Source organism: Clostridium yunnanense (assembly GCF_016595795.1).
GTDB lineage: Bacteria > Bacillota > Clostridia > Clostridiales > Clostridiaceae > Clostridium_AR > Clostridium_AR yunnanense.
In genome coordinates this window covers 1-57,671 of the sequence record NZ_JAENHN010000039.1, presented here as the reverse complement: position 1 = coordinate 57,671, position 57,671 = coordinate 1, and the positions used below count along the sequence as shown (strand labels likewise).

Here is a 57,671-nt window from a genome sequence, read left to right as displayed (position 1 = left end):
GCAGGATACATATACTCCATAAGCACTTCTTCCTATTTGATCTTGAAGCTGTTCATTGTAGGTAGCAGTACCTGTTTTACCCCCAGTAGGGATTGGGAAGTTTTTAAATACAAGACTTGCAGTACCTAAATCATCTGTATTTGCCATCGCCATACCTTGCTTTATCAAGCTTAAGTTTGTAGGGCTTATATCAATTTTATTTAATACTTCAGGTTTAAATTCTTGAACTACTTTGCCAGTTGAATCAGTTATTTTATCTACTAAATGAACCTTATATCTTGTTCCCCCGTTGACTATTGTAGCTATATAATTTGCTATTTGAACTATAGAAAAGTTATTAACGCCCTGTCCTATGGAAGCTAAAACTAGCTGTGCAGGTGTAGTTATTAGAGCATTTTCATTATAGATGAATTGTTCTATAGCAATTTTCACATTAGCATTAGAATATTTTTTACCTGATTCGTTATATTTTTTTACTCTATCACTAAATACTTTGGAATCCTTCTGAAGCTGATCTAATAAAGGGTCTAAGCCTTTTATAAATTGGTTTACTCCAGTAAGACTAGAGCTTTTATTATTTTTTAGATAATCAAAAATATAGTCTTTAAGCTTTTGCTTTGTTGCTTTTAACTCATCACTATCATCATCTTTATTAGCTATGTCTAAAGCTACAAAACTTCTGTCTCCATATTTTCCTGCTTCGAGAGCATTTACAAGGTCAAATCTTCCGTACATTAAGGTCTGATCCTTATTATATTGATAGTTATAGGTTTGACCAAAGCTTTCGCCAATTTCGATTCCTGTGCTTCCTTTTGTTTTACTGTTTGGATCGTTTCCCATACCAAGCTGCCAAGCGTATTTTGCGAGACTATCTAGTGCAGCGATATTAGTTCCATTTTTTTCATACAATCTTATTCCAGTCTCGTAATAAAATATATTGCAGGAAGCTGCAAGGGCTTTTTTTATGTCTACTGCAGTACCATGTCTTCCATCATCTTTAAACGGCTGATTTCCTAATAGTTTATTTGTATAATCTTGATTAGTATCGTTAACTGTGGTTCTGGAGTCTATAACCCCTTCTTGAAGTCCCGCTAATGAAGTCAGAGGTTTAAAGGTAGATCCAGGTGGAATCAGTCCCATAGTAGCGTAATTATAAAATGGCTTAGGTAAGAGATCATACTTATCCTGTCTAACGCCATTCTTATCCTTCGGAAATAAATCATCTAAGGTTTTATTTAAGTGATGTTTATTTATAAATTCCTGCCCCAGTTTATCGTAGTCAGGTGAAAAATATTGTTTAGATATCTCAGGAGTAAGGGCATTAGGGTCAGAAATTATATTTGCATCGTACCCAGGATAACTTGATAAGGCCAATATTCTTCCGGTCTTTGGTTGAAGAACTATAGCAGCTCCTCTTGTCGCATTGAAGTTACCCTTTTTATCCTGTTGATCAAAATATTGAGTAGCTACATAGTTTAATCTATCCTTAAGTGTCTGGTCTACAGAATATTGAATGTTTTTGTCTATAGTTAAGTGAACATTTTCGCCAGGGCTAGATTCAGATTTAAATAGTTCTTCTGTTTTTCTGCCTTGAGAATTTACCTTTACGATAGTCTCTCCAGTATTTCCTTTCAGAACAGATTCGAATGCGGATTCAATGCCAGCTTTACCAATTAGGTCAGTAGATAGATCATATCCTTTTTCTTCATAGCGATCCTTCTTGCTGCTATCTATAGAAGATACATAACCTATTACCCCAGAGGCTAAATTATAGTCAGTTGCATAAGGATATGTCCTCATTGGTTCTACAGATATATCTATTCCAGGTAAATCACTAAGCTTTTGATAGAATATATAAGAACTATCTTTTTGGATATTGTAGGCTATAGTAACTGGCTTAAAACCGGAGTAACTCTGCATTTTTATTGCATCTTTAACAATCATGAACCTTCTTAAATCTTTTATAGAATATTTCTTCAATAACACGTCTGCTATCTCTTTATTTGTATAGGACTGTTTATAGTTTTGTTTTTCTTTAGTAGTTGGGTTTAATATATCATACATAGTATAGAATTTTAAAAGGTAATTAAAAGTATCTTCGGCATTGATTTTAAGCAATTCCTGATTTATTTTTTCTTCATCTGCATCTGTAAGTTCTTGCTTATTCTTTAATTCTGGAATACTTCTTTTGGCTACGTCATTAAGACCTCTATCTCTCTTAAATCTTATTTCTTGAGCCTTCTTAGTATCATCTGAATCACCTATGAAATCAAAATATGGTTTGCCATTGTTATCAATCTTTAACTTAAAGTTATCTTGTTGCTCATCCTTTCGCTCATCTAATAACTTAAATACTTTTTTCATAGTATCATAAAAATATTTGGATGAGTCATCAGTTGTAGTGAAGGTAAGATTATATACAGTTTTATTATCGGCTAAAATATTTCCATTTGAGTCATAGATCTTCCCTCTAGGAGCTTTTTCAGGAAGAGATCTTCTAGCCTGCGTATTAGCCTTATCGGTATAATAGTCATATTTAAATATTTGAAGATATATCAATCTAGATATTATACATACAAAAATAATAAGCATAATAATTATGATGGAATTAAATCTATTAAATAGCTTGAATTTTTTCTCTTTTTTATCCTTCATACAATACCGCCTTTCAAGTTATTATTTAAAAGGAAAAATATACTATATTTAATAAGTATTATTTTTACATAAAATGTGATATTTTTCTAGAGTTATTTGGTAACAATAGTATATTTTTAGAATAATACCTAGAAATATTCATTAAATAATGAGTATATTTTTTTCTTTATTCAAAGTATAATTCAGTTAAAGCACCGTATAGTTGATAATCTATTACTAGTATTAGCTAACAGACATATCTCTTGACCTTATTAGATGGAACTTGGTTATATACTATACAATAATTTGAGAAAACCTAGAAACGGAGAATTGCAATAATTATGGAAGAAAAGTCTATATTAAGTTACGGAGATAAAAAACAATATTTAAAAGGAATACAACATTATGAAGGTGGGCTTGTAGAGGATTTCTCGATTAATATAAAATCTTCAGAAGGAAATAGAGCTAATTCATATTTTATTGAGACTTTTGTCAAATCAAAGTCTAATAAAGATAGGTATAATATACGTATTTCTCTAAATGATAATGTTGGTTTCACAAGCTTCAATTGCGACTGCAATTTCTTTCATAATGATTATAGAAGAAAAGGTATATGTGAACATATTGCGGCTGTAATGGTAAAGTATTTTAGAGAAAAGCAGAAAGAAGTAGCTTATGAGAAAAGTAATATTCAAGTTCAAAGAATTATTAGTGAAATGAATTTAGTATCAGGTAAAAGTAGAGAAAAAGAAATGCTTAATTTACAGGTTAAGCTTGAGTTTAATAAAAGCAACTTAATAGAAAGCTCAATGGAAATAAGGATAGGTAAGGAAAAGCACTTCTTAGTAAGAGATATAAAAGATTTTTTAGATGCTTATGACAATAGGAAAAAGATAAGTGTTGCTAAGAATTTCGATTTTTGTGGAGATATTCATCTATTCTCAGATAAACATAAAGATATTATAGATGTTATTAAGGAAATAGATGAGAATGATAGGCTCACTAGAAGTTTATATAATTACTCTACACCCAATATGAGACTGATAGAAGGAAGAAGAGTATATTTATCTTTAACCCAGATAAAAAGAGTACTTAGCATATTAAGTGAGGAATATATTGATTGCACGATTAATGGACGGGAGTACAGTGATATAAGGATTGTTAAAGAAAATAATCCTATGAATTTCGTGTTAAATTCTCATAAGAATACAATAAGATTATCTTATGGTGATAGTATACCACTAGCATTAACCTCTAAAGGAGATATTTTATTTCTTAACAATAGTATATATCTTCCTGATGAGCAAAGTATAAAAGTTCTTAGACCAATAATTGATATTTTAAAGAAAGAAGATTATATAACCTTTGGCAAGAGTGATAAAAATAATCTTATGTCTACAGTATTACCAATGCTAAATAAACATAGTGGTATTGTAAATATAGACGAGATTTCTAAGGAAGAACTAAGTTTACTGCCTTTAAGAGTTAAATTTTATATAGATAGGGATAATGAAAATATATTCTTAGATGTGCACTTTTGCTATGGTGAACACGAGTTTGATTCTTTTGAACAAACAGATGATTATAAAGAGATTATTAGAGATCGAATAAAAGAGCAGCAAGTTCTTCAGAAAGTATATAGTTATGGTTTTCTTTCAGAAGAAAGATTGATTTTAGAAGACGAAGAAAAAATAGTAGCATTCTTAAGAGGGGGAGTAGTAACCTTGGTGGATATGGGAGAGGTATACTATTCGGAGAGTTTTAAGAGTTTGAAGGTATATACGCCTAATAGCTATAAGGGTGCTATTAGAATAAGTGATAAAGGTCTATTAGAAATATATTTCTCAATAGAAGGTGTTGATAATAGAGAATTATGGCACATATTCAGCTCCATAAAACAGAAAAAGAAATACTATAAACTTAAAAATGGAAATTTTATAACTCTTCAAGAGAAGGAATTGAAAGCTTTAGAAGAAATAATTAATTATGCAGAAGTGAAAAAAGATGATCTTACAAGTGGTAGCTTTAAGGTTCCAAGCTACAAGGGATATTACATAGGAGACATTATTGAAAAAAATAATTTAGGCTTCATAAAAAATACTATAGATTTTGATAGGTTGTATTCAAAAACTAAAAATATGGATACATCTGATTTTAATATGCCTGATAAATTTAATTTTGTAATGAGAGATTATCAAAAGGATGGATTTAAGTGGCTTAATATGCTTCATTCCTTTAAGTTTGGAGGCATTCTTGCTGATGAAATGGGACTTGGAAAAACTCTTCAAACTATAGCTTTCTTGTCTTCGCTTCAGACCGAGGAGCCTTCTTTAATAATTGTACCGAGTTCATTAGTATATAACTGGAAGGACGAATTTGAAAAGTTCGCACCGGATATGAAGATTGCAGTAGTTCAAGGTGACAAGAGATTTAGAGAAAATATTCTTAATGAATATAAGCAATATAACGTTATTGTGACTTCTTATGCGCTTTTAAGACGAGATATAGAACTTTACGAGGATAAAGAGTTTTCTGTATGTATAATTGATGAAGCGCAGAATATAAAGAACTATAACTCTCAAAATGCAAAGAGTGTAAAAAAGATCACAGCAGTCACAAGATTTGCACTAACAGGAACTCCAATTGAAAATAATCTAGGAGATCTGTGGTCTATATTTGATTTTGTAATGCCATCATATCTGATGAATAAGATGAATTTCTCTACTAGATATGAGGCTCCTATAATGAAGGATAGAGATACTGGTGCATTAGAAGAGCTTAACAGAAAGATAAAACCATTTATATTAAGAAGATCAAAGAATATGGTTTTAGAGCAGTTGCCACCTAAAATTGAATACTCAATTTCTGTAGATATGATAGATAAACAAAAGAAAATATATGCAGCTTACTCAAAAGCAGCGCTAAGAGAGTTTGAAAAACAAGGTATAGATGTACCAAAAATTAAGGTTCTTGGAGCTTTAACAAGACTTAGACAAATCTGCAGTGATCCTTCAGTCCTGGTAGAAGGATATAAAGGACAAAGTGGTAAGCTAGAAGCATTAATGAATATAATTGAAAATGCCAGAGGAAATGGTAAGAAAGTTTTAGTATTTTCGTCGTTTACAACAGTATTAAAAAATATAGCACTCCATTTAAAGGGCAATTACATAAATTACCTATATCTAGATGGTGACACGGAGATAAGAGATAGAACCGAATTAGTTAAAGAATTTAATAATGGAGACTCTGTAGTATTTCTTATATCCCTTAAAGCAGGAGGGACAGGACTTAATATAACTGGTGCTGAAGTTGTGGTACATTACGACCCTTGGTGGAACCCTGCAATAGAGGAACAGGCCACTGATAGAGCTCATAGAATTGGTCAATTGAATACTGTTGAAGTAATTAAGCTTATAACTAGAGGGACAATAGAAGAAAGGGTATATGACTTGCAAAAACGAAAGAAAAAAGTTATAGAGAAAATACTTGGGGAAGATATTAATGAATATAGTGCACTTAAAGATATGTCGTTAGAGAATCTTAAAGATTTATTTAAGTAAATAATAGAAATAACTGTAATTGGTTATTAGTTGTAATGTTAAAGCTCTCGTGTTTATTAAGAGAGCTTTAAAGCATTTTGAGTATAACTACAAATATGTAAGTTTAAGGTAGATATTAACTTTTCTTAAGATGAACTTAAGTTTTCTAATCTATAATAATATTATAGACTTAGAAAAAAGGGTGGTATAATAATGAATATTTTTAACGGATTTATTAAAAGTTTTTATGATTTTAAGAGTTATGCTATTTTCAGAAAGCAATCTGCTGGAAAGTCATTTCTATATAGTGTAATTCTAGCATTAGTTTTTTCGATAGTAGCGTTTGCATATCCTGCTTACAAGGTAAATAGTACAATGAAAGACCTATCAATAGAATATAATGAAAAGATTCCAGACTTCCAGATAAAAAATGGACAGCTAGAGATTGCTAACAATAAAAATGCTGAAGTAGTTAGAGATAGTGGGACTTTTGTTTTAGATAATACTTCAGATATAAAGCTTTTGGCAGATAAATATAAATCAGGACTAATATTTGGTAGAGATACTATAGTAGTTAAATCAGAAGGAACAGTTGTTTTAGAACAAAAATATTCTGCCTTAAATATGGATTTTAGTAAAAACGATATTGGTGGAATTTTAGATTCTCATGGTGCCATATCAAGTGCTATGTTCGCAATATTAACTTTTGGATTTGTAATAGCCTTATATTTTAGAGCTTTGATTATTGCAATAATAGGAACAATATTTAAGGGTGAAACAACTTTCGGACAAAGATTTAAACTAAGCTTATATGCTACAACGCCTTCTGTAGTTATAAGTGCACTATTCTCTCTATTTGCAATAAGTTTTACAGGTTCAAGTATACTTTTATTTGTGTTAGGACTTGTGTATTTATTCTTGGGAATCAAAGGTATAAATAAAAGTGAACTACAAGAATTAGCTGATGGGTTATAAAATAAGAAAGTTATTGACATTGTTTTTAATGTAAACTAATATAATATATAGAAATAATTTAAAATGCATTGAAGAGAAGAGTAATGATATGGATTGTCTAAAAGAGAGCTGGGACAGGTGAAAGCCAGTGACAAAAAGTTTCATGAATATGGACTCGGAGCAGGCTTTCTGAATTTTTAAGAAGGTACGGTAGCAACCGTTATATTGCAAGGTGATAAAAACTTTTTAGTGGAGTCACTTATTAAGGTATCTATTGTGAGATAGATATGAAGTAGAGTGGTACAGCGTAAATTCGCCTCTGCATGGACATAAATTGTCTATGCAGAGGTTTTTTGTTTTATAGATATTTATTTGTTTTAACAAAAAGTTTAAGAGGGAATGGTCCTTTCTTAAAAATTTTCTTATCATAATAAAGATTTATGGAATAATAGAGGAAATACTATAGATGCACCACTTCAAACCGCAATCTATTTTTAAAACTCTCATGGCTTCTTGTGAGAGAATTTAAAAATAATAAATTTCATTACGAAGTGGTGCATCCATATAACTAATAATATACATTAGGAGGAAATAAATATGTGCAAAAAACCATATTACATTACTACACCAATTTATTATCCATCTGCAAATCTACACATAGGAAATACTTATACTACAGTGGCTGCAGATGCTCTTGCTAGATTTAAGAGACTTACTGGATATGATGTAATGTTTCTTACTGGTACAGATGAACATGGGCAAAAGATACAAAGAATAGCAGAAGAAAAAGGGGTTACACCTAAAGAATATGTTGATGAGATTGTAGCTGGGATAAAGAGTCTGTGGGAGATGATGGATATAAGCTATGATAAGTTCATCAGAACTACTGATGGATATCATATAAAGGCTGTTCAAGATATATTTAAGAAATTATATGATCAAGGTGATATATACAAAGACTCATATGAAGGTTGGTATTGTACCCCATGTGAATCTTTCTGGACAGAAACACAACTTGTAGATGGTAAGTGCCCAGATTGTGGAAGACCTGTAGAAAAGGCTAAAGAAGAAGCTTATTTCTTTAAGATGAGTAAATATGCGGATAGGCTTATAAAGCATATCGAGGACCATCCAGAGTTTATACAACCAGAATCAAGAAAAAATGAAATGTTAAATAACTTCTTAAGACCTGGCTTACAAGATCTTTGCGTGTCTAGAACAAGTTTTAACTGGGGAATACCAGTAACTTTTGATAATGAACACGTAATCTATGTATGGATAGATGCTTTATCAAACTATATAACAGCTCTAGGCTATGGTAATGAGGATACTTCTTTATATGAAAGATTTTGGCCAGCAGATGTACATTTAATTGGAAAAGACATTTTAAGATTCCATACAATATACTGGCCAATTATGCTTATGGCTCTTGAAGTACCACTACCTAAACAAGTATTTGGCCATGGCTGGCTTCTTGTTGATGGTGGAAAAATGTCAAAATCAAAAGGAAATGTAGTTGACCCTGTAGCTCTTGTAAACAGCTTTGGAGTAGATCCAGTAAGATATTATCTTCTAAAGGAAATACCATTTGGTTCTGATGGACTATTTAATAATGAAATATTTATTAAAAAGATAAATTCAGATCTTGCAAATGATCTAGGAAATCTTCTATCAAGAACTATTACTATGATAGAAAAATATTTTGACAGTGTAATACCAGCTCCAACAGCAAAAGAAGATATTGATAATGAATTAATAACTTTAGCTTTAGCTACTCCAGTTAAAGTTCAAGCTGCAATTGATGACCTTAAGATTCCAGAAGCGTTAGAGGTAATATGGGAGTTAATTGGAAGAGCTAATAAGTATATAGATGAAACTACTCCTTGGATACTTGCAAAGGATGAAAGTAAGAAGGAAAGATTAGGAACAGTTTTATATAATCTTGTGGAGAGTTTAAGATTTGCTTCTGTTATGATATCAGCATTCCTTCCAACAACAAGTAGTAAGATAAATGAACAAATAAATTCAGAGGTAACTACATGGAATAGTCTATCTGCTTTTGATGGAACTAGTGCAGGTACTAAAGTTAATAAGGGTGCTGTAATATTCCCAAGAATAGATGTGGATGCTAAGCTTGCTGAATTAGAAGTATTAAGACAAGAACAGTTAAAAGCTACTGGAAAGAAAGAAATGAAACCAATAAAAGAAGAAATAACTATTGAAGATTTTGAGAAAATAGATTTGAGAGTTGCAAAAGTAATAGGTTGTGAACCTGTAAAAGGTGCAAAAAAACTATTGAAACTAAAAGTTGATTTAGGTGGGGAAGAAAGACAAGTGGTATCAGGTATAGCTCAGTACTATAAACCAGAAGAACTTGTAGGCAAAAGTATAGTTCTTGTTGCAAACTTAAAACCAGTAAAGCTAAGAGGAGAACTTTCACAAGGTATGATTCTTGCAGCTGCTACTGATGATGATGGTAAGCTTTTGGTGGTTGATCCAGGTAATATTGAAACAGGAAGTGTTGTTAGATAAGATTCTTATCTGCAAATTACTAAAAACTCGCCTATAACTTAGGCGAGTTTTTAACTTAAGTTAATCAGATCAGTAATAAATTGATTCTATATATGATTAAATAATGAGTTTATTAATAGAGGGGGCTTATATTAATGAAAGTAGTTATCGGAAATTCTTGGCCTTATGCCAACGGATCATTACATTTAGGAAGACTAGCATCTGTAATTCCTGGAGATGTACTTGCGAGATATCATAGAGCAAAAGGGGACGAAGTTATTTTTGTTTCTGGCAGTGACTGTCATGGAACACCTATAGCAATAAAAGCAAAAGAAGAAAAGAAGGCTCCTAGAGAGATAGCAGATTACTATCACAGAGAGTTTGAACATTGTTTCAGTTCTCTAGGAATATCATATGACTTGTATGCCAAGACAGATAGTGTAAATCACCATAAGGTAGTAAAGGATTATATAAAGAAGTTATATGAAGATGGATATATATATGAAAAGTTGGTGGCTCAAACTTACTGTGAAAGTTGTAATCAATTTCTTCCAGATAGATATATTGAAGGAATATGCCCACATTGTGGAGGGATAGCTAGAGGGGATCAGTGTGAGCAATGTTCAGAAATTCTTGATTCAGAAGACCTTATTGATAAGAAGTGTAAGATTTGTGGATCTGAACCTATAGTTAAAGAGAGCAGACATCTGTTTTTTAAGCTTTCGAAGTTTGATAAAAAGTTAAAGGATCTTTTAAAGACTGAGCATGGATGGAGAGACAACGCTGTAAGACTTACAGAAAGGTATATAAATGAAGGACTTAGAGATAGAGCTGTTACTAGGGATTTAGAGTGGGGTATTGATGTACCATTAGAAGGTTTTGAAGATAAGAAGGTATATGTATGGATAGAAGCGGTTATGGGGTATTTATCAGCTTCACTTAAATGTTGCGGCGAAGATAAAGAAGAACTGGATAAGTATTGGAACAGTAAAAATAGTAGAATTTATTTAGTTCATGGCAAGGACAATATTCCTTTTCACACTGTTATATTTCCATCTATCCTTTTTGCATTAGGATTTAATGATGTAAATCTTAGAATCGTTTCTAGTGAATATCTAAATCTAGAAGGTAAAAAGTTTTCAACAAGCAGAAATTGGGCAGTATGGGTTCCTTATATAATTAAACAATATAATCCAGATTCTATAAGGTATTTTCTACTTGCTAATGGTCCAGAAAAGAGAGACTCTGATTTTTCTTGGAGAGAATTTATAAATTCTCATAATAGTGAACTCCTAGGTGGCTTTGGCAATTTTGTCAACAGGACCTTAACTTTTATCCACAAGAACTATAAGGGAGATATTAGTAATTGTGGATTAAATCTTAAAATTAAGAGAGATATAGAACATGCCTATAAGAATGCTGGAGATAGTATTGAGAACGGTGAGTTCAAAGATGCCATAAATGCTATTTTTTCTTTGGTTAAGAAAGGTAATAAGCTTTTTGATGAGGAAACTCCTTGGATAACTATAAAAGAAAATGAAGAAAAGTGTAGGGAAACACTATATAATTGCGTGCAAATTATAGTTAATCTATCAAATTTATTAAATCCTATAATTCCATTTTCTTGTGAAAAACTAAGAGGATTTTTAGGTGCAAAAGAAGTTAGTTGGCATTTACAAGAAATAAAAGAAATAAAGCTTAACAACTTAGAGCTATTGTTTGAACGAATAGATAAAAAGACGATTGATTATGAGGTAATGAGGTTAAAATCTGGAAGGCTGTAGTATAAAAAAATACCCTTGAAAGTAAGTTGTAAGGGGAACAAACTTTCAAGGGCCTTAGCCTATTTACAAATGGTTTTAAGGGGTAAATTATTTAGCGCTTAGCTACTTTACATATATAAATATACTCTAGTAATATGTCGATTTGATGTCAAAAAAATAAAAAAATTATGAACTGATTTATTAACTTTCAGCTTCAATAGCCTCTATATCTAATATGGTTATTGATTTTCTATCATAGTCAATAAGTCCTTCTTCTTTCATTTTAATTAATTCTCTAGACAAAGATGGTCTTTGGACACCAAGTTTATCTGACCATTCTTTTTTAGTCATATTTAATTGGATTAAAGAGTTTTCGGATTTATTATACTTAATCATTAGAAAGTGGCAAATCATTTGACGGAGAGATTTCATGCTTACTTGCTTAAGTTTTGAACTTAGGGCGACTGCTTTGTTTGAAAGAATTCTAAAAAACTTCAACATGAAAATATGATCTGTTTCGCAAAGCTCATATACTTTTTCTTTTGATATATGAAGTACTTCAGAAACATCTTTGCATATAACAGACATAGGGTATTGGTTCCTATCCCCAAATAATAGATTTTCACCAAATACGTTTCCATCTTCCATAGTTGAAACAATGAGAACATTGCCGTCTGAATCAAATTTCTGTATCTCAATCTTTCCGGATAGTATTACACTAAGATGATTGCAAGGTTCATCCTCGATAAATATAACATCATTCGCAGTATAAGACTTCAGAGATGTTTTATTGTTTGATAAAATAGATTTTAGATTATCTTCTGTAAAATGTGAGAATAACTTGCATTTTTGAAGCTTTATAATTATTGAACCTGTATCATTCATAATATCACCAACCATATAAAATAATTGTTAAACATATAGATGTGCTTTTTATAAGATAAAGTTTATAAAAAGTATCGTACTTAAAACTTAGTTTATCTAAAGATGAAACACTTCAATCCGAAATCTATTTTCAAAACTCCTCTGGGTTCTGAGAGGAGAGTTTGAAAATATAAATTTAATTATGTAGTGGTTCATCTAGATATTATAGATATTATATCTAAAGTAATATACATATACAACTTCAATTCATAAGTTCTAGTAAGGGAGGATTAATATGAAATATTTTTTTGGAGTTTTAATAGGAGCTATAATTGGATATATAACAAATTGGGTAGCTATAAAAATGCTATTCAGACCACACTATGAAAAAAGGTTGTTTGGTATTAAGTTGCCATTTACGCCAGGACTTATACCTAAGGAAAAAGCCAGAATTTCTAGAAGTGTCGGTGAAACTGTTGGAAATCATCTTCTTACTAATGATGTTATGGTAAGTGCTTTGAGCAATGATAATATAAAAAAGCATTTAAAGAATATGATAGAAGAAAAAATAGGTAGTGCTAAGGGTTTGGATAAAAGTCTAGATGAGGTTCTAGAAGATAAAATTGGAGAATATTATAAAAAACTAAAGATTAGGCTTCAGGTTAAAGCATCGAACTATGCACTTAGCAAAGTTAGAAATGAAGAATTTATAGATTCAGTATCTAAATTGATGATGAATAAAATTAATATAACCTTGTTAGAAAAACCTGATAAGCTAAAAGAATTATTTTCAGGAAATGGGTTCTACAATAACGTACTTAATGACATGCCTAAAACCATTGATAAATCTAAAATTGTGACATACATTAATAAAAATATTAATAAATCATTAGAACATTTGGTTAGTGAAAGTATGAAGGTAGAAGATATTATTCCATTAGAAGTGTTCTCTTCGATAAATATATATATTTATAATGAAAGAGACGTTATTTCTAAGCAGTTGCTAGCTATACTTAGGGAAGATAAGGTAGAGGAAAAGGTTAAAGAAGCAATAAAAAACAATGTTTTATCTGGAATGAGTCCATTAGTAGCGATGTTTTTAAATGTAGATTCAGTTTATGATAAGTTTCTTCTAGCCATAGATGGGTATCTTGAAGATGATGAGAATAAAGCTTTACTGGTTTCATATTTAGGAACGGTAATCTCTAGCTTTGGGAAAAAGCAAGTTAAAGATGTACTTGATGAAATTCCTAAGGATTCTAGAGAAATATTAATAAACATATTATCAGCATCAGCAATGGAAAAATTAATAACTCCTGAAGTATTAGAAGCAGGATTAAAGCTAGTTCTAGATAAGATAGATAGCTTTGAATCATATCATCACATATTGGTACTTTTAGCTGAAAATTATGAGGATAGAATAGAAAAATACATAAAAGGTACAATTAAAACTCTTGTTATGAGTGGAATGTTTGAAGAGAAGATAGAAGGTTCTGTAGAGGTACTTATAAAAGAAGTATCTGGTACTTCAATATCTAAGTTATTAAATAGTTATGATGGAAGCACTAATGATGAATTATACAAATTAGTTGAGAACATATATGATAGGTTCATTAATGAAGAAGGTTCTAGTATTATACATATAATTGATATTCCCAAAATTGTAGAAGACCAAATCAATTCCTTCGATGTAGATTATGCTGAAAAAATAATATTGGATATAGCAAGCAAGGAACTTTCTGCTATCACATGGCTGGGAGCGCTTTTGGGTGGAGTACTGGGAATATTGTCACCAATACTTGCAGGTATTGGTGGTTGATATAAGGTATGTATAAACAAATACAAAAATGTCAATAATTAGGTATTGGGCAATTTATATGTGCTTAAATTGATGGAATAATTTGAAAACTCAGTTTGACAGCTTATACATCTTATGTAATAATTTATATATTAAATTTGGAGAGGTGACTATTTATGGGTGATTTCGCATTTAACATATTTGATACCCATGCGCATTATGATGATAAGTCTTTTGATGATGATAGAGAAAAGGTTATAGCTGATATTAAAAACAATGGTGTAATCGGAGTACTTAACTGCGGATCTTCTTTATATGGTGCTGAAATGTCAGTTAAGCTATCAGAACAATATGATATTTTTTATGCTGCAGTAGGAATACATCCGGAAAATGCTAATGAATTTAATGAAGGTAGTTTTGAAAAGATAAAGGAATTAGCTAAGAATAAAAAGGTAAAGGCTATCGGAGAGATAGGATTAGACTATTATTGGGAAGAAAATCCTCCGAGAGAAGTTCAAAAAAGTGTATTTAGAGCACACATGAAGTTAGCAGAAGAACTTGGATTACCGGTTGTAATACATGATAGAGAGGCACATGGAGATACTCTAGAAATCATGAAGGAATTTACTAATGTAAAAGGTATAGTGCACTGTTTTTCCGGTAGTGTGGAATTTGCTAAAGAGTGCTTGAAACTTGGATATTACATTGGATTTACTGGAGTAGTGACTTTTAAGAATGCTAAAAAGATATTAGAAGTTGCGAACGAAGTACCTTTAGATAGAATGTTAGTCGAAACAGACTGTCCTTATATGGCACCAGTACCTTTTAGAGGAAAAAGAAATCAATCAGATTATATAAGATATATTGTTGAAAAGTTATCAGAGATAAAAGGGTTAGAACCAAAAGAAATAAATGATCAATTTATAAAAAACATTAAACAGTTGCTAAAACTATAATGATAGGGTAAAATATATTTTATGGTTTTACATATTATGGGAACAGAAAAATAGTAGTAATAACTAAAAGATGAATTTAATATATATATAAGGTAATAAACTTGGGCCATTTATCTGTAAATACTCCCCAAAGTGACTGTTTCCTCACTAATGCTCTCATTTTATTTAATTATTATTTACTTTTAAAATATGCAGATGGTGCATTTCTAGACAGTCAACAAAAAAAGCAAGAGGCTAAAATTTGACAAAATTCGATATTTTAAGTTATAATGCTACAGACGCTCTTGCCAAAGGAGGGAAAATAAATGGTAGAAAAGATGAAAATCAATCTAAGAAAGATTTTTTCTAATGGTCCTAAGGCAAAAATCGTGTTGGGGCTTGTTATTGCAACAAGCTTGGTTATAGTGATATGCAACATGAGAAAGACTGTAATAGTTAGTATAGACGGAAATGAACAGACATTAACGACATTTAAAGGGACTGTTAAAGGGGCATTACACGATAACGGTATAGTTCTAGGCCCTAAGGACAAAATTCAACCATCTTTAGATCAATCTGTGAAGAATAATATAAAGATTAATATAAAAAAGGCAGTTGATGTAGAGGTTGCAGTTGATGGAAAAGAGCTAAAGATACAAACCGCTGAAGGTAACGTAAATGAAATGTTAAGCGCTGAAGGGATACAACTTGCAGAATATGACAAGATATCTCCAGCAGTAAACACCCAAGTAACAGAAGGAATGAAAATAGAAGTTGTAAGAGTGGAGTCTAAGGTTGTAAAGGAAAGCCAACAGTTGGATTATAGTACTGTTGTCAATAATGATGACAATCTGGACAGAAGCGTTGTAAAGACGGTTCAGGAAGGTCTTCCTGGAGAAAAAGAAGTTACTTATAGAGTTATCGTTGAAAATGGCAAAGAGGTAAGTAAAAAAGTAGTAGCTGAGAAAGTGGTAAAGGATCCTCAGAATAAAGTAGTTGTTAAGGGTACGATGAATACTCTTGCGCTGTCTAGAGGAGATTCGATAGCTTATAAGAAAAAACTTTCAGTAGTAGCAACAGCTTATTCTGGAGGTGGAAGTACAGCTACAGGCAACACACCTAAGAGAAATTCAAATGGAACTAGTACTATTGCGGTAGACCCAAGGGTAATTCCTTTAGGCACAAAGGTTTACATACCTGGTTATGGGTTTGCTGTTGCACATGATACTGGTGGTGCAATTAAAAATAATAGGGTAGATCTTTATATGAATTCAAATAGTGATGCAAATTCGTGGGGTGTAAGAAACGTAGATGTTTATATTATTGCTTATCCCGGTCAAGGATAATGAAGAAATAGAGATAACGGCTAGTTATCTCTATTTTCTTTTGGTGGTAATTTGAATATGAAGAAGATTCTGATTCATGATCTATTTATACTTAACTATTGTTTCGGTGAAATAACTTTAATAAAAAACTCTATAAAGTTGACAGAAGCAGTGTAACTGGTTAAATTAAGATTATGATTTAAAAAGGAAAGGAAGTCTTTTGGTGATAAAAGAAGTTATTGTGGTTGAGGGAAGAGATGATGTTACTGCTGTAAAAAAGGCTGTAGAAGCTGAAGTTATTGCAGTAGGTGGATTTGGAATAAATGCTAAGGTTATAAATAGAATCAAAGAAGCACAGAAAAGACAAGGTGTAATAGTTTTAACTGATCCTGACTTTGCTGGTGAAAAGATAAGACGAATAATAGCTAAGAGGGTAGAAGGAATAAAACATGCTTATATAGCAAGGGAAGATGGAACAAAAGATGGTGACATTGGGGTTGAAAATGCTACACCAGAGGTTATAATAAGAGCTTTGACTGAAGCAAAGGCTAATCAAAAGGAAAAAAGAGAAGAATTTAGTATTCAAGATCTTTTATATTTTAAATTGGTTGGTGATGGAGATGCTAAAAATAGAAGAGCTCTTTTAGGTAAAGAACTTAGCATTGGATATGGAAATGGAAATCAACTACTTTCCAGATTAAACAATTATGGAATAACAAAAGAAGAATTTGTGGAAGCTATGAAAAAGGTTGATAAAAAGTTAAGTATAGGAGAGTAATTTTATGGATATAAAAGATATAAAAACGCAGGAATTAGTGAAGAAATATAATTTTAAGTTTACTAAAAGTTTAGGCCAAAACTTTCTTGTAGATGATTCTGTATTACAAGACATTGTTGATGGTGCTGAAATAACTGAAGATGACTTAGTCATAGAAATAGGTCCAGGAGTTGGGACGCTAACAGTAGAACTTCTTAAGAAAGCAAAAAAGGTAATAGCTATAGAGTTAGATGATGAGCTAGTACCAATATTACAAAATGAGCTTGGAGATAATCCTAAGTTTCAATTAATTCATAAGGATGCATTAAAAGTTGATTTTAATGAGTTGATAGGTGAAGAAAAAAACGTTAAGCTTGTAGCGAATCTTCCGTATTATGTTACTACTCCAATTATTGTGAGACTTTTAAATGAAGGGTACAATTTTAAATCTCTAACAATAATGATACAGAAAGAAGTGGCAGAAAGAATAAACTCAGAACCTAATTGTAAAGAATATGGTTCTATATCTGTTCTTGTTCAATACTATTGCGATACAAGGATAGTAAGATATGTTTCACCTGAGTCCTTTATTCCAAGACCAAAGGTGGAATCTATAGTTATAAGGTTAGATAGACTTGAAAAACCTAGAGTAGATGTTAAAAGTCAAAAGTTATTTTTTGATGTGGTAAGAGGTTCATTTAATATGAGAAGAAAGACCTTATGGAATACTGTTAAAAGTGTAGGACTTTCAAAAGAACAGATGGAAAAGGCATTCGAAAATAGTGGAATAGATCCTAAAAGAAGAGGGGAAACTCTAAGTGTAGCTGAATTTGCAGCTCTTAGTGATTCTATATATGAAGAAAAAGATAATGGTTAAGAAATTTGTGTACATAAAAATATAAATTAAGTTATTAGTATCCTAGCTCAATAACATACTTAATTATATAAAAAGCTTCTGTTAATAAACAGAAGCTTTTTGCTTTTGAAATAAAATGGGACAACTGTATATAAGCCTTTTCAATCATATTATAAGACTTTACACATATAATATAAGGAATAAATATAATGTGGAGGGACTATTAAGTTGTCACACGGAAAATTATATAGGAGTTTTATTATACTTCAAGAAGATGAAAGAGGTCATTCTGTATCATCTGATAAGCCTTTGTCAGGGTATGCAAAGATTGAGGCTAAAAATGATAAATGCAAGATAACCTTCTATGCACAAAACTTAAAAAAAGATAATGGCAAGTTGTGCATGATCCTTATCTGTTCAAAAAAAGATAATAAGCAATTAATAAACCTAGGTCCTGTGAACATATCTGAACAAGGTAAGGCTGAGACAAGTTGTGAGTATTTAGCAAATGATGTAGGCGGAGCTGGAATACTATTTGATAAAGTCTCAGGAGCAGCCCTTGCAAAAGAATTGGATGGAAAGTTCACCTTTGTACTTGGTGGATTCATGAATGGTGAATCGCCAAGTGATGATTGGAAAGCTTACAAACTAATCAATGCAAAGATTAAGACAGAAATGAAAGTAGAAGAAAAAGTAGAAGAAAAAGTAGAAGTGAAAGAAAGTAGCAAAGATGAGCATCATCATAAAGATGAACATAAAAAGTTTGAGTACGAACAAGATAAAAAAGTTAAAGTAGAAATCAAAGAAAAAGTAGAAAAAAAGAGAGAAGAAGAACTTCAGCAACCAATTGTAGAAGAAGTTAAAGACAATCCTAGAAAACTAGAAGAGGATCAACAAGAAGATAAGGTGATTGTTGAACAAGCTGATAAAAAGTTAGAGGTAGAAGAAGAAATTAAAGTAGATAGAGTTGAAGCTGAAACTCCTAATAGTGAAACGAAGGATGAGCCTGTAGAAAGTTACTTGGACAAAATAGATGATAGAGAAGAAGAGGAAGATCCTAAGGATCATAAATTTGATGAATACGAAAGATCGATTGTTGACGTAAAAGAAAGAGATGAAGACTTAGATTTAGAAAACAGCTTTGAGATAAGAGGTAGTATAGGAGAATTCTTCCAGGGTGTTGTTCAGGACTTTGAAGAGATTGGTGGATTCAGAGACATAAAGTACTGCAAGTGGTACAAGGTCCCAGTGAAGGATTTAGACGTTATGTGCAACATATCAAACTACAATAAATACACAGTAGTATATTATCCTATGATAAATTATTATCCATACATTAAAAAATATGGATACTTTATGGTTGGATTTAAATGTGATGATGAGGGTAGAGTTAAGTATTTGGTTTATGCAGTACCTGGAACTAAAGATAAGTTAGAACAACCATATGGAGGTAAGTCAGGATTTGTAACTTGGATGCCTTATTCTAAGAAGGGTAAGGATTATGGTTATTGGTTAATGTTCTATGATTTTAAAAATTCCATGATAGTTGTGCCAATGAAATAGAATCAAGGTGGTGTAGTTTGATAAACTGCTTATAACAAATAAGCGTAAATAGTTTATCTTTTCACCACCTTAATTTTTGTAATAAAAGGCTTGTACCTATAATATACTAAAGTATAAAATGCTATATTGCAGGGGGTAAAAAGTGAAAGCGTTTATGAACAAAAAGCAATTGGGAGTTATGCTGATTCTCATAAGTCTTATGGCAGTACTTTTTGTAGTCCAAGTAGGGTTTAATGATAGATTGAGGATAGTGTCTTTAATGAACAGTAATATAACTGATTTCAAGCAATACTCAATAAATGACGGAAGGTATCAGTATAAATTACCTAGCGAGTGGATTGCAGAACAGAAATCTTATCCAGGGAACTATATAATTTACTCCAATAACTTTAAAAATGATGAATTAGGGGTAGTGGGGTATGCTCAGCTGTTAAATTCAAAAGAAAACTTGGACAAGATATCTGGAGAAGACAAGACTAGATTAAATAATGAAAAGATATTAGATTATAAGATAGTAAGTACAAAGGTAAAAGATAAGGAATGCAGAAAGGTTAACTATAAGGAAAAACTAAATCAAGGAAAACTAGTATATCATAATACATACTACGTTAGTGAAGCAAACGGAATAGTTTTCAAGGTGGACTTTAGCATAGGACAAGATAAATATAAGGAAAGTTTGGATTCGGTATTTGATATTATTGTAGAGAGTTTTATTCAGAATAAATAATCTAACATATAAATTAATAGTTGAGTTAGGAACCCTATAGTATTATAATTTAAGTTAGAGTAAGGTAGGAGAAGTATAAAACTTCTCCTTTATGTATTGTTCTTTGTTTGAGAGTGAGTTTAGTTATAATTATTATATCTATAAGGGAGTTTGGTACAAAGTGAATAGTAGAAAAAGCATTATTTTATTGATGATATTTGTTTTAGTGTCAGCGTTATTTGTATCATGTGGTGTAACTGAAGCAATACAAAGTAAGCTTGGAAGTAAAAATAAAGATTTCGAATATATAAAACAAAATAAAGTTGATAAAATAGTTATTCAGAGCACTAGAGATACTGGATTTAGATTTGTTGTAACAGACAAGAGTACCATATCAGAGATATATGATTTATTATCCTCTGCAAAAGCAGTAAGTGAAAAGTCTACGCTTGAACCAGATTATGTATTTGAGCTACAAATGGGAAAAGAAGTAAAGAAGTTTAATTATGTAGTTGGTATATATGACAAGAAAACTGGCAACTTTTACGATGATAAATCCATATATGTAGTTCCAAAGCGATTAGATAATGATATAATACAAAACTTATCTTTTATTAGAAAACCTAGAGAATTTGAAAATGTTTATTATTCTTCTATATTAGAAGTTATAAAAAAGAACAAAGATGGGTTGACCAAGGATGATGGTAGCATAGGTATAGATATTTCGGATGATAGAGATTGTGCACAGTACATATTATCTACTGATTTAGAGCAGTTCAAAAGAGATATAAAATCAATAATTCCTAATGGACAGTTAGTAGATAAAAACTCGGATAAGTTTAATATAATCATCAGCGTTAAAAACCAAGGTTATAAGACTAAAACATTTAAAACTATAGTAACTATAACAAATAAAAAAGATAATTCTCAAACTAATTATTATGTGGATTGCAAGTATGATGATTTTAATGCATGGCAAATAAACGTATTAGATAAAAAACCAGATGCCTGGTAAAAATAGGAGGTACTACAATTGGGAGAATGTTCAACATGTTCAAGTAAAGATAAATGTTCAAGTGCTAAAAGCGGTACAAATGTATGTGTTAAGGTTATGCCTAAATACGGCAATATTAAAAATATAATTGGAGTTATAAGTGGAAAGGGTGGCGTAGGGAAATCTACTGTTACTGGCATAATGGCTACTCATTTGAGAAAGAAAGGCTATAAAGTTGGAGTGCTGGATGCTGATATAACAGGGCCTTCAATGCCAAGGTTCTTTGGGATTAATGAAAAGAGAGCACAAATGATACCAATAGACGATAATAACAACTTCAAGTTTATTCCTGTTGAAACAAAAATGGGAATCAAGGTAATATCAATGAATTTGCTTACTGCTGAAGAAGCTCAACCTGTCATATGGAGGGGGCCAGTAGTAACTGGAGTTTTAAATCAGATGTACACTGATACTGTATGGGATGATTTAGACTATTTACTGATAGATATGCCACCTGGAACTGGTGATATAGCTCTTACAGTAATGCAAAGTTTTCCTATATCAGAAATTGTGGTGGTATCAACTCCTCAAGATATGGTTTCAATGATTGTTAAGAAAGTTGTTATCATGGCTGAAAAGGTTGGGGTACCAATAAAGGGTGTTGTAGAAAACATGTCTTATATAGAGTGTGATGGATGCGGTACAAAGATGAGAGTATTTTCTAAAAAGTCTGCAGAAGAGCATGCAGAGTATTTAGGTCTGCCACTTATATGTGAGCTGCCAATAAATGTTGAATTAACTGAAGCTTTAGAAGAAGGAAAAGCAGAAGGTTATGTAGCGGATAATGCTTTATATGAAATGTTGTTTTCAGCATTATACTAAAAGATTTTTATACTAAGAATTGAACTTAAATTAAGAGCTACCATAATTAAGTTTTACCTGTAATTATGGTAATGCTGTATATATAAGTTTATTATTTGAAGCTTCAAGTTTCATTGTTAAATTATCATTTAATAGACATAAAATGAAACCTTTAGGAGATAATAAAGATGTTAATTATTTTTGAGGAGGAAATTTTATGAGAGCTGAAGTAGATAAGGATACTTGCATTGGATGTGGACTTTGCCCATCTATTTGTCCAGAGGTGTTTGATATGGAGGACGATGGAAAAGCTGCTGCAGTAAATCCTGATGTTCCTGAAGGAGTAGAGGACTCAGCTAAGGAAGCTGAAGAAGGTTGTCCTGTAAATGCAATATCAGTAGAATAGCTACTATATTGAAAAAGCAGTGCTTTTTAGCACTGCTTTTTTACTATTTTACCTATGATTTTTCAACTTTTCGTCAATGGAAATACCGCCGGATTTTTCATCAAATCTAACTACAGTTACAACTCTTTCTATTCCTAAGTCAAATGGTATCTTGTGAGCCTTTTTTACTACTTCAAACACTTTGTCAAACTCGCCTTCAATAGTTGTACTCATGGCCCCTACTTCATATCTTAAGCCAGATTGTTCTATATACTCAATGACCTTATCTACTACTTTATACATTTCATCTTCACTTACACATGGAATTAATGGCATTACTGCTATATCTGCTATAACCATATTAATACCCCCTAATATGAACTTAGAGACGCTTGCTTAACGAGTCTTTCAACCGGTAGGAAGTAAAGTATTATAACACATATGATAGCCTCTGCACCCATTATCAATCCATTTACAGTTAAAGAATATATCCATACAGATGTACCAGCGGGTGCATATTCACCAAAGAATACAACTCCGGATATAAAGTGGCATATGAACCTTCCGAAAATTGCAATAATGCATGCTAACAATTTTGTGTTTGAACCTAGCAATTTACTATTTTTAAAGAAACCGGACAAACCAAGAGCAGTAAATGCTAAAGGATAATCAAACAATAATTGTACTGGATGAACAATATAAGGATCAGTAAGAAGATTTATTAAACCATATAAAAACCCAGTTAGGAGTCCAACAGATGGACCATATATTAGACCAATAAGTACTATAGGAATCATACTTCCAGGAGTAACACTTCCGCCTTGAGGAAAGTGATATAATTTAAGTGCTTGTAGAATAGTAGCTAGAGCAAGTGCTAAAGCAATTCTTGCTATAAGTTTTGCGTCAAATTTAATTTTTCTTGATGCTGCAAAAACTCCTATTAATACTGCACAACCTAATAATGCTATGACGTTCATAGGATTTGTAAAGATATCTACTACATTTTTTGGTAGACTACCGAATTTAGCTAGTCCTTCAAAAAAATCTTTAATAATTTGATTAAAGTAATTAATCATAAGATCCCCCTTTTAGTGATTAAGGAGCGAAAAGAGAGCAAAAAAACCGCATTCCAGAACTGGAATACGGTTGATATACTATCAATAACGCTTTCCTACGCTGGTATTATCCAGATCAGGTATGAGGGTTAATGAATGATATCATCTCTCAGCCTTAAGGCACCCCTAGCACACTGTTTTAATTTAGCATTATTATACTCCAAATTTTAGAAAAAATCAATTTGTTTATTGCTGTTAGCTTTATCATGAGAGAAGGAATTTGTATCAACAGAATTTCTCATAGTTATAGGTATATCAACTGTATCGCCAACTTTAACATTTTGAGAGAGTCTGGATACATCTAAATCTATAGTACTGCCATCTTCTAAAGATATGAAAGCATCGGTTTTGTTCATGTCTAAAACTTTTCCTTTCAAAATATCACCTCTTTACTAAATTTATATACAATCAAAAACTACTTTTTATAAACATTAGTCTTTGCTTTTAATAAATATTTATACTGAAAAAAAGTAAGACTTATCTAAGCCTTACTTTGATATTTTGACGAAAATCAGTACATAAAGGTGATATTCTAATTATATAGAGTTCCTAGCTCAACTATTGATTTATACACGCTAAAATTCATAGGTACGTGATTTTACAACAAGTATAAATTAAGTTTCGATACAGGAATCCTTTAAATACTCCTAGTACAAATCAGAATAAATTATCTTAAAGACATCTAATGCCTCTTCTATTTTAATTTTTAGGAGAGATTTTCTATTGTTAAACTCTTTGAAACCTTTATCTGTAAGAGTGTAAACTTTCATGAATTTTTTCTTGGGATCATCCCATTGGCCTAATACAAGATCTTCTTTTTCAAACTTTTTTAGTAAAGGATATATTCCGCCGGTGCTAGGAACCCATAAACCATTAGTTCTTTCGCCTATTTTATGAGAGATATCATTTCCATTTGTAGGACCTAAACTTAATATATAAAGAACATAAATTGGAAGAAGGCCTTTAGTAAGTACTTGTCCTACGGCCTCTTTTTCTTTTTGAACTTTTTTTAGTTCATTAAGCTTTTGCTTATATTCCTCATACAGACGTTTTTCTTCAGCTTTTATATCTTCTATGTTACTAAATTTAAATTCGTCCACTATAATAACTATTCCCTTTGTATAGCAAGGCCGAGGAGTCCAGGTCCGGTGTGTACCCCTAATGCTGGCCCGATACTTGATATACTTATATGAGTTATATTTGGTAAATCCTTTACAACTTCAAAGAAAGCTTTTGCTTCATCCAATGCGCCACCTTGTAGTACCCAAACCTTACATTTAGAGATACTTAGATTTTCATCTAATATTTCCCTTAGTTTGCCGATAGCTTGTTTTCTACCTCTTGCCTTAGCGTGAGTGACATAAACACCATCATCATTTATATAGATTACTGGCTTTATGTTTAACATCTCTCCTATGGTTCCAGAAACCTTTCCGATTCTTCCACCTTTTTTCAAATAATCTAAGGTGTTAAGTGTAAAGTAGCCATCAGTTTTTTCTCTAAGCTTTGGTAAAAATTCAATTATCTCTTCAAAACTTCTACCTGATGCTATCATCTCAGCAGCGACTAAAGCTATGGAGCCTTGAGGCATGCTTAATGTTTTAGAATCAAATATATAGGTTTTTAGATTTGGATGGTTTTCAGCTATTATTCTTAAACTATTCGCAGTGCCAGAAAGTCCTGATGATATGCTTATAGATATAGCATGTGTATATCCTTGAGCTTCGATTTGATTCAAAACGTTTTCTATAAATTGTCCATCAGGAAGTGATGTTTTTGGCACTTCTTTTTCAAGAGATAGATATACATCTTCTGGACTTATCTCTAGCCTGTCTAGATAATCATGGTCTTTATATATAACTCTTAAAGGTAAGAAAAAAATGTTATATTTATTTAAAATCTCAGTATCTAAATCACAACCGCTATCAGTAATTAAAGCTATTTTTTGCAAGGTATATTCCTCCTCAAATCTATTATGATTAAATTATATCACAAGTGATAACTATATCAATACTGATATAGTTGAAGAAAAAAATTTGCTTGTTTGAATCTTATATATATATTATTTTGAATAAGTATTAAATTATTCAATCAGATGTTTAAAAAAATTAAAAAGTTAATTATAATTATAGGAGCAGGTTGTACGTAGAACTAATTATAGTTTTAAGAACTTAACATTGAGTCTATTTTTTATTTTTGGGGTGAAGATTTTGAAAAAAGATTTTCTGATATATATAGTATTATCTTTTCAACTATTTTTTATAATATTTCTTATAATAAGAAATATTAAGCTGAAAAATAATATAATGCAGGTAGAGACAATAAAAAAAGAAATATATAGCATGGGTAAAAAGATAAGTACTACTGATAGTAGAAGTTTAGTGTATGAAATTATGTTAGATTCAGCAATGTCTATAATTGATAAAGCTAATAGAGGTAGTGTATTAGTGTTAGAGGAAGATGATTATTTTCACTATAGAGCTATTAAAGGGTATCCGAAAGATCTACTGAACATGAGAATAAAAAGAGAAGATGTGTATCTTTATAAGTATAATAAACTAGAAGATATTTGTATTCTTAAAATGCCATTTAATGACGAGGCTGATCTATTTAATGACAGCATTTCAAGTGAGATTCGATTATTAGAGAAGGGGACTAGTATCAAAAGTGTTTTATTTTCACCTATTTATATAGATAACAAAGTTGTGGCTGTAGTAAATTTGGATAGTACTTCACCTGATGCATTGTTTAATAAAGCTGATATCAGCAAAATGAAGTACATGAACCATGAGCTAGAGCTTGCACTTAAAAACTTCCTCTCGCAAGAACAACTCAGGTATATAGCAACTCATGATGAATTAACAAATCTTTATAATAGAAGGAGCTTCAAGGATTATTTCAGTAAAGAAATTCTTGAGATGCAAAGAAAAAGACATATATCACAGGTGGCACTTATAGACTTAGATGACTTTAAGTTTATAAACGATACTTATGGACATAGTGAGGGGGATAAGGCACTTATTATAATGTCAGAGGCTTTGCGAACTAATTTGAATCACAATGACCTATATGCCAGAATGTCAGGAGATGAATTTGTAATACTTTTTAGAAATAGTACACAGAAGCAAGCTATAGAGAAAATCATGAGAGTAAAAGAGTATTTACTAACAAACTGTACTGAGAAAAATCATATAGATTTTAGTTATGGATTAGCTCAGATAGATGGTATAAATAATTTAAGTATAGATGCAATTTTGTCCATAGCAGACAGAAATATGTATGAAGACAAAAGAGAGAAGAAATGCAAGAGGGAGTGTACATAATAGCTTTTATAGATTTAGCTATGTTTTAAATAATAGGAAGTAGTGTCTATGTTTATAATAAAAAAGTTGACGAATTAAATATTCGTCAACTTTTTTACGGTAAAGGAAAGTGTCAAGCTTTTTTGATACATACTAAAAAATTAGATATTAAAAGAGCTGTCTCTGTGTTTTTTTAATTATATTTTGGGGTGACAGAGTTGTCAATTATATGCCATATTGTGTTACCTTTTGCTAGATAAACTTTATTACCATCTTCAGTGGTCAGTTCAGTTTGGGCATCAGAAGTATTTCTTGACCAGTGGATTTTTTCAACTTTACCATTAGAAAATAAGTATCCAGTACCTTTCCCTGTCATAGCGATATCTAAATGTGTATTATCAGATTGAATTTTTATAGAGGTTTGTTGTACAACTATATTAGTGAAAGAAAGAGGTAAATTATTATTTTTATCTATAGATTTTACTCCGTCCATGTACTTTTCATATTTACCATTAACAAACTTGTAATTAGTTACATAGAAATTATTTAGTTTTAGGTTTACTGCAGTTGCATTAGTTAAGTCTTTATTTTTCCAAAATGAATTATCAAAAGAAAGATTAGACATTATATCCGCTTTTATATCCTTAGAAGTTATATACTTACGTATATTATCAGCAGAAGTATATAGGTTATGAGGAGCTTTTTTAGAAGTATCTCTATAAAAATAGGAACCATTTGCTATTTCATTTATGCTTTTTATAGAAGAGTCAGTTTTTATAGTTGATAAAGCTTCATCGCTTCCGCCACAATGAGCAAAAGGTAGTTTATATTCTTTAGCAATAGATAAAAAGTAAGGACGAGCACTTCTTATAGGGCCAATCTCTTTAGGTGTTTTCTTGTGAAACAATGCTATAAATCTCGGAATTCCACCTTCAGCCATAGTCTCAAATACGATATCAGCTTCGCTCAGGCCGCTCTGAGGTCTTGCATCTTTTGAATTCTCTATTATGGCCATAAAAGGAATATTAGATTTCTCTGTTTCGGTCAATTCTTCACCGGTGTAACAGCAATTATTTGTAACAGTATCATTGCTTGAAATGTCAATTACAGGTGGAGATTCCCTTTTAAAAGGTTTAGTAGAGCTAGATTTCGTGTCGGTGTAACTGCAACCAGTAATAGAAATACATAATAATAAAGGTATAATAAAAGTGATTTTTTTCATGAACTCACCTCCTCAAGTTAATGTGTTCAGCATATAAGCTTGTACACTATATTTAAATATATATGCGGCAACCTATTAATATTATTAAAACTTAGACGAAAATCAAAAATAGTAATATTAATTTGCCAGTATTTTCTTAAATATTCCTAATGTCAACATTTGAAATACTGTAAAAAAGTTTAAAAATAGAAGATATAATGACGTATACTTTGCTATTATTAAGATAAAGTTTAATTTAGAATTGCCTTTAAATTTTTAGTGAAGTATAATAAGTCAGTACAAGATATAGTGTAATGGGGGTCGTCGATGTGCTAGATGTTGTGAAGCGCGATGGAAGAAGGGTTAGCTTCAATGCTCAAAAGATAGGAAAAGCTATTAAGGGAGCAGCAGAAGAAATTGGTCAGAGTTTAAAAGAAAGCCAAGTAATTGATACAATTCAAAAGGTAATCAATTATATCGAAATGTCTGGAAAATCAAATGTTACTGTAGAAGAAATTCAAAACTTAGTTGAAAAGGCTTTAAGTGATAATGGGTTTAAGAATATAGCGCAAGCATATTCAACTTATAGAAATGAGAGAACTAAAGTCAGAGAAATAAAATCAGACTTAATGAGAGCAATTGGAAAAATTGGAGTTGAAACAGATAGAGATAATGCAAATGTAGGAAATAATTTCTCATCAAAGCTACTTAGAATAGCGTCGGAATCTAATAAGTGGCATAACCTTGCTTCAATGCCGAAGCATTTGGCAAAAGCTCATGAAAATGGTGATGTTTATTATCATGATTTAGATAGCTATAATTTGACTACAAACTGTTTACATATACCAACTAAAGAAATATTAGAAAATGGTTTTAACACTGGGTATGGAACAATAAATAACCCAAGAAGAATAGAGACAGCAGCAGAGCTTTCTTGCATATTACTTCAGTCAACTCAAAATGATATGTTTGGAGGACAATCGCATCCTGATTTTGATAATGACATGTCAATATTTGTTGAGCCAACTAGGCAAGAAATAAAAGAAGAGCTTATGGAATATGGAGTAGAGGGAGAGAAGCTTGAAAGGCTTGTAGACTCTAAGCTTAGAGAAAGAGTTCATCAAGCTATGCAAGGTGTTGTATATAACTTAAATACAATGCATTCTCGTGCAGGTTCTCAGGTGCCATTCTCATCTATAAACCTAGGTATTCCTTATAATCAAGATGCTGCACTTGTTTGTGAGATATTCTTACTTGAATATGAAAAGGGGTTAGGAAAAGGAGAGCAGCCTATATTCCCTAACATAATTTTTAGAGTTAAAGAAGGAGTGAATAGGGAGAAAGAAGATCCTTATTTCTATCTTTTTGAATTAGCATGTAGAGTAGCTGCTAAAAGAATGAATCCTACATTTATGAATATAGATGCAGATTTTAATAAAGAGTATTATGATAAGGGATATATGCCTGCAACAATGGGATGTAGAACATATCTTATGAATAATATAAATGGTGATCATGGTTGTAAGGGAAGAGGTAATATTGCACCTACAACAATAAATCTACCAAGAATAGGACTACAAGCAAAAGGAAATGTTGATAAGTTCTTCGAAATACTACAAAGTAAAATGGAACTTGCTAAGGAATCCCTAATGCATAGATATTCAGTTCTTAAGAACTTAAGAGTTAAAGATCTTCCATTTGTAGCAGGTCAAGGACTTATGAAAGGATCAGAAGGATTAAGTCCAGATGATAATATTGAACCTATTTTAAAACAAGGAACTTGGGTTTTAGGGTTCATAGGGCTTGCTGAAACTTTAATTGCCTTAGTTGGAAAGCATCATGGCGAAGATGAAGCTACAAGAGAACTAGGTATTAAGATAGTATCATATATCAGAGAATATACTGATAGGCTAAAAGAAGAGACTCATCTTAATTGGAGTTGTTATGCTACTCCAGCAGAAGGATTAAGTGGAAAGTTCATAAAGCAAGACCAAAAGATATTTGGAATAGTTAAAGGGGTTACTGATAAGGATTATTATACTAACAGTTATCATGTGCCGGTGGGATATCCAATATCAATAATAGATAAGATAAAGATAGAAGCGCCATATCATAAGATTTGTAATGGTGGACATATATCATATCTTGAAGTTGACGGAACTCCTGATGGAGAAGCTATAATGAATATACTTAACTATGCATACAAGAATACTAATATCAGCTATTTAGGTATAAATTTCCACATAAGATATTGTAAGAACTGTGGAACTTATTTAAATAACGGTGAATCAAAATGCACACGTTGTGGAAGTCATGATATACAAGGTGTTTCAAGAGTTACAGGATATTTAAGTCTTGATGAAAGATTTGGTCCAGGAAAGTATGAAGAGAGAGAAGACAGAGTTACTCATACTGAAAATCATAAGCATAGTTATTTCATAGAAAAATAGTCGTTTAGCTGTAAAGACCATAAAAAACGAATACTTGTAAGTTTTAATTAATAAAGAAATCATGCATATAAGGATATCTACTCCATATATATGCATGATTTCTATTTTGGTAAGAAAATTTGGAACAAAAATAGTATCGGAAATATAACACCTAGGTGATTAGCTTATAAACATTTTGATTTGACAAAATATAATAATGCAATAGATTGTTTACAATTTAATTTTATTGATATATAATATCAATAAAGAATAATTATCTGTAGAGGTGTAAATATGAACGAAACTATAAATATAATAAAACAACATAGATCAATAAGACAGTACTTGGATAAGGATATATCAGAAGAATTAGTTGATGAAGTACTTAAAGCTGCTCAGGCTATGCCAAATTCTATTAATGGGCAACAGACATCAATTATAGTGGTTAGGGATAAGAAAAAGAAAAAGAAGCTTTCTGAAATAACTGGTGATCAAGTGTATGTAGATAAAGCGCCAGTATTTTTAGTATTTGTAATGGACTTTTATAAAACTAATTTAGGTGCTGAAAAGCATGGAAGAAAGCAAGTTATTCACGAAAGTGTTGAAGGTACTGCAGCTGGAGTGTTTGATGCAGGCATAGCTATGGGAGCAGCTATAATAGCTGCTGAATCATTAGGACTATCAGTAGTTCCTATTGGTGGGATAAGAAGAAATCCGGAAGAGGTTATAGAGCTTTTGGAACTACCTGAGTTTACTTATCCAGTATGTGGATTGGTCCTAGGTTATGCAGAAAATCAATCTAAGCAAAAGCCTAGATTATCATTTGAGACATTTAAGCATGTAGATAGATACCATAAAGAAGTACTAAAAGCTAAGATAGATGAGTATGATGAATATATGGAAAAATATCTTAAGGAGATAGGAAGAGAGCAGGAAGGTAATTGGAGTAACTTAACGTCTTCTTTATATCAAACTGTCTATTATCCTAAGGTTAAGGACACTATGGTTAAGCAAGGATTTAAGAATGATAAATAATATTAGATAAGTAATTAAATACAAAAAGATATAGGAAAAGCCTATATCTTTTTGTATTTATAAATTATTTATATGTTGATATATGATTTAATTAACAATGTATATTATAATTTAGTATGAAAGAATGCTACATGATTGTAATCTTAATATTATTAAAATTATAATCAATAACAAAGGCTCTTACAGAATACTATAGATAAACTACTTCATAGTAAAGCTTATCCAAATATCATTCTGTTTGGAACTGTTTTATCTATGAATTGCTTAATCAATATGGAGGTAAGGTTATGATTGATACAATACAAAAAACTGCAGAAATGCTAGAAAAAAAATTCAGTGGTGAAGGAAGTGGCCATGATTGGTGGCATATATATAGAGTTTGGCAGAATGCTAAAAATATAGCTGCGGTTGAGGAATGCGATAAAGACATTGTTGAATTAGCTGCATTGTTACACGATATTGCTGATTGGAAGTTTAATGATGGAGATGAAAAAGCAGGGAGTAGGGCTGCCAAGCAATGGCTTGAAGGATTGAATGTAGATGCAGATACTATAGCTAAGGTTTGTTACATTATAGATAATGTGACCTTCAAAGGAGCAAAAGTTGCTACACAGATGGATTCTATCGAAGGTATGATAGTTCAAGATGCAGATAGATTGGATGCTATAGGGGCTATTGGAATAGGTAGAGCTTTTGCTTATGGTGGGTTTAAAGGTAGAGAGATGTACAATCCGAGTGTAGCTTATGAAATGCACCATAGTTTTGAAGCTTATAAGAAAAGTGGAAGTAATACGATAAACCACTTTTACGAAAAACTTCTTCTGTTAAAGGATATGATGAATACAGAGAGGGGAAAAGTGTTAGCAGAGGAAAGACATAAGTTTATGCAACTGTTTTTAGATCAATTTTACAAAGAGTGGAATGGAGAGCTATAGGGCTCAGAAAAAGTTGAGGTGTTGATTTAGTAATGGAAGACAAAATGATAAGACTTTCAGGCATATTACATGAAAGTTTAGTAAATGGTCCTGGAATAAGAAGAGTTTTCTTTTCTCAGGGATGTAAACATAATTGTAAGGAAGTATCTATAATTTAATTGATAAATAGATGCTAATCGGTATTAACCTAGTAATATGAAGGGGTGCAATAAATAAATTGTGTGATATAGATTTATAATCATAAATAAAGAGTTAGGTGAGCAAAAAATAAGATAATTGCTTGCTTAACTCTTTATTTAATTAGTATCTAATAAATTGATTATCATAAATAAGAAAAGTAGAGTATAGTGAATTAGAAAGCTATATATCAATATATTGAATAATATGGTAAAATTTATATATGATAATATGAATCATACATAGAAGAGGAGAAATTATGAACATAGATTATAAAAACATTGAAATAAGTGGACTTAATTATGTTAGAGAACTTAAAGATGTGAACGGAGAAACATGTTTTTATATTCTTATTGATAATTTCAATAAGCCAGTAAGTGATGTGTATCATTTCTTAAAAGAACGGAAAAAGAGGTATGGAGACACCTTAAATTCTGTAAAGAGGAAAGTATATGATTTATGCATTTTATACGACTTTATGAGTACGATTAATATTACACCGGAACTTTTGACATATAATGAGTTAAATGAATTTTGTGGCGGATATATGAAAATAATTGATCCAAACTTTAGAGTTAATGATACGATAGAAAGAAGCATGGTAAATAGGTTACCTATTCTAGAAGAATATAAAAGAGATAATGTTTCAATATTAGATAATAGCAAAACTATCGGGTATGATGAAGGATCTATTATTAGAATTTCAAATAATGTAAAGCTCTATTTAATGTATTTATATGAAGTTAAAAATAGAGATATAGATTTGAATAAAATATTTACTATTAAAGAGATATTAGTGAATGCTGATAGTAAGTTACTTGGTCATAGGTATAATAATAAAAAATTTGTTTATTCGGTAAATGGAGTTTTGAAGTCAGTAGGAATCTACAATATTAATAGTAAAGTATGTTCCCCTATCGAAGTAAATTGTATATTTGAAAAAGAAGAAGAAAAGAGTTTTTTTTATGTTCTAAGTCAAAATAAAAATCCACTAATTAAGCTTTTATTCTATCTAATTAGAAAAACTGGTTTGAGAATAAGTGAAGCATTAGCGATTCAGATAGAAAAGTACAACATAAATGATGGAGATAAATTTTTAACTACTAAAGAATCAGATATAAGATGTAAGAGCAAGGAAGAAAATATATGGGAAGTATCTATAGTATGTAGACCGGAAAATCCTCCAGATTTGAAGATAAAGAATAATAAAAGTAGAGTAGTTCAATTTATAGATACAGATCAAACATTTTTTAGTTTGTATAGACAGTGTGTATTTTATAGAAATATAACAATGAAAGCAAAGAAAAAGAAACATAAATTTATGTTTATTAATAGGAGTGGAGGTAGATTAAAATACCAAAGAACTTATCAGATCTTTAATGAAGTGCTACAAAATTCAGGGCTTCATCACAGGAAGGGAGAGTTAACTATACATTCGTTTAGGCATACGTACGCAAGTGTATGGGTTAGTAAGATGAAAAAAATAGATGCAGATGTGGAATTAGATCAACTAGCGAGAATATTAGGACATGAAAACTCTAAGACCACAAGAGAAACATATATTCATTTTTTCAGAGAAGATAATATTAAGTTGTTGAAAAAGATGGAAGATACTAAATTTCAAGAAAGGTAATTAGGTATATGGAGTTTCCAGGAGTTAATGAATTTGGGGAATATAATGATAGTGTCATATACGAATGCTCAGAAAAATCACGTAAATTATATGAGGATGTACTTATAAAATATAAAACTCCTAAGGATTTTTTAAATAAAGATGAATATAAGAGAAGTGAACATAAAGTGGTAATATTTCTTTGTTTAAAGCTAGGAGTTAGACCTAAATGCAACTTGCAAAGCTTAATAATAACAAATTCGCCTAAGTTAGTGCAATACTATAAATTAATTCCTGAAGAATTTATTTCAACCTATAAAGATATGATAGGTATTAGTCCAGAGCAAGAAACAAGATTCTGTTCTCAGATAATTAAAGCTTTAATTTATTTAAATAAGGAAAGATTAGAATGTATAACCTATAGGGACACTATCAAATTAAAAGATAAAGATTTTAATACTATTACTCCTCAAAAGATATCCTTTTTAAGTAAGTTCCAAAAATTAGTTATGATGATAAATCCTGATTCTAGGAGGTGTGAGTTTCCTCCTATTGAAGAATTAGAAGATTATATTAAAAATGTATTTCATGGAGATAAACCATTAGAAAATGTAAGAGTTTTATATAGAAAAATAATAATGAACTTTAACACACCAGAAGAATTCTTAAAACAAAAGAATTTTATTTATAGAGAAAATGTATTTGTAATTTTTTTATGTTTAAAACAGCACATTAAGCCCCAATATAATATACAAGAAGTTAGAATTAATAACTATAGAGAGATAATAAATTATTTCAATTTAGTTCCTAGTGAGTTTTGGGAGGGTTATGAAAAGGAAGTTAAAGGACTTGACCGTAGAAAGAGTAAATTTCTTGTACAAATTATTAAAGCATTAATATTCTTGAGAAAAACTAATGTTAACGAAATAACATATGAGGATATACTTAGATTAAGAGATAAAAATTTTTTTACAGGAGTTGCGAATAACGAGCGCTTCCCTACTATATTAGAAAAAGTATTAGGCATTATGAATAGACAGGCACTTCCTTATAAACTTCCACAATATATTGAATTAGATTATGGAACAAAATGTGAAAAAACCAAGGAAGTAATAAAAGAATATTTACAAAAAAAGTATATCAATAAAAATTACAAAACAGAAATGCCTTTAATTTATATAAGACAATTCTTTAAGTGGGTTAGTAAGAATTATCATGGAATATTGGGACTAGATGAAATAAATGAAGCTCATTGGTTAGAATATAAAGAGTATGTGATAATGAATAATAAATATAAAGAGAGAACAAAAGAAGTAAAAATAAGTCTTGTAGCTATGTTTTTTGAATGGACACAGAGAGAAAATATAATAAATACAAGAATTGTTGACATTAATGAAAGATATATTCGAAAAGAAGATTGTAAACCAAGAATGTTTAAGGAAAGAGAGTACAGTAAACTAATACTGCAACAAATACTTTTATTTGAACCATCTAGTGATCAAGAGTTATTATTTAAGATGTATATGCTAATAGCATCAGCTACTGGTTTAAGGAAAGAAGAAGTTTTATGGCTAGAACCTAATTGCTTATACAATAGCACATATGAATCTGCAGAGATATCACTTCAGGTAGTAGATAAGATTGGCGTGAAAAATAAAATTACATCTGTTCTCCCATGGGGAATTGAGCCTTTGAAGTATTTGATAAAAAGATTTGAAAATCTTGAAATAAAAATAAAGTTCTATAACGAAAGATTAGGCAAACATGTATATTCATTATTTCAATATGACAATAAGCTATTATCTAGAACATATATATATGAGAAATTTTCTGATATATTGAGCAAGGCAAATATTTTAGATGACTGTGGCGAATTGGTAGAATTCGCAGATGTAAAGATTCATGGATTTAGGCATCAGAAATTTAATGACATATATGAAATTACTAATGGAAGTATTGCTGCTGTAAAGGTTGATTCTGGTCATCGATCTTCTGAAATGGCTAGAAGATATACGAAACAAAATCAAGATAAGAGACAGTTACAAGCTCTTAGGCTTATTGAAGAAGGTATGATAGTAGGTAAAGGTGCTGAAATAATAAAGGAAATGTTAAAAACTCCATATTCAATAGAAAGATATATTGAAATAGTGAAAAAAATGACTCAGGATATACAAAGAAATGATGTGACTAAGTTTTTAGGTTTTGGATTTTGCTTTTCTAAAAAGTGTGAGATAGTTGGTGGATGTGAAAGGTGCGATTTCTTTTATACATGTGAAACTTATTTAGAAGAATTGGCGGATAGATATTCGAAAAATTTCGCTATTTTAAAAAGTAAGCTGGGAAGAGATTGGGAGAATACTATATTAGAAGAGTGCAATTCGCAGTTAATAATAGAATTAAAGTATCAAGAAAAGTGGTTGAGCGAATTAGGGATGACCGATGAGGAAATCAGTAAATTAAGAACTAAATTATTAAGAGAGGAATCAGATGGAGAGTCAAAGTTTGTATACTAATACTAGTATTTCAAAATTAGAATATAGTAGTAAATATAATCTAAAGCAAATTATAAAAATATTAAATATAGATAATATAAATAGTCACTTAAGCAGAGACCTATTTAAAAATGTTCTTGAGTTATATTTAATAGGAAATAAAAATATAAGTGCTAATATTGAATGGAATCTTAAAGGATTTGATAAGACTATTGAACAATTTAATGATATTTATAGTTGGGAAAATGCAAAAAGTTCAAATAAAATAATATCAAGTAAGAAAAAGTACACCAATATGATCTATTATGTAATTATGGTCTTGGCTAAGAGAATTAAAGCAGATAAGGTAGTTTTGAATATAAATTTGAAAATTCCAGAGATATTACATAATAATGAAATACAAAGGATACTATCTGCATCAAGTTTATTGGGATATGAGCCTAAGGCTTTAGTATCAGGATTTAGAAAATTGATGTTGTATTATTGCGTAGATTTAGATTATATAACGGAAGATATACTTTATGAATTTGCAGAATGGGCTTCAAAATCAGCTTTAATAAGCAACATGTTTTATGTTCTTAAATATCTTGGTAATATAGAAAAAAATGCTGAATTTATTAATAAAGGTCAAAGAAATAAAGTAAAATACGTAGATTCAATACTGATAAAGAATAATCTTTCATTGAATATATATAACGATTTTATGGCTTATATATATAAGATAGAATATAAAGAAACTGCGCATTCAAAGATTTTAGAAGCTAAAAAATTTATAGAATGGTTTGACTCGAATTATACAGATGCTGGTGGATTAAACGAATTGAAGTTTTGCCACATTGAAGATTATGCTGATTATACAAAAAGTTTGATGACTAAAGGTAATAATAAACTTTCAACTGAAACTGTAAATACGAGACTATCAAAATTAAGAAATGGGCTATTTAAATATCTTTCATCAAAAGAACTGATAAATAATGAGTTAGAATGTGATATATTTGCCAGTAACGGACTATATAGCGAACTATATTTTGATTCGATATTTTCTAAGCCAACGCCTATTCCTATGGAAGATAGGGTGAAAATAGAAAAAGCCATTTTAGCGAATTATGAGGATATAGATGATATTTATATTGATATAATAAGAATCTGTTTTTATACAGGTGCAAGACCTACTGAAGTTATATGCCTTATGCATGAATGTGATAAAGGAACTACTGAGATTCCAAGCTTACATATACATAGAGCAAAAAAGTTCAAAGAGAGATATATACCTATGATTAGTAATGTACAGTCTATAGTTAAAAAGTGGAAGATAATAAATAAATCATCATTACCAGTATATATGCAATATGATGGAAAAACAGTTAAAAGGCTTTTTTATAAACGTGGAAGAGTCAGTACTATACAAACTATAGAAGATTATTTCAATGAAATAATGATCAGAAATGGTATAATATCTACAGATAATAAATCTAAATATTCACTATATACGTTGAGAAGAATAAGAATATCTACATGGCTAGAATCAGGTTTAACCGAAGACGAAGTTGCTTATTTGGTGGGACACCAATCTATTGATTCACATAATAATTATATCATTAGTAAAGAATTACGAATGAAGAATGCTGATAATATATATAATCACTTTTATAAAGATTTATTTGAAACTATTAATGCTGGAGATCAATACGTTTTAAAAAAAGAGGACGATATAAAAGAAGATGATCTTGATAAGTTAAAGCAAATATTAAGTGATATAGAAAACAAGACCTTAAATGGTGTTGTTAAGGAAGCTATAATCAAGGAGTTTCCAGAGATGATAATGCCTATGCCATGTGGTGATTGTATGGCTAAAGCCTTTGATGATAGTTTTGAGTGTGAATTTATGAGACTACCATGTTTAGATTGTGATGACTTAGATTTTAAAAATATAGGCTTAGATTTTTTTGATAATTATTTAGAAAGATTATTTAAAAGCAGACAAGATAAAATGAAAAGGGGATTAGATGGCTTGGTGTTAAAGACTAATAATCAACTTGAACGGATTAAAGAATTTTATATAAATAGAATAGGTGTTAATATAGAAGAAATAGATGCAAAGTTTGATTATATTAAAAATAAGGTATGCAAGAAACGTGGTAGACCTAAAAAGTAGTAGTTAGTGAGAATTAGTGAAAAGGAAGGAGTATAGTAATATTTGGTGTTTAACTGTACCAAATTACTGAATGATTATGAATAAAGAGATTCGTTTATCAGGACTTATGCATGAAAGCTTGGTTAATGGACCAGGAGTGAGAAGAGTTCTATTTGGACAAGGGTGCCGTCATAATTGTGAAGGGTGTTTTAATGTAGAAACCCATCCAATGGATGGTGGTGAGTTGAAGGATATGGATGAATTAATTGATGAAATAGTGAAGAATCCAATTTTATCAGGGGTGACCTTTTCTGGTGGAGATCCTTGGGAACAGGCTGAAAAGTTCGCATATATAGCAAAAAGAGTCAAGGAATCTGTTGATAATCCCAATTTTAATATATGGTGTTATACCGGATATACATATGAATTTATTTTGACAAATAAGGATAGTAGACGTGGATGGAATGAATTATTAAAGTATATAGATGTTTTAGTAGATGGAAGATTTGAAAAAAATAAGATGGCAGATACTTTGAAATTCAGAGGTTCAAGCAATCAGAGAATTATAGATGTTAAGGAAAGTCTAAAAAAAGGTGAGGCAATCACACTTAAGTATTAAATTAGAGGGCTGTAAAATGAGTAGTAATGATAAAAGAGGAAAAGCTGGTGCTGTAGCTTTAAAAAAATCTGCAGCAGAGAAAATACAAAAAAATAAAAAGATACTAATTAGGGAATTAGATTATTTTAGAAAAATGAAGATACCTTTAGTAAAAACCGAACTTTCAAAGCAATCAGGTATTTCTATAGCAACATTAAACAGGAGTCCTTATAAAGAGATAATAAAAGAATATCTAGAAGAAGAAAAAACTTTACTATCGCCAAATGGTAGACAAGAGCTATCACAGCTTATACAAGAAAATAAACAATTAAAAGAAGAAATAGAATTTTGGAAAGAAAAATATAAGAGACTAAAGAAAGAAATCGTGTTTGTTAAGGAACTAATTTAGAAATTTATAAAATTAATATTACTAAAAACAGACTATATATGATTAAAGTAGTAAAAGACTATGTCTATAGTCTTTATTCAATTCTAACAATAAACATTAATTTAATTAAAAACTCAATATAATTACAAAGTACCATGATTATGCACTTGGTAAGTGGGTAAAAGTTGGATGAAAAGCCAAACATATAGGTTGAATATACGTCTACTTAAAATATGAAAGTAATAGGGCGCTTTACTAGTATTCTTGTGATACAAAAATTATTCTTGATTATTATTTTGCAAGCATATAAAATTATGGTAAACAAGTAAAAATAATCATTTATATTATTTGAGAGTTTATTGTGGGGGGAAAGCAATGGAAGAAAGTTCACAGTATGAAGCAAAAGGGGCACTTACTATTGATAATAAAGATAGTTTAGCTAAGTTAGTGATAGATCCAAATGAGTTACATTCTCTTTTTAATCTATTAAATGGTAAACCTGATAGTACCACTAGAATATTTCCTAGAGATGTAGTGATAGGTAGAGACGATTTATTTGTTCTGAAAGATAAAATGAGAGAAAAGCTAAAACAATATGAAATTACCACTTTAATAGAAAGCATAAGTGTGAGATTTGAAAAGAATAAATTTGAAGAATTCTCAAATTGGTACCAATTTGAAGATTATAATTGGACAAGCTCTAATTGTATCGATAATATGGTTTTGAAGTGGGATTTTATGATTAACTTCAAAGAATATAGATGTCCACAAAGGCATACAGTAGTTGTGAGACTATCATCTGGAATGAGACCAGATCAAATTTTGCAAATGCTGTTAAATGGTAAAATTGAGGATTTAGATAGTATAGATAAAAACTTAGCTCCGGTTATATGCGATGTAACTTTTGTGAATCATCTCATAGGAGATGAAATAATTAATATTGTAGAAGAATGGAATAAGGGGTTAAAACAAGGAAGCAGTATTAATAATAAATATAAGTATTTTAGGAGACATAAACTTGCAGTAGCTAATGGCATACAGAATATAACAAAAGTAACTGGATTAGGTGCTATTATAGGTGCAGTTAACCTATATATATCTAATTTCAATGTGAAAAATGTTTTTCAAATAAGAATTGATCAAATTCAAGGCTTGATTATAGTTGGAGCTATTGGATTTGTATTATATGGGATATTGAAGCAAATAGGATATCAGCTTGGAAAGTCTATTATTGAATCCTTGGATGATTATGGTGAGGTGTTTACTTTTAACATAACGAAGGGAGACTGTAACAAACAAGAAGAGTTGCTAAATGAAAATAATAAATATGTAAAAAATATTAATACTGGACTTGCAATTAGCATAATAGTTAATATAATATGTAGTATAGTAGCGAGTATTTTATATAATAAAATATTTCTTGGATAAAATACAAATAAGTGGAAATAATTTTAAGTGAAACAACATAATATTTTTACATATAATATTACATGTAAAATTTAAGGAGTGAATGAGCTATGTTGAAACAAATATTAAAAAAGACTAAAGAATTATTAATTGGACAACATAGAGAATCAACTAACGTAGATAACTCATTATTAAAGTATATGAGTAGAGAAGATTATGCTTATTTTATGGGAAAGGCGAAAGATAGAAAACAAAAAAATAAGTATATATACTATTAAGAGCAGACTTACTTGGTTTTTAATGACATTTGAATATTTTTTAGCAAATTTACTGAGGAAAAAAGCTTAAGTATTATAGATACTTAAGCTTTTTTTCTTATTAAATAAATCTTCAATTCTAATATTAAGGGCGTAGGCTATTGCATAAACTTCATAATCAAATACAGGCCTAGTTTCAGACTCAATTCTTGAAAGCATAGGTTCATCAATTTTGATGCCTTGCAAATTCATTTTTGCAACTAAATCCTTCTGAGTACAGTTTTTACTTTTACGGATTATTCTAAGATTATGTCCAATAACATTTTTTCTTTCCATTTGTATCATCCTTATACAATTTATGAATTAATTTTAGTAAATTGCAAAAAATAAAAGTTGTGCAATGCACAAGTTTTGCAAATCTTATTAAAATTTTTAAATTAGGAGTGATTTATTTGGAAATGTGTATACCACTTGTAAAGGATGTTTCTTTATATAAAGAAATTGCCAAGAATATAGTTAATCCATTAGAAGTTCCTAGAGAAGCTATAAGTAACTCTATAGATGCTGAAGCTAAAAATATAAATATAGAGCTATATCGTAATAATGAAGGCTTGTTCTGTATAGATTTTATAGATGATGGGGTTGGGATGGGAAGAAGTGAGATAGAAAGCTTTTTTAATTTAGGGGACTCACAAAAAGATATAAGAAGTATTGGGGAAAAAGGTTTGGGAACTAAAATATTCTTTAAAAGTAAGAGGATAGTTGTAAAGGCACAAAAAGAAAACGCAGAAAGAACTATTGCGATAATGGATAATCCTTGGGATAACTTAAATAGTAATAAGGTTCCTAGTTACACGATAGAAAATGAGTCTCCTATTATTGGCAATAATGGTACTGCAATTAGAATTGAGGGATATCTAATTGATAATCCTGAGAGGTATTTCAATTTCCACACCTTAAAAGATTATATTTTATGGTTTACTGCTGGAGGTAGCTTTAAAAGTCTCTTTGCTATATACCCAGAATTGAATAGGTATGTTAGAAATATGCAGATTGCTCCTAGAATATTTATCAATGATAAAATACAACAAATAAAAGAAGAGATAGCAGGAACTCATCAATTTTATCCTCCTCAAGAAAATCCTAAAGAAGATATTGATGAGAAGGTTTATAAGAAATCAGTAAATTATTGTAGACATTTTGGACCATACCACAGAAGCACTAATATAAATGGAGAATATGTTTCATTTCAAATGTACGGTACTGTATCTGGTGTAAATTGTAGAAAATCAATATGTAAGTTAAGACATTCGGAAAGACTAAAAAGTAGATTTGGAGTATACTTAGCTAAGGATTTTATTCCCGTGACTAAAAAGTCAAATTTAATAACAAACCCTAATTACCATCACTTTCATCTCATAGTAAATTCTCAAAATTTTGAATTAACTGCTGATAGAAATAATATAAGTAATCAAGATGATCCAAAAGTTAAGTGGATATTGAGCAATGCAAAAAAGATTATAGATGAAGATATATTACCAATTGCAGATAGTGTATATTTTAGAATGAGAAAGGAAGAAGAGTGCCAAGCACAAATACAAGAAAAAAATATAGCATTAAGGAATAGGATAAACAATTTTGATAAGCTTCAAGAATTAGATATAGAAAATATACCTATAAAGAAGATTCCTGATAATGAATCACAAGTAGCATTACTATTAGCAGCATTACTAAGTAATGATAGATTTAAGCAATATATAAATTACATAGAGTCTATTGCCCATTATTCACAGTATTCTACTACAGATTTAATTTGTATTGATAATGAGGGAAAACCAATATTAGTTGAAATGGAATTTTTATTAAGCAATATTTTTAGGCATGATCACCCATATGAAACTTTTGATTACATAGTATGTTGGAAGATAGATATTGAAGTCAATGAAAAAAGAAAATTAGTAGATGGAGCGGAATTAAAACTAATTTGTGAGAATGAAAATTGGTTTCTAAAATGTGGAGCAGATAAAGTCATTCCTATAATAGAATTATCATATATAGTTAAAACTGTTAGGGGGGTTAGGAGTATTAATGATGTTGGATAATGTTATTAATGGAGTAATGAGTAAGGTGAGATTGAGGTAAAATATGTTAAAAATACATTGATATAGTATAATAAGGATAGCCTATTTAGCCTCTAAACGGTAGTCTATCCTTTATTTATCTATTATGCGATTAGTCTAGTTATATTTAATTGATCCAGTATTAAGGGATAAGGAGAATGGTTATAATTGAAAACAATAAATAGTTATATTGAAAAAACTTAGAAGAATATATAGGAGATGAAGAATTAACTAATATCGAAAAGGGAGACAAGTTTTAAAAATGGATTTTATTATATCTTTTTGACAAATCTGATTCTAAAATTAATGCACAACGTATAAGCGAAGGGGTTTTTATTTGTTATGGACCAAATGATGGGTGAATAGATGCATCATTTATAGAAAATCATACAATAACTCTCATACAAACAAAATATAAAACTGCCAATAGTTATGGAAATATTATAGCTTTCTTAGAAGATATTAAAATGAATCTTATAAACATTGGGAAAAGAAATTTGAATAAGGAGTCAATGGAAGTCCTAGATTATTGTGATGATACAGAAGGTATAGATATATTTTAAAACACTTATTGAGATGTTTAACAAATTAGATGTAATTAGTGATGAAAACAATGATATAATCCATGCAGAAAAAGAGTTAATTGGATATAATCTTCCTAAGTTTTTGAAATCTAGTGTGGAGACAGATCCAGAAGTTATAAGTATTTTTCAAGATAAAATAAGAGATGAGATAGAAGAGATAGTGGGATTAATTAAATAACTCATTGTTGGAGATAATATAAGCCTTAATTATTGAAAAGAGGAGCTAATTACTAGGTGGCAATAAGCCACTAGAAAATATGTAAGATTTATTTTATTACTATTTCTTTAGTATCTTATTTAAGTTTTAACTTTTTTTATTATTTATTGATATAATAATGCTAACTATTATATTATTAGTGAAATAAACATGATTTGAGTATGGCACCGAATCAGCTTGCGTAAAAGTTGTGGGTGTCTTTCTTTTGGGGAGCATATATAGATTTGATTTACATAAACCTATGTATGTTCCCAAATCAAGAAATCACCATTACTAGAACTGGTGTTTTTACGAATGTGGTGAGAGGGATTGTGCTTAATCACACATATAGGATACTATCGAAGCCTTCCTCAAACTTGTCTATATTAGAATCAAAACTTGACATCTTCATAATAATATTTTTAGGTACCTTTCTCTCACTACATCTTCTTTCATTTCTTTCTAGGCATATATGAAGTGGAGTATTAAAAACAATTCCTATAATTATAGCATTACATTTTAGTCCAATATTTATTATGCTTTTTCTATATTTTTTATTAGTATTTGTTGCATCAAATATCACATTATTATTAAGCAATTCAGTTTTTATATTTTCCTTTGCGGTCTTTATAACTAAATTATTTGTATTTAAGCAAAATGAATAAGAGCCAAAGAGACTTTTCCTAATCTCGTCGGTTGAAATTATTACTGTGCTATTATCTTTTAGATTATGATCAGCGTAATAAGATTTTCCACAGCCAGGAATACCTATGAGAATATATAACCTTTTCTTTAAAAGTGATTCGTTTTGTGATAATAATTTTGGAGTCTTATTATTTCTGTAGTTATCTAAGCAAATAATATTAGAGTCTATCATATGTTATAATCTCCTAAATATAATATAAGTTTATGAGTAATATGTATCTATAATATAAATAAAATCCATTTAAAACCATTATTATATATGCAGCATTAAAATTAATGCTATTTTATATGTTATATAATATCTAAAATAAAAAGATAACTTACAGGTAATGATTTATATAAGTTTATGTTGAAAGTAAGCGTCTAAAATTTAAGAGGAAATATTTAATATTAATAGCACATATCTTAGATAGATTAGCATATTTTATCCAAAGATACTACTCTAAATCAAGAATATGATTTCTGCATTGGATAGGAGTCATCTTTTTTAAGTTCCATTGATATCTATATTTATTATAATAAGTCATATAGTCATCTATCTCATTTTTTAACGCATCTATAGTATAGTAATCACTGACTATATTGGCTTGATTTTTAAAATGCCCAAAGAACGATTCCTGCGGGGCGTTGTGTCAGCAGTTACCTCGTCTAAACATCGATTGATTTAAGTTATATATCTTAAGTTTATTCTGAAATATAGAACTTGTATAATTCAAACCTTAATCTGAATGAACAAATGTATCTTTAACGATCGACAAATAAGCCTTCTTGCGTCTATTTTTATATAATAAGTAGGTAATACCTTACCAGGAGCACTTTGTTTAAGGTCTCTATTAAGAAGGTTAGGAGATACTTTATGTTCTTTAGTAGTTTTAGGCATTCTTCTGTACGGATTGACTTTCTGATGAGGACAAACAATATTATACTTTTCCATAATTCTGTGAATTCGCTTTAGATTATATACAATTTTAAACTCTCCCTCTAGTGCCATTTTGATTTGCCTTGCACACTTTTTACGATTCTTGAAATTAAATGCAATTAGGATATTCTCTTTTGATTCTAAATCTTTTTCGTTCGCTTGCTAATAGAACTATTTTTTTTCTTCACCCCCATTTCTAACTTTTTTAAAGTTAAATCTTATCTTTTAGTAAATTAACTTGAGATTTAAGACGTTTATAATTTTTTCTATAGTGAGATCTTTTTCGTTAGGTATTCCTCCGGAGTTACCCTTTCGTATATCCTGTAACACAAGTACGCCATCTTCTCTATAAGAAGTATGACACCTGTTTGATTAACTCTTTGCCTAATATAGATATTTCAAAACTGCATTCTTCGAATATTATTCTTAGAAGTCTTCCTTTCTCATACTCGGTTATGAAAACTCTCTTAAATTCATCAGTATATGTAAATGCTTTATTACTAACTTTTTTAAAATGTTTGTTTTTAAATGATAATGCTACTTCTTCTATATCTGTTAATTTAATTATGCAAAAAGTACCATTAGAGTAGTGTTTTTAGCGTCTGCTCTATAGGGTACATTTCAAAATTTGTTGTAGCTCTCTTTAAAGGCGTGTTTTAGTAATCTTATGGAGGAAATAACAGATATTTGTAGAATAGAGGTATAATAAGTGGAAAATATAGTTTTTTAAGAAACAAGGGTAAGTATGATTATTGAATTGCATTGTCATACAAAGAAAGTGAAAACGGGAGATGCTAAAACAAGAAATGTAGATGTTAAGAAATTTTCTACAAAGGTTCAAGAGTCTAATGTGGAAATTGTGAGGATAACAAATCACAACAATTTTCACTATTATCAGTATAAAGAGCTAAAAGATTCTGTGAAGGATTTTTGTATGGTTTGGCTAGGTATAGAATTAGATATAGATGGCAAGAAAAATAGGTGACATTTAATTGTAATAGCAAACCCTGATAATGATTTAAAAGGGATTTTTAGTACCGGGGATACCAGGTGTTTTCCTTAAGCAAAGACAATTAAATGCTATTCTTAATTAATCATATATTAATAGCAAAACGTAATTAACATGAGGGTGTCAGAATATGTTTAATACATATAAGCTAGATAAATCAATGTCTTAATTGGTTATGGTTGCTTGTAAAATGGTGATGTTAAAGGATATATTATAGGTGGTTCTGATAATGTCTATAATAGGAACTTAGTATATCAAGTAAATAGATTAATATGTAGCAAAGCCATTAGTATAAATGATTTACTACAGGGATTTGATGAGTAAAGGCAAAATGGCAACTATTATTTTTGATCCTGGTGGAGTGTTTATATGTATTAATGTAAGAGAAATTATATAGATAAAAAGTTATTAGCTATAGTTTATGAAGCTTTGGTGTGTATCATTATGACTTTGTAAACACGTGTTTATCAAAATATGGAGGGAAGAGTTATGAAATTTAAACTTATTGATTCTCTTTATGAAGCGAGAGATACAGATACAGTATATCTGATTTATATACATTGGGATGATTATGGATATTGCACTGAATTTGAAGCATATTACCTTGCAGTAAAAGAAGAAGGGCTTCAAAAACTTGGCGTTCTTAAAATTGGGTGTTACAACTTAAAGAATAAAGTTGAACCAACAAGAACGATTAATGATTATCTCTCTTACTCTATTAAGCAATTGCTACCAAAAAATACTTTTAAAAGTTTACCGGAAGACTTTTTTTCTTTAGGTCAAGATATTAATTATTATAAAAATATTAATAGGATTTTGGATGAGCGAGCTTTTAATTACTATGAATCATTAAGAGATTTGTCAAGTAATATAGATCAGTTCAAGAGGATGCATAATCAAGGAGAACCAATCTTGATAAATTCATTGATGAGAAACCTTTATTACCCTGTTATACTACAGTTTTGTAGAATCATTCATGGCGAATCTGAATTGACCCCTTATTCGTTTGACTTTAAGTATGATACTGAAGAAATTAATATTAACGTAGTTCCTGACTCAAAGCCACCATCTAATATTCATGTATTAATTGGAAGAAACGGTGTAGGTAAAACATGGCTTTTATACAACATAGTTAATAGATTATTGCAAAATAGTGGTAGTGAAGTAGCACTTGAGCCATCGAAAAAATACGAAGTAAGTGACCGATTTTCCATTGAATGCGCGCAAAATAGCTTTTCTGGTGTAATTGGAATATCCTTCAGTGTATTTGATGATGCACTGTGCTTAGAAGTTGATAATAACTACTTAGAGAGTTTAGATAAAAAAGTTGCTAAAGAAAAACTAGAAATCTTTAATAGAAAGTATAAGTACATTGGATTAGTTAGTAAGAATCAGAAGGATGGAAAAACTAAAACAAAATCTGTTGAAGATCTGAAAAAAGAGTTCAGAGATGCCTTGAAAAGGATTAAAATGCATAGAAATAAGATTGATATTTATCTAGAAACGTGTCGAAATTTAAATACAGATCCAATGTTTTCAGATAATGAATTCATAAAAATACTTGAATGTTATCTAAATAGTGAGGATATACCTAAAGAAGGATATGATTTAGAGACACAAGAACTGAAGTTAGTTATGTATAATTTTAACAAGTTAAGTTCAGGACATATGATTATTATGCTGTCACTAACATTGCTCTCTGAATCCATCTATGAAAAAACAATTGTTGTAATCGATGAACCAGAGACACACTTACATCCACCTTTACTATCAACCTATATTAGAACACTTTCATATCTTTTAGTTAAGAAGAATGCTGTGGCAATTATAGCAACACATTCACCTATAGTGTTGCAAGAAGTCCCTAGAAATTGTGTAAATAGGGTGGATAGAGTAAAAAAAGACATGTATTTTTCAGATATAAAAATAGAATCATTTGCTACGAGTATTGACTCATTAACAAGGGAGGTTTTTGGACTTGAGCTTATTAAAACTGGATTTTACCAACTGATTGAAAGGGAACTTGAGAGTGATTTTGAAAAAACTCTTGAGAAGTTTGAGAAAAATGTAGGTTATTTAGGACAAGTATTAATTCAAAGTCTCGTTAATAAGGCGGTGAAAGATAATGAAGAAAATTGATAAGCCTAGTATTACGCAGGAAGATATATGTAATTCATTTAAGAATCTAGATTACAAAGATAGGATAATACAAGAATCAAATGAATATGATCAAAATGTTTATGATGTCGAGAATTTTCTAAATAAAGAAAATGAATTCACAAGAATGGATAATGAATTTAAACAATATATGAAAAATACGTATAGCAATAGATTTAGTAGTTCTAATAAAAGCTATAAAGATTCATATGCATTTTATAAAAAATTAAGGAGTTCAGTAGAGGTTTGTCCATATTGCAATTACTTTACTCGAACAGTTAGACAATTGGATCACTATCTGCCAAAGTCAATATTTCCGTCATTTGCGATAACAGCGAATAATCTTGTTCCTATTTGTAAAGAATGTAATGAAGATAAGGATAACTATTATTCAATTAAAAAAGAAGCAATGCTTCTTCATCCATATTACGATGAAGTTGCTAATGATATTTTACAATTCTTAAAGTGTAAGGTAATTGAAAATTTCAATATAGGGTTCCAATTCTATATTGAAAAGTTAGAAGGATGGGATGAAGATACCTATAAAAGAGTTAAATTTCATTTTGAAAAGCTAAAGTTGGACAAATTGTATCAAGGAGATTTCATTGCTGATTTTACAGGTTTTATAGGATACATAGAGGAAATTAAAGGGCTGTTTCCTGTGATGGATAAGGATGTTATAAAGAAACTGGTTGAGGGAAAAGTGAACTCTCTAGAAAAACAGGGAAATAAACCATGGTCATACGCTGGATTTAAAAGCGTTTTAGAAAATAATTGGTGTATGAATACCTATATACCACACAAATGTAGTATTGAGCAGACTTAATTGCAGAGATAAGTGAGCGAAAAATCATTCGTAGAATTGAGATAATATAATTTTATACTTAGGCTATCTAAACTTTCTTAGATTATGATATATCTGCGAAAATATAATAGTATTGATAAGTCCTAGCTAAACATCACATTATCCATATAACTTGAGAGAATCTTGGAATGCTTATTATCCTAATAATACAAGTGTACCCAATTTGATATCGTATTATTAATGTCAAGGGTGAAAGAGCAGGTGTGTAGAAAGTCAAGAAGGTAAGCAATTTGTGCTTTTGAGCCAAGGTATGATCGTTCAGATCGAGTGATATTTTTCCGAATGTGAACATATCATAGTGAGACTTAAACCAATTGGTCGTCAGTGATTTACTAGTGGCCAAGTTAGATGTTTGATACCTTTGAGTGGACGATTTAGATGCTTTTTGCGTAAAGTCTTATGTGATAGCATAAGCAAGAATTATATTTTTATTAAGACTAGAGTGCTATTACTCTGCTTAATTTAATAAAACAGACTGGATTGGAGTAAATGTGATGGATGTTGATAATATAAGCAAAAATATAAGGAATCTGAGAATAGCTTATGGAGAAACGCAGATGGATCTTGCTTATGCGCTTGGTCTAGAATCGCCGGCGGCAATTGCAAACTATGAAAAGGGGACTCGAAAACCAAAGCCAAAAGTACGTAAGAAAATTGCAGCTCATTATATGGTAACGGAAGATGAACTTGAGTATGGCAATTTTTCTAGGCTTAATATCGTTTCGCTTCCCCTTGACGATATAATGCAAATGAGAGAAATGACTACAACATTTCTTCCAATTATATGTACAGACGAAGCACTAACTGACCCCCTATTTAGAAAAGGTTATGAAGCTCATATCAGTATGTATAAAGACATGAAGGTGGGCAAAGAAATTGACCAGAAAGATTTTGATATTTGTATAAAAGCTTACATCGATTCATGCGAGTCAAATGACACGACTGAGTCTGCAGTAAACTGTCTTTGGTGGTTTTTATTAAACGGGTTTGGAATAGCAAATGCGCACATGGTTAATGGTTTAAAAGCAATGGAAAAGAAACAGATTGAAAAGGCCGAATTTCTCAAAAACTACTATTTATACAATTCTGATGATGAAGTTGATGATGAACGAAAGAAAGAGCGACAGGAACTTCTTGATAATGTTGAAGAAGTTATTATTACATTACTTCAAAAACTGAAAGCTTCAGCACAGTGGTCTGATCTCGCTGATTACTATACAGCATTAAGATATACATTCTGTATAGTGGATAATAATTTAAGTGACGATATGAATCGTACCGTTGGAGGGGAGATGATGTTAGCAATTGCAACATTAGGCAATAAGTATGCAAATACATTTCTTCGATTAGGTATAGATGCTAGTAAAAAATAAACAACTTGTATGTTTGGAGCTCATGATTATTCCGGAGCTCTTTCTTTTTTCTAACTTCACGAAACGTGAACGACATTGTAGTTCAAACTAAGTAAAATGAAGGTGCAAGCAAAAACAAGGAGGTGATTATATGTTTAAAATAAACTACAAGACCATTCTCGGGATCATTGGGGGAGTAGCTGGAGCCACACTGTTAGGAATTGGAATTGATGAATTAATTGAGCGATTCTCACCATATGACGGAGAAGGTTATGACAAGAATAGCTTGAACCGGCAAGGCTACAACGCAGAGGGGTTCGATAAACGAGGGTTTGGAATAGATGGCTTCGATAGATCCGGTCGTGACAGAAGAGGTTATGATAGAGCAGGCTTTGATCAGTATGGATTCGACCACTATGGATATGATGCGGAAGGTTATTCCCAGAGTGGATACTCAAGAGATGGCTTCAACAGAGAAGGCTTGGACCGACAGGGATATGGCCGTGACAAGTATAATCGGTCCGGTTTAGACCGGGCTGGACATTGCAGGCAGTTCTATTCTGACCACTTAGAGCAATTGCGGGGCAGGCTAGATGATGCCTATCAGCAAATGCAGCATGACAAATATCGGTACGCAATTTATGATGCTAGAGTTGTTATGGAAGAAGCTTTAAAACTCGTAGTTCAGCATTCTAAGGGTCAGGATGTAATAGACGACAAGATGTTGGTGAATCTTAAAATTTGTGAACGTAAGCATCTGTTAGGAGATGATAGTGAATTTCTGGATAGGTTACATGGCGTGAGGCACATTTGTAACGCGAATGGGCATGAATTAAACGCTGAGGAAGCAATGACTCATAGCAAAGTGTACTTCGTGATTATGCAGATTAGGGAACTTTTAAATTTAGCAGAAAGTGCATTAGCATGCACCTAAAAATAAAGGAGGAAAATAATTATGGGAATTGCAGACTTATTGAAAAACTTAGCCAAGGGGTTGTATGACGGTGAAAGAACCGATAGAGAAATGAATAATATTTCTTCTGGTTTTTACATAGAGAAGGGTACTCCAGTTAAGTACCGCGAAGGTAAAAGTACAAAGTTTTTTGATGGAAAAGAGAACATCAGAATTTCTGGAAAACGTACAGAAGAGCGTTTTGCTACCGATGAAGAAAAGACTTCATTTTTTTAAAGATATGGCTTTATCCCGGATATGTTTGGTGAACACCCAGAAGTGATGGACTACAGCCATCAGTATTATGAAAGCCAGAAAAAGGAAAAGACTTATGGATTTAAACAAAAACGAAGAAGGCACTAGCCAAAATTGAGTAAATGCCTTCTTCTTTTATAGTGTTCTCAGTTATATCTACCTTCACTCCAGAGTTGAATTTTAAGGTTAATTTGCCCTCGTAAATGGTGGTTTTTTCACTCAACCCACGGACAGCTCGTTATTTCAGTTAAGGAGGTGGACTGCTCTTGTAAGAACTTACTCAAATCAGCAATGAATTTTATCTAAAGTGAGATATGAAATATGGCTTGTTATTGGAAAATTGTTTTACATAGAAGTTGCTTATAAAGAATTCAAATTAGTAAAATATCTCATACTTATTCTTATTATTAACTTTAAGAACAAAACATAAATGTATAGTTAATAGAGGACTAGCACTATATGTTTTAAAGAACAAAGGTAATTATAATATAATCTTCTAATGATTTAGAAATATTGATACAATTTTGAAGTGCAAAATGTAATTGAATCATAGAAATAAGACATCATCTTTCATTTCCACAAGATATCTACAGTTTTATGTTGGAAATTATTTTATGCTTTTTATAAAATCTAATTAATTGAGCATGAGTATTGTAATTACTGAGTTTTTTATTTGTGAGAAGTATAAAAACTATAGATACGGTTTCTGTTTTAACCCAGAGACCCATAGCTTTGATGGTGGTGAATTAAGAAATATGGATGAGCTGATAGATGAGCTTAAAGGTAATCCGATAATAAGTGGTGTGACCTTTAGTGGTGGAGATCCTTTTGAACAGGCGGATAAGTTTTCTTATATGGCGCAGAGGATAAAAGTTCTAGGTCTTAATATATGGTGCTATACAGGTTATAAGTTTGAGTACATATTAAACAACTTGAAAGATAATGAAGATTGGAATAAGCTTATAAATAATATAGATGTGTTGGTTGATGGAAGATTTGAGATAACATTAAGAGATGAAAGTGTAAAGTATAGAGGTTCATCAAATCAACGAGTTATAGATGTAAGGAGTTCACTAAATAGTGGTGAAGTTATAACTTTATACTAGCATAATTGAATAATCTAAAGTGTACATAAAGAAACCATTTAACATAAATGGTTTCTTTTATTTATGTATATGAAAGGCGCTTCAGCGACTTTTTATTGTTATTAATTGTATTAGTTTGACATAAATGAAATAAGTTCATTTACAAATAAATCTTCTGATTCTGCAAATGGCATATGGCCACAATTAGATATAATAGAAAGCTTACTGTCTTTGATCTGATCATTAAAAGTATATGCATTGTCTACAGGTAGAACATTATCCTTAGCACCCCAAATTATCAAGGTTTTAGCATGTATATCCTTTAATCTGTCCTTCAAGTTATCGATAGATTTACAGTTACCCAATAGTTTCTGTACTGTACTACTAGTTAGCTGTCTGTTATAGAATAAGTTCTTTTCAAAGGTATCGTAGTTTATATATTTGGGATTATTAAAGTTTAGACTATACATAGCAAGCTGAGGAAAATAAGTTAGCATACCTTCTTTTATTATAAACTTTGGAGGATTTGCATGAACATGTTCTCCAAGACCAGTGCTATCTACCAGTATAAGTCTATCGATAGAATCTTGATGGTTAAGTGTCATCAGTAGTGCTATGCCACCACCCATTGAGTGACCGAGTACAGAGAATTTCTTATATCCTAAACTATTCATAAGATCTTTGCATATCTTAGCAACAGTATTTGTATTATAATCTAAGTCATCTCTTTTGTCTGACAGTCCAAAGCCTATTAGATCTACCGAAACTACTCTATATTTGTCTGATAACCTTTTTGATAAATTATTATAATCATCAGAGGATGAGAATAATCCGTGTATTAATAATATTGGCGGGTTATTTTGGTTTCCAGTGATTTTATAATTTATATTCACATTATCTACTTTAGCAATATTATTTGGTATCGCTTCAAGAGAATTATCAATTATGAGTGTTTGAAGATAATTTATGGCAAGAATTAAAATAAGCGATAATATAATAATTAAACTGGTTGATTTTAACCAACGTTTCATCAAGTATCCTCCTGAATGATAATTAAAAATGAAAGTTACTGTATATGTACCTATTGTACTTACCTAAGAATGTATTACAATAGCATCATATAAATTTATTATAAACTAATTATATCAAATTTATATGATGTATAGGCATTCTGGCTTCATATTCTTAAAATGAACTAACAAATATTTCAGCTATTAATGGTACTTTGTTTTAATTATGAATTGTATTTGCAATTAGTACATCCATATAAATAATTATATGAAGAAGCGAATACTTACGAATGCTTGGATTAAAATGTAAAATGGTATATGATTATAATAATGGAACTTTTTATGAAGTGACACGTATTAATTATTATAAGCACAGTAAAGAGAGGTTATAAATTAAAATGGGTAGAAAGTTATTTTGTGAAATTAGTCCTTTAACATATAAGATTTCTGTAGCTAAAGAACAAAGTAAAAGATATCTTAAGTGGTGGTTTGGAGGAGAAACATATGCAAAGGAAAGAAGTAGTACTAAGCTTCCTATATTGGTATATTCACATAATTCACTGATAAGAAGAAAGCTTGGTAATGTTGAGCAAAGCTTACAAGAAAACAAGGCGGTTAACTTAATGTTGACAACCTCAAAAATTGATGGGATTTTAATAAAACCTGGTGAGACATTTTCATTTTGGAAGCTCGCTGGAAGATGTACTAAGTCAAAAGGGTATCTGGAAGGACTTACTATAAACAATAGTGGGACAAGCAGAGGTATAGGGGGTGGAATGTGTCAATTTACCAATTTGATACATTGGATGGTTCTTCATAGTGAACTTACTATAGTAGAACATCATCATCATAATGAATTCGATCTGTTTCCAGATTATAATAGAGCACTTCCTTTTGGAACTGGTACATCTATAGTATACAACTATCTTGATTATCAAGTTAAAAACAATACTAAAAATACTTATCAAATAATAACATACACTACAGATACTCATTTATGTGGGGAGTTAAGATGTTTAAATGAGCAACAATATTCATATCATATAGTTGAAAAAGAAGCTCACTTTTCTATAGAGGGTGATGATTATTATAGGAACAATAAGGTATTTAGAAGAATAATTAATAAAATTGATGGTAATATAATTGAAGAGAGATTGCTAATAAAAAATCATTCAAAGGTTATGTATGATAGTAAGTATATAGACAGTGAATTAATTAAACGATAAAATTATTTTATAATCAAATAAGTAAGTTTTATATTTGAAGAAATAAGTTTATTATCAAGAAAGAGGTGTAGAGGTAATGAATATTGGATTTAAAAAATTTGGATGCACTGATGGTGAGGCAGCTATAATTTCTCTTTTTGAAGATAGATTACAGACTCCTAATGGTGATGTAAATACTGTATTAGAATATGCTAAAAACAAAGGAAGCTTTTTAGGAAAGTTCGGGGAAATATATAATTTCGTTAGAACTATAGATGGCAAAACTCAGGATATGGTTTTAGTTGGTCTTGGTAAAGAAGAAGCTATTGATGGAGAAAAGATTAGAAGAGCTGTAGGAAAAGCTTTAAAAAAGGCTACAGAACTAAAAAATAAGAAAATATTCTTGAGACTTATAGATACAGATAAAGTTGAATTAAACTTAGTTGTAAAAGCTATGGTTGAAGGTGCTGGGCTAAGCACGTATAAATTTAATAAGTACAAGAGTGAAAAAAATGGGGATAAAGATCAAAGAGAATTCGAATTCTCAATTGGAAGCCCAAACATAGATGATATTAAAGCGTTAGATGTAGATAAATTTATAGAGGAAGCTAAGGTGCTTGTAGAAACAACAATATTAGCAAGGGATCTTGTAAACGAGCCTGCAAACACAATTTATCCTGAAACTTTAGCTGAAGAAGCTGTAAAGGCTGGAGTTAAATATGGATTCGAGACTGAGGTTCTTGAAAAAGAACAAATATGTGATTTAAAAATGGATGCTTTTTTATCAGTAGCTAGGGGTTCAAAGAAAAAACCAAGACTTATTGTGATGAGATATTTTGGAGATGATCAGAATAAAGACAATATACTTGGGTTAGTTGGAAAAGGACTAACTTATGATTCAGGTGGATATTCATTAAAACCAAATGATGGAATGGTGACAATGAAATCAGATATGGGTGGCGCTGCTGCAGTTATAGGTGCAATAAGTGCAATAGCAAAATGTAAGCTTAAAATTAATGTAGTAGCTGTGGTAGCTGCATGTGAAAATATGATTTCTGGAAAAGCTTATAAACCAGGTGATATAATTGGATCTATGGCTGGAAAAACAATAGAAGTTTTAAATACTGATGCAGAAGGAAGGCTAACTTTAGCTGACGCAGTTACTTATATCATAAGAAAGGAAAATGTATCTGAAGTTATAGATTTAGCCACTCTTACTGGAGCAGCCTTAGTAGCTCTTGGAACTACAACTACTGCAGTGGTAACTAACAAGGATACTTTCTATGAGGAACTTGTTAAAGCATCTAAGGTGTCAGGAGAGAAGGTTTGGCAGCTGCCTGCATTTGATGAATATAAAAAGTTGATAAAGTCTGATATTGCTGATCTTAAGAATATAGGTGGAAGAAATGCAGGAACAATAACTGCAGGACTTTTCATAGGAGAATTCGTGGAAGATAAGCCATGGCTTCATCTGGATATAGCAGGAACTGCATGGACTGATGCTGCAGATGATTACTCTATAAAGGGTGGTACTGGTGCTGGAGTAAGAACTCTATATGAATTAGCAAAAGCTAGACGCTAATAAAAAAAGCATTACCTATTTAAGAGGGCACTGAAAAAGTCCCTTTTAGCAAATTAGACCTAGAAAATTGTCAGGAGACAATTTTCTAGGTCTTTTATGTTATACTTAAATTATTAAATTTATGTGGGTGATTCAAATGATTAAAAAG

General features: G+C 30.6%; 47 protein-coding genes, 2 pseudogenes, 1 riboswitch and 1 other annotated feature (1 of these 51 running past the window's edge). Of the genes and pseudogenes, 37 read left to right on the top strand and 12 right to left on the bottom strand.

The window, feature by feature from the left end:
- Positions 1 to 2,655 carry the 5' portion of a penicillin-binding transpeptidase domain-containing protein gene (locus tag JHL18_RS13795; protein WP_200270127.1) on the bottom strand. The gene continues 207 nt to the left of window position 1, outside the view, so only the first 2,655 of its 2,862 coding nucleotides appear in the window; the start codon lies at positions 2,653 to 2,655; its stop codon lies beyond the left edge, outside the window.
- 320 nt (positions 2,656 to 2,975) lie between these two features.
- On the opposite strand from JHL18_RS13795, the gene JHL18_RS13790 reads away from it, so the two are divergent.
- From JHL18_RS13790 to metG (JHL18_RS13775), 4 genes are all read left to right on the top strand, one after another.
- Complete coding sequence (locus JHL18_RS13790) at positions 2,976 to 6,194, top strand: SNF2 helicase associated domain-containing protein (RefSeq protein WP_200270125.1); 3,219 nt, start codon at positions 2,976 to 2,978, stop codon at positions 6,192 to 6,194.
- Positions 6,195 to 6,386: 192 nt separating this feature from the next.
- Positions 6,387 to 7,148: a DUF1189 domain-containing protein gene (locus JHL18_RS13785; RefSeq protein WP_200270123.1), complete on the top strand. Its 762-nt coding sequence runs from the start codon at positions 6,387 to 6,389 to the stop codon at positions 7,146 to 7,148.
- Between the two features lie 59 nt (positions 7,149 to 7,207).
- Positions 7,208 to 7,451: a binding site (T-box leader), on the top strand.
- A 273-nt stretch (positions 7,452 to 7,724) separates the two neighbouring features.
- Positions 7,725 to 9,659 (top strand): methionine--tRNA ligase, encoded by a 1,935-nt coding sequence (gene metG, locus JHL18_RS13780; protein ID WP_200270121.1) that lies wholly within the window; start codon positions 7,725 to 7,727, stop codon positions 9,657 to 9,659.
- A gap of 134 nt (positions 9,660 to 9,793) precedes the next feature.
- Positions 9,794 to 11,422 (top strand): methionine--tRNA ligase, encoded by a 1,629-nt coding sequence (metG, locus tag JHL18_RS13775; protein ID WP_200270119.1) that lies wholly within the window; start codon positions 9,794 to 9,796, stop codon positions 11,420 to 11,422.
- A gap of 180 nt (positions 11,423 to 11,602) precedes the next feature.
- On the opposite strand, the gene JHL18_RS13770 is transcribed toward metG (JHL18_RS13775), so the two are convergent.
- Positions 11,603 to 12,286, bottom strand: coding sequence for a Crp/Fnr family transcriptional regulator (locus JHL18_RS13770; protein WP_200270117.1), 684 nt, complete (start codon positions 12,284 to 12,286; stop codon positions 11,603 to 11,605).
- Positions 12,287 to 12,560: 274 nt separating this feature from the next.
- Here JHL18_RS13770 and JHL18_RS13765 point away from each other — a divergent pair, with 274 nt between their 5' ends.
- The 10 genes from JHL18_RS13765 to JHL18_RS13720 all read left to right on the top strand — a co-directional run bounded on the left by JHL18_RS13765 (position 12,561) and on the right by JHL18_RS13720 (position 22,466).
- Positions 12,561 to 14,084 (top strand): DUF445 family protein, encoded by a 1,524-nt coding sequence (locus tag JHL18_RS13765; protein WP_200270115.1) that lies wholly within the window; start codon positions 12,561 to 12,563, stop codon positions 14,082 to 14,084.
- A gap of 155 nt (positions 14,085 to 14,239) precedes the next feature.
- Positions 14,240 to 15,019, top strand: coding sequence for a TatD family hydrolase (locus JHL18_RS13760; protein ID WP_200270113.1), 780 nt, complete (start codon positions 14,240 to 14,242; stop codon positions 15,017 to 15,019).
- Positions 15,020 to 15,324: 305 nt separating this feature from the next.
- Entirely contained in the window at positions 15,325 to 16,344 is a 1,020-nt protein-coding gene (locus JHL18_RS13755; RefSeq protein WP_200270111.1) for a 3D domain-containing protein, read from the top strand.
- A 202-nt stretch (positions 16,345 to 16,546) separates the two neighbouring features.
- On the top strand, positions 16,547 to 17,101 hold the full coding sequence (gene rnmV, locus JHL18_RS13750; protein WP_200270109.1) for a ribonuclease M5: 555 nt from the start codon (positions 16,547 to 16,549) through the stop codon (positions 17,099 to 17,101).
- Positions 17,102 to 17,105: 4 nt separating this feature from the next.
- On the top strand, positions 17,106 to 17,957 hold the full coding sequence (rsmA, locus tag JHL18_RS13745; RefSeq protein ID WP_200270107.1) for a 16S rRNA (adenine(1518)-N(6)/adenine(1519)-N(6))-dimethyltransferase RsmA: 852 nt from the start codon (positions 17,106 to 17,108) through the stop codon (positions 17,955 to 17,957).
- 207 nt (positions 17,958 to 18,164) lie between these two features.
- The gene (locus JHL18_RS13740; RefSeq protein ID WP_200270105.1) at positions 18,165 to 19,499 is read left to right on the top strand and encodes a DUF7922 domain-containing protein; all 1,335 of its coding nucleotides are present in this window, start codon (positions 18,165 to 18,167) and stop codon (positions 19,497 to 19,499) included.
- A 142-nt stretch (positions 19,500 to 19,641) separates the two neighbouring features.
- Positions 19,642 to 20,226 carry a hypothetical protein gene (locus tag JHL18_RS13735; RefSeq protein ID WP_200270103.1) on the top strand — a complete coding sequence of 195 codons (585 nt, stop codon included), beginning with the start codon at positions 19,642 to 19,644 and terminating at the stop codon, positions 20,224 to 20,226.
- 160 nt (positions 20,227 to 20,386) lie between these two features.
- Positions 20,387 to 21,220 carry a YhfM domain-containing protein gene (locus tag JHL18_RS13730; protein WP_338025469.1) on the top strand — a complete coding sequence of 278 codons (834 nt, stop codon included), beginning with the start codon at positions 20,387 to 20,389 and terminating at the stop codon, positions 21,218 to 21,220.
- 18 nt (positions 21,221 to 21,238) lie between these two features.
- Positions 21,239 to 22,081: an Mrp/NBP35 family ATP-binding protein gene (locus JHL18_RS13725; protein WP_200270101.1), complete on the top strand. Its 843-nt coding sequence runs from the start codon at positions 21,239 to 21,241 to the stop codon at positions 22,079 to 22,081.
- A 196-nt stretch (positions 22,082 to 22,277) separates the two neighbouring features.
- The gene (locus JHL18_RS13720; RefSeq protein WP_200270098.1) at positions 22,278 to 22,466 is read left to right on the top strand and encodes a ferredoxin; all 189 of its coding nucleotides are present in this window, start codon (positions 22,278 to 22,280) and stop codon (positions 22,464 to 22,466) included.
- Positions 22,467 to 22,514: 48 nt separating this feature from the next.
- Here JHL18_RS13720 and JHL18_RS13715 read toward each other — a convergent pair whose 3' ends face one another.
- The 5 genes from JHL18_RS13715 to JHL18_RS13695 form a co-directional block, all read right to left on the bottom strand.
- The gene (locus JHL18_RS13715; RefSeq protein WP_200270097.1) at positions 22,515 to 22,805 is read right to left on the bottom strand and encodes an MTH1187 family thiamine-binding protein; all 291 of its coding nucleotides are present in this window, start codon (positions 22,803 to 22,805) and stop codon (positions 22,515 to 22,517) included.
- A gap of 11 nt (positions 22,806 to 22,816) precedes the next feature.
- Positions 22,817 to 23,521, bottom strand: coding sequence for an energy-coupled thiamine transporter ThiT (thiT, locus tag JHL18_RS13710; protein ID WP_200270094.1), 705 nt, complete (start codon positions 23,519 to 23,521; stop codon positions 22,817 to 22,819).
- Between the two features lie 75 nt (positions 23,522 to 23,596).
- A riboswitch (TPP riboswitch) is annotated at positions 23,597 to 23,698 on the bottom strand.
- A gap of 29 nt (positions 23,699 to 23,727) precedes the next feature.
- Positions 23,728 to 23,937, bottom strand: coding sequence for a hypothetical protein (locus JHL18_RS13705; protein WP_200270093.1), 210 nt, complete (start codon positions 23,935 to 23,937; stop codon positions 23,728 to 23,730).
- Between the two features lie 270 nt (positions 23,938 to 24,207).
- Complete coding sequence (locus JHL18_RS13700) at positions 24,208 to 24,660, bottom strand: helix-turn-helix transcriptional regulator (RefSeq protein WP_200270091.1); 453 nt, start codon at positions 24,658 to 24,660, stop codon at positions 24,208 to 24,210.
- 8 nt (positions 24,661 to 24,668) lie between these two features.
- On the bottom strand, positions 24,669 to 25,511 hold the full coding sequence (locus tag JHL18_RS13695) for a DegV family protein (protein ID WP_200270089.1): 843 nt from the start codon (positions 25,509 to 25,511) through the stop codon (positions 24,669 to 24,671).
- 391 nt (positions 25,512 to 25,902) lie between these two features.
- Between JHL18_RS13695 and JHL18_RS13690 the strand changes: the two genes are divergently transcribed.
- On the top strand, positions 25,903 to 26,883 hold the full coding sequence (locus tag JHL18_RS13690; RefSeq protein WP_207753025.1) for a sensor domain-containing diguanylate cyclase: 981 nt from the start codon (positions 25,903 to 25,905) through the stop codon (positions 26,881 to 26,883).
- Positions 26,884 to 27,055: 172 nt separating this feature from the next.
- On the opposite strand, the gene JHL18_RS13685 is transcribed toward JHL18_RS13690, so the two are convergent.
- Positions 27,056 to 28,084, bottom strand: a complete 1,029-nt coding sequence (locus tag JHL18_RS13685; protein ID WP_200270085.1) for a DUF3048 domain-containing protein — start codon at positions 28,082 to 28,084, stop codon at positions 27,056 to 27,058.
- A 308-nt stretch (positions 28,085 to 28,392) separates the two neighbouring features.
- Here JHL18_RS13685 and JHL18_RS13680 point away from each other — a divergent pair, with 308 nt between their 5' ends.
- The 11 genes and pseudogenes from JHL18_RS13680 (at position 28,393) to JHL18_RS13630 (ending at position 41,548) form a co-directional block, all read left to right on the top strand.
- On the top strand, positions 28,393 to 30,513 hold the full coding sequence (locus tag JHL18_RS13680) for an anaerobic ribonucleoside triphosphate reductase (RefSeq protein ID WP_200270083.1): 2,121 nt from the start codon (positions 28,393 to 28,395) through the stop codon (positions 30,511 to 30,513).
- Positions 30,514 to 30,786: 273 nt separating this feature from the next.
- Positions 30,787 to 31,527 carry an NADPH-dependent oxidoreductase gene (locus JHL18_RS13675; protein WP_200270081.1) on the top strand — a complete coding sequence of 247 codons (741 nt, stop codon included), beginning with the start codon at positions 30,787 to 30,789 and terminating at the stop codon, positions 31,525 to 31,527.
- A 287-nt stretch (positions 31,528 to 31,814) separates the two neighbouring features.
- Positions 31,815 to 32,462, top strand: a complete 648-nt coding sequence (locus JHL18_RS13670; RefSeq protein WP_200270079.1) for an HD domain-containing protein — start codon at positions 31,815 to 31,817, stop codon at positions 32,460 to 32,462.
- A 32-nt stretch (positions 32,463 to 32,494) separates the two neighbouring features.
- Positions 32,495 to 32,602: pseudogene (locus JHL18_RS13665) on the top strand (4Fe-4S cluster-binding domain-containing protein); the annotation flags it as partial.
- 296 nt (positions 32,603 to 32,898) lie between these two features.
- Entirely contained in the window at positions 32,899 to 34,272 is a 1,374-nt protein-coding gene (locus JHL18_RS13660; RefSeq protein ID WP_200270078.1) for a tyrosine-type recombinase/integrase, read from the top strand.
- Positions 34,273 to 34,280: 8 nt separating this feature from the next.
- Complete coding sequence (locus JHL18_RS13655) at positions 34,281 to 36,764, top strand: site-specific integrase (RefSeq protein WP_200270077.1); 2,484 nt, start codon at positions 34,281 to 34,283, stop codon at positions 36,762 to 36,764.
- Positions 36,739 to 38,898: a site-specific integrase gene (locus JHL18_RS13650; protein ID WP_200270076.1), complete on the top strand. Its 2,160-nt coding sequence runs from the start codon at positions 36,739 to 36,741 to the stop codon at positions 38,896 to 38,898. Before JHL18_RS13655 ends, JHL18_RS13650 begins: the two co-directional genes overlap by 26 nt.
- 76 nt (positions 38,899 to 38,974) lie before the next feature.
- Positions 38,975 to 39,496, top strand: a complete 522-nt coding sequence (gene nrdG / locus JHL18_RS13645; protein ID WP_200270075.1) for an anaerobic ribonucleoside-triphosphate reductase activating protein — start codon at positions 38,975 to 38,977, stop codon at positions 39,494 to 39,496.
- A 16-nt stretch (positions 39,497 to 39,512) separates the two neighbouring features.
- Complete coding sequence (locus tag JHL18_RS13640; protein WP_200270074.1) at positions 39,513 to 39,884, top strand: hypothetical protein; 372 nt, start codon at positions 39,513 to 39,515, stop codon at positions 39,882 to 39,884.
- 354 nt (positions 39,885 to 40,238) lie between these two features.
- Positions 40,239 to 41,291: a hypothetical protein gene (locus tag JHL18_RS13635; RefSeq protein ID WP_200270073.1), complete on the top strand. Its 1,053-nt coding sequence runs from the start codon at positions 40,239 to 40,241 to the stop codon at positions 41,289 to 41,291.
- An 89-nt stretch (positions 41,292 to 41,380) separates the two neighbouring features.
- Complete coding sequence (locus JHL18_RS13630; protein ID WP_200270072.1) at positions 41,381 to 41,548, top strand: hypothetical protein; 168 nt, start codon at positions 41,381 to 41,383, stop codon at positions 41,546 to 41,548.
- Positions 41,549 to 41,614: 66 nt separating this feature from the next.
- Here JHL18_RS13630 and JHL18_RS13625 read toward each other — a convergent pair whose 3' ends face one another.
- Positions 41,615 to 41,863: a helix-turn-helix domain-containing protein gene (locus tag JHL18_RS13625; RefSeq protein WP_200270071.1), complete on the bottom strand. Its 249-nt coding sequence runs from the start codon at positions 41,861 to 41,863 to the stop codon at positions 41,615 to 41,617.
- A 122-nt stretch (positions 41,864 to 41,985) separates the two neighbouring features.
- On the opposite strand from JHL18_RS13625, the gene JHL18_RS13620 reads away from it, so the two are divergent.
- On the top strand, positions 41,986 to 43,629 hold the full coding sequence (locus tag JHL18_RS13620; protein ID WP_243277884.1) for an ATP-binding protein: 1,644 nt from the start codon (positions 41,986 to 41,988) through the stop codon (positions 43,627 to 43,629).
- A 594-nt stretch (positions 43,630 to 44,223) separates the two neighbouring features.
- Positions 44,224 to 44,409: a hypothetical protein gene (locus JHL18_RS13615; protein WP_200270069.1), complete on the top strand. Its 186-nt coding sequence runs from the start codon at positions 44,224 to 44,226 to the stop codon at positions 44,407 to 44,409.
- Between the two features lie 358 nt (positions 44,410 to 44,767).
- Here the strand turns inward: JHL18_RS13615 and JHL18_RS13610 are convergent, their stop codons facing one another.
- On the bottom strand, positions 44,768 to 45,304 hold the full coding sequence (locus JHL18_RS13610) for an ATP-binding protein (protein ID WP_200270068.1): 537 nt from the start codon (positions 45,302 to 45,304) through the stop codon (positions 44,768 to 44,770).
- Positions 45,305 to 45,569: 265 nt separating this feature from the next.
- Positions 45,570 to 46,204: pseudogene (locus JHL18_RS26605) on the bottom strand (IS3 family transposase); the annotation flags it as partial.
- A 592-nt stretch (positions 46,205 to 46,796) separates the two neighbouring features.
- Between JHL18_RS26605 and JHL18_RS13600 the strand changes: the two are divergent.
- The 7 genes from JHL18_RS13600 (at position 46,797) to JHL18_RS13570 (ending at position 53,747) form a co-directional block, all read left to right on the top strand.
- Entirely contained in the window at positions 46,797 to 47,036 is a 240-nt protein-coding gene (locus JHL18_RS13600) for a hypothetical protein (RefSeq protein ID WP_200270067.1), read from the top strand.
- A 513-nt stretch (positions 47,037 to 47,549) separates the two neighbouring features.
- On the top strand, positions 47,550 to 49,199 hold the full coding sequence (locus JHL18_RS13595; RefSeq protein ID WP_200270066.1) for an AAA family ATPase: 1,650 nt from the start codon (positions 47,550 to 47,552) through the stop codon (positions 49,197 to 49,199).
- On the top strand, positions 49,186 to 50,043 hold the full coding sequence (locus JHL18_RS13590; protein WP_200270065.1) for an HNH endonuclease: 858 nt from the start codon (positions 49,186 to 49,188) through the stop codon (positions 50,041 to 50,043). Before JHL18_RS13595 ends, JHL18_RS13590 begins: the two co-directional genes overlap by 14 nt.
- 533 nt (positions 50,044 to 50,576) lie before the next feature.
- Complete coding sequence (locus JHL18_RS13585; RefSeq protein ID WP_200270063.1) at positions 50,577 to 51,455, top strand: helix-turn-helix domain-containing protein; 879 nt, start codon at positions 50,577 to 50,579, stop codon at positions 51,453 to 51,455.
- A gap of 130 nt (positions 51,456 to 51,585) precedes the next feature.
- On the top strand, positions 51,586 to 52,368 hold the full coding sequence (locus JHL18_RS13580) for a hypothetical protein (protein WP_200270061.1): 783 nt from the start codon (positions 51,586 to 51,588) through the stop codon (positions 52,366 to 52,368).
- A gap of 21 nt (positions 52,369 to 52,389) precedes the next feature.
- Positions 52,390 to 52,623: a hypothetical protein gene (locus JHL18_RS13575; RefSeq protein WP_200270060.1), complete on the top strand. Its 234-nt coding sequence runs from the start codon at positions 52,390 to 52,392 to the stop codon at positions 52,621 to 52,623.
- Between the two features lie 662 nt (positions 52,624 to 53,285).
- Positions 53,286 to 53,747 carry a 4Fe-4S single cluster domain-containing protein gene (locus JHL18_RS13570; RefSeq protein ID WP_200270058.1) on the top strand — a complete coding sequence of 154 codons (462 nt, stop codon included), beginning with the start codon at positions 53,286 to 53,288 and terminating at the stop codon, positions 53,745 to 53,747.
- 110 nt (positions 53,748 to 53,857) lie between these two features.
- Here JHL18_RS13570 and JHL18_RS13565 read toward each other — a convergent pair whose 3' ends face one another.
- Positions 53,858 to 54,757: an alpha/beta fold hydrolase gene (locus JHL18_RS13565; protein WP_200270056.1), complete on the bottom strand. Its 900-nt coding sequence runs from the start codon at positions 54,755 to 54,757 to the stop codon at positions 53,858 to 53,860.
- A 377-nt stretch (positions 54,758 to 55,134) separates the two neighbouring features.
- Here JHL18_RS13565 and JHL18_RS13560 point away from each other — a divergent pair, with 377 nt between their 5' ends.
- A complete protein-coding gene (locus tag JHL18_RS13560; protein ID WP_200270054.1) occupies positions 55,135 to 55,962 on the top strand; it encodes a VanW family protein in 828 nt (275 codons plus the stop codon).
- 76 nt (positions 55,963 to 56,038) lie between these two features.
- Positions 56,039 to 57,523 (top strand): leucyl aminopeptidase, encoded by a 1,485-nt coding sequence (locus tag JHL18_RS13555; protein WP_200270053.1) that lies wholly within the window; start codon positions 56,039 to 56,041, stop codon positions 57,521 to 57,523.
- Positions 57,524 to 57,671 lie beyond the last annotated feature (148 nt).

Coding starts and splice junctions, on each gene's coding strand:
- JHL18_RS13600 (WP_200270067.1), top strand. CDS start 46,797: ATGATTATTGAATTGCATTGTCATACAAAGAAAGTGAAAACGGGAGAT.
- JHL18_RS13555 (WP_200270053.1), top strand. CDS start 56,039: ATGAATATTGGATTTAAAAAATTTGGATGCACTGATGGTGAGGCAGCT.
- JHL18_RS13660 (WP_200270078.1), top strand. CDS start 32,899: ATGAACATAGATTATAAAAACATTGAAATAAGTGGACTTAATTATGTT.
- JHL18_RS13690 (WP_207753025.1), top strand. CDS start 25,903: ATGGGTAAAAAGATAAGTACTACTGATAGTAGAAGTTTAGTGTATGAA.
- JHL18_RS13685 (WP_200270085.1), bottom strand. CDS start 28,084: ATGAAAAAAATCACTTTTATTATACCTTTATTATTATGTATTTCTATT.
- nrdG (WP_200270075.1), top strand. CDS start 38,975: ATGAATAAAGAGATTCGTTTATCAGGACTTATGCATGAAAGCTTGGTT.
- JHL18_RS13785 (WP_200270123.1), top strand. CDS start 6,387: ATGAATATTTTTAACGGATTTATTAAAAGTTTTTATGATTTTAAGAGT.
- JHL18_RS13715 (WP_200270097.1), bottom strand. CDS start 22,805: ATGGTTATAGCAGATATAGCAGTAATGCCATTAATTCCATGTGTAAGT.
- JHL18_RS13615 (WP_200270069.1), top strand. CDS start 44,224: ATGTTTAACAAATTAGATGTAATTAGTGATGAAAACAATGATATAATC.
- JHL18_RS13670 (WP_200270079.1), top strand. CDS start 31,815: ATGATTGATACAATACAAAAAACTGCAGAAATGCTAGAAAAAAAATTC.
- JHL18_RS13675 (WP_200270081.1), top strand. CDS start 30,787: ATGAACGAAACTATAAATATAATAAAACAACATAGATCAATAAGACAG.
- rsmA (WP_200270107.1), top strand. CDS start 17,106: ATGGATATAAAAGATATAAAAACGCAGGAATTAGTGAAGAAATATAAT.
- JHL18_RS13585 (WP_200270063.1), top strand. CDS start 50,577: ATGGATGTTGATAATATAAGCAAAAATATAAGGAATCTGAGAATAGCT.
- JHL18_RS13770 (WP_200270117.1), bottom strand. CDS start 12,286: ATGAATGATACAGGTTCAATAATTATAAAGCTTCAAAAATGCAAGTTA.
- JHL18_RS13590 (WP_200270065.1), top strand. CDS start 49,186: ATGAAGAAAATTGATAAGCCTAGTATTACGCAGGAAGATATATGTAAT.
- JHL18_RS13790 (WP_200270125.1), top strand. CDS start 2,976: ATGGAAGAAAAGTCTATATTAAGTTACGGAGATAAAAAACAATATTTA.
- JHL18_RS13655 (WP_200270077.1), top strand. CDS start 34,281: ATGGAGTTTCCAGGAGTTAATGAATTTGGGGAATATAATGATAGTGTC.
- metG (WP_200270121.1), top strand. CDS start 7,725: ATGTGCAAAAAACCATATTACATTACTACACCAATTTATTATCCATCT.
- JHL18_RS13650 (WP_200270076.1), top strand. CDS start 36,739: ATGGAGAGTCAAAGTTTGTATACTAATACTAGTATTTCAAAATTAGAA.
- JHL18_RS13580 (WP_200270061.1), top strand. CDS start 51,586: ATGTTTAAAATAAACTACAAGACCATTCTCGGGATCATTGGGGGAGTA.
- JHL18_RS13640 (WP_200270074.1), top strand. CDS start 39,513: ATGAGTAGTAATGATAAAAGAGGAAAAGCTGGTGCTGTAGCTTTAAAA.
- JHL18_RS13765 (WP_200270115.1), top strand. CDS start 12,561: ATGAAATATTTTTTTGGAGTTTTAATAGGAGCTATAATTGGATATATA.
- JHL18_RS13635 (WP_200270073.1), top strand. CDS start 40,239: ATGGAAGAAAGTTCACAGTATGAAGCAAAAGGGGCACTTACTATTGAT.
- JHL18_RS13570 (WP_200270058.1), top strand. CDS start 53,286: ATGAGTATTGTAATTACTGAGTTTTTTATTTGTGAGAAGTATAAAAAC.
- JHL18_RS13575 (WP_200270060.1), top strand. CDS start 52,390: ATGGGAATTGCAGACTTATTGAAAAACTTAGCCAAGGGGTTGTATGAC.
- JHL18_RS13610 (WP_200270068.1), bottom strand. CDS start 45,304: ATGATAGACTCTAATATTATTTGCTTAGATAACTACAGAAATAATAAG.
- JHL18_RS13565 (WP_200270056.1), bottom strand. CDS start 54,757: ATGAAACGTTGGTTAAAATCAACCAGTTTAATTATTATATTATCGCTT.
- JHL18_RS13720 (WP_200270098.1), top strand. CDS start 22,278: ATGAGAGCTGAAGTAGATAAGGATACTTGCATTGGATGTGGACTTTGC.
- JHL18_RS13630 (WP_200270072.1), top strand. CDS start 41,381: ATGTTGAAACAAATATTAAAAAAGACTAAAGAATTATTAATTGGACAA.
- thiT (WP_200270094.1), bottom strand. CDS start 23,521: ATGATTAATTACTTTAATCAAATTATTAAAGATTTTTTTGAAGGACTA.
- JHL18_RS13760 (WP_200270113.1), top strand. CDS start 14,240: ATGGGTGATTTCGCATTTAACATATTTGATACCCATGCGCATTATGAT.
- JHL18_RS13620 (WP_243277884.1), top strand. CDS start 41,986: ATGTGTATACCACTTGTAAAGGATGTTTCTTTATATAAAGAAATTGCC.
- JHL18_RS13755 (WP_200270111.1), top strand. CDS start 15,325: ATGGTAGAAAAGATGAAAATCAATCTAAGAAAGATTTTTTCTAATGGT.
- JHL18_RS13595 (WP_200270066.1), top strand. CDS start 47,550: ATGAAATTTAAACTTATTGATTCTCTTTATGAAGCGAGAGATACAGAT.
- JHL18_RS13625 (WP_200270071.1), bottom strand. CDS start 41,863: ATGGAAAGAAAAAATGTTATTGGACATAATCTTAGAATAATCCGTAAA.
- metG (WP_200270119.1), top strand. CDS start 9,794: ATGAAAGTAGTTATCGGAAATTCTTGGCCTTATGCCAACGGATCATTA.
- JHL18_RS13560 (WP_200270054.1), top strand. CDS start 55,135: ATGGGTAGAAAGTTATTTTGTGAAATTAGTCCTTTAACATATAAGATT.